At 40.1% G+C, this 57,671-nt stretch carries 47 protein-coding genes, 1 tRNA gene and 1 pseudogene; 29 read left to right on the top strand and 20 right to left on the bottom strand.

Features of this window, described 5'->3' with window-relative positions:
• Positions 1 to 28: 28 nt before the first annotated feature.
• Positions 29 to 967, bottom strand: a complete 939-nt coding sequence (locus BSHG_RS06995; protein WP_005803456.1) for a ribose-phosphate pyrophosphokinase — start codon at positions 965 to 967, stop codon at positions 29 to 31.
• Positions 968 to 1,097: 130 nt separating this feature from the next.
• Between BSHG_RS06995 and BSHG_RS06990 the strand changes: the two genes are divergently transcribed.
• From BSHG_RS06990 to BSHG_RS06950, 10 genes are all read left to right on the top strand, one after another.
• Positions 1,098 to 5,573 carry a DUF5113 domain-containing protein gene (locus BSHG_RS06990; RefSeq protein WP_008660189.1) on the top strand — a complete coding sequence of 1,492 codons (4,476 nt, stop codon included), beginning with the start codon at positions 1,098 to 1,100 and terminating at the stop codon, positions 5,571 to 5,573.
• A gap of 28 nt (positions 5,574 to 5,601) precedes the next feature.
• A complete protein-coding gene (locus BSHG_RS06985; RefSeq protein ID WP_005787590.1) occupies positions 5,602 to 6,330 on the top strand; it encodes a DUF5932 domain-containing protein in 729 nt (242 codons plus the stop codon).
• Positions 6,320 to 7,774: an AbgT family transporter gene (locus BSHG_RS06980; RefSeq protein ID WP_014298909.1), complete on the top strand. Its 1,455-nt coding sequence runs from the start codon at positions 6,320 to 6,322 to the stop codon at positions 7,772 to 7,774. The genes BSHG_RS06985 and BSHG_RS06980 overlap by 11 nt, the downstream gene beginning before the upstream one ends.
• 90 nt (positions 7,775 to 7,864) lie before the next feature.
• Positions 7,865 to 7,938: transfer RNA gene (locus tag BSHG_RS06975), tRNA-Arg, on the top strand.
• Positions 7,939 to 8,387: 449 nt separating this feature from the next.
• Positions 8,388 to 8,717, top strand: coding sequence for an SOS response-associated peptidase family protein (locus tag BSHG_RS0220550; protein WP_005803459.1), 330 nt, complete (start codon positions 8,388 to 8,390; stop codon positions 8,715 to 8,717).
• Positions 8,718 to 9,039: 322 nt separating this feature from the next.
• Positions 9,040 to 9,777, top strand: a complete 738-nt coding sequence (locus BSHG_RS06970; RefSeq protein WP_005794139.1) for a hypothetical protein — start codon at positions 9,040 to 9,042, stop codon at positions 9,775 to 9,777.
• Between the two features lie 117 nt (positions 9,778 to 9,894).
• A complete protein-coding gene (locus BSHG_RS06965; protein ID WP_008660192.1) occupies positions 9,895 to 10,878 on the top strand; it encodes an aminodeoxychorismate synthase component I in 984 nt (327 codons plus the stop codon).
• The gene (locus BSHG_RS06960) at positions 10,862 to 11,458 is read left to right on the top strand and encodes an aminotransferase class IV family protein (protein ID WP_008660194.1); all 597 of its coding nucleotides are present in this window, start codon (positions 10,862 to 10,864) and stop codon (positions 11,456 to 11,458) included. The genes BSHG_RS06965 and BSHG_RS06960 overlap by 17 nt, the downstream gene beginning before the upstream one ends.
• A 287-nt stretch (positions 11,459 to 11,745) precedes the next feature.
• Positions 11,746 to 12,414 carry a DUF2461 domain-containing protein gene (locus tag BSHG_RS06955; protein ID WP_008660196.1) on the top strand — a complete coding sequence of 223 codons (669 nt, stop codon included), beginning with the start codon at positions 11,746 to 11,748 and terminating at the stop codon, positions 12,412 to 12,414.
• 68 nt (positions 12,415 to 12,482) lie between these two features.
• The gene (locus BSHG_RS06950) at positions 12,483 to 14,495 is read left to right on the top strand and encodes an alpha amylase C-terminal domain-containing protein (RefSeq protein WP_005793982.1); all 2,013 of its coding nucleotides are present in this window, start codon (positions 12,483 to 12,485) and stop codon (positions 14,493 to 14,495) included.
• 75 nt (positions 14,496 to 14,570) lie between these two features.
• On the opposite strand, the gene BSHG_RS06945 is transcribed toward BSHG_RS06950, so the two are convergent.
• From BSHG_RS06945 to BSHG_RS06930, 4 genes are all read right to left on the bottom strand, one after another.
• The gene (locus BSHG_RS06945) at positions 14,571 to 16,268 is read right to left on the bottom strand and encodes an alpha-amylase family glycosyl hydrolase (RefSeq protein ID WP_005787608.1); all 1,698 of its coding nucleotides are present in this window, start codon (positions 16,266 to 16,268) and stop codon (positions 14,571 to 14,573) included.
• A gap of 10 nt (positions 16,269 to 16,278) precedes the next feature.
• A complete protein-coding gene (locus BSHG_RS06940; RefSeq protein WP_005787610.1) occupies positions 16,279 to 17,337 on the bottom strand; it encodes a Gfo/Idh/MocA family oxidoreductase in 1,059 nt (352 codons plus the stop codon).
• A complete protein-coding gene (locus BSHG_RS06935; protein ID WP_005787611.1) occupies positions 17,328 to 18,128 on the bottom strand; it encodes a patatin-like phospholipase family protein in 801 nt (266 codons plus the stop codon). The genes BSHG_RS06940 and BSHG_RS06935 overlap by 10 nt, the downstream gene beginning before the upstream one ends.
• A gap of 175 nt (positions 18,129 to 18,303) precedes the next feature.
• Positions 18,304 to 19,518, bottom strand: a complete 1,215-nt coding sequence (locus BSHG_RS06930; protein ID WP_008660204.1) for an MFS transporter — start codon at positions 19,516 to 19,518, stop codon at positions 18,304 to 18,306.
• Between the two features lie 221 nt (positions 19,519 to 19,739).
• Between BSHG_RS06930 and BSHG_RS06925 the strand changes: the two genes are divergently transcribed.
• The 4 genes from BSHG_RS06925 to BSHG_RS06910 all read left to right on the top strand — a co-directional run bounded on the left by BSHG_RS06925 (position 19,740) and on the right by BSHG_RS06910 (position 23,429).
• Complete coding sequence (locus tag BSHG_RS06925; protein ID WP_032496906.1) at positions 19,740 to 21,242, top strand: glutamine synthetase family protein; 1,503 nt, start codon at positions 19,740 to 19,742, stop codon at positions 21,240 to 21,242.
• A gap of 85 nt (positions 21,243 to 21,327) precedes the next feature.
• The gene (locus BSHG_RS06920) at positions 21,328 to 21,909 is read left to right on the top strand and encodes a Crp/Fnr family transcriptional regulator (protein WP_008660207.1); all 582 of its coding nucleotides are present in this window, start codon (positions 21,328 to 21,330) and stop codon (positions 21,907 to 21,909) included.
• 71 nt (positions 21,910 to 21,980) lie between these two features.
• Positions 21,981 to 22,694 carry an SDR family NAD(P)-dependent oxidoreductase gene (locus tag BSHG_RS06915; RefSeq protein ID WP_005815942.1) on the top strand — a complete coding sequence of 238 codons (714 nt, stop codon included), beginning with the start codon at positions 21,981 to 21,983 and terminating at the stop codon, positions 22,692 to 22,694.
• 144 nt (positions 22,695 to 22,838) lie between these two features.
• On the top strand, positions 22,839 to 23,429 hold the full coding sequence (locus BSHG_RS06910) for a phosphatase PAP2 family protein (RefSeq protein ID WP_005793972.1): 591 nt from the start codon (positions 22,839 to 22,841) through the stop codon (positions 23,427 to 23,429).
• An 80-nt stretch (positions 23,430 to 23,509) separates the two neighbouring features.
• On the opposite strand, the gene BSHG_RS06905 is transcribed toward BSHG_RS06910, so the two are convergent.
• From BSHG_RS06905 to thiD, 6 genes are all read right to left on the bottom strand, one after another.
• Positions 23,510 to 23,719 (bottom strand): winged helix-turn-helix domain-containing protein, encoded by a 210-nt coding sequence (locus BSHG_RS06905; protein WP_005787623.1) that lies wholly within the window; start codon positions 23,717 to 23,719, stop codon positions 23,510 to 23,512.
• Between the two features lie 897 nt (positions 23,720 to 24,616).
• Positions 24,617 to 24,787: a hypothetical protein gene (locus tag BSHG_RS23320; protein ID WP_005787629.1), complete on the bottom strand. Its 171-nt coding sequence runs from the start codon at positions 24,785 to 24,787 to the stop codon at positions 24,617 to 24,619.
• A 41-nt stretch (positions 24,788 to 24,828) separates the two neighbouring features.
• The gene (gene sucD, locus BSHG_RS06900) at positions 24,829 to 25,698 is read right to left on the bottom strand and encodes a succinate--CoA ligase subunit alpha (RefSeq protein WP_005787631.1); all 870 of its coding nucleotides are present in this window, start codon (positions 25,696 to 25,698) and stop codon (positions 24,829 to 24,831) included.
• Positions 25,695 to 26,843, bottom strand: a complete 1,149-nt coding sequence (gene sucC, locus BSHG_RS06895) for an ADP-forming succinate--CoA ligase subunit beta (protein ID WP_008660220.1) — start codon at positions 26,841 to 26,843, stop codon at positions 25,695 to 25,697. Before sucC ends, sucD begins: the two co-directional genes overlap by 4 nt.
• 205 nt (positions 26,844 to 27,048) lie before the next feature.
• Positions 27,049 to 27,936, bottom strand: coding sequence for an ACP S-malonyltransferase (gene fabD / locus BSHG_RS06890; protein WP_008660222.1), 888 nt, complete (start codon positions 27,934 to 27,936; stop codon positions 27,049 to 27,051).
• 103 nt (positions 27,937 to 28,039) lie between these two features.
• Positions 28,040 to 28,873: a bifunctional hydroxymethylpyrimidine kinase/phosphomethylpyrimidine kinase gene (thiD, locus tag BSHG_RS06885; protein ID WP_008660224.1), complete on the bottom strand. Its 834-nt coding sequence runs from the start codon at positions 28,871 to 28,873 to the stop codon at positions 28,040 to 28,042.
• A gap of 341 nt (positions 28,874 to 29,214) precedes the next feature.
• Here thiD and BSHG_RS06880 point away from each other — a divergent pair, with 341 nt between their 5' ends.
• The 4 genes and pseudogenes from BSHG_RS06880 (at position 29,215) to xylE (ending at position 34,428) form a co-directional block, all read left to right on the top strand.
• The gene (locus BSHG_RS06880) at positions 29,215 to 29,946 is read left to right on the top strand and encodes an NUDIX hydrolase (protein WP_008660228.1); all 732 of its coding nucleotides are present in this window, start codon (positions 29,215 to 29,217) and stop codon (positions 29,944 to 29,946) included.
• A 51-nt stretch (positions 29,947 to 29,997) separates the two neighbouring features.
• Positions 29,998 to 31,505, top strand: a pseudogene (locus tag BSHG_RS0220555) (xylulokinase).
• An 89-nt stretch (positions 31,506 to 31,594) separates the two neighbouring features.
• Positions 31,595 to 32,914, top strand: a complete 1,320-nt coding sequence (xylA, locus tag BSHG_RS06875) for a xylose isomerase (RefSeq protein WP_005787643.1) — start codon at positions 31,595 to 31,597, stop codon at positions 32,912 to 32,914.
• 65 nt (positions 32,915 to 32,979) lie between these two features.
• Positions 32,980 to 34,428, top strand: coding sequence for a D-xylose transporter XylE (gene xylE, locus BSHG_RS06870; RefSeq protein ID WP_008660231.1), 1,449 nt, complete (start codon positions 32,980 to 32,982; stop codon positions 34,426 to 34,428).
• 554 nt (positions 34,429 to 34,982) lie between these two features.
• Here the strand turns inward: xylE and BSHG_RS06865 are convergent.
• The gene (locus tag BSHG_RS06865; RefSeq protein WP_005787649.1) at positions 34,983 to 36,191 is read right to left on the bottom strand and encodes an ectonucleotide pyrophosphatase/phosphodiesterase; all 1,209 of its coding nucleotides are present in this window, start codon (positions 36,189 to 36,191) and stop codon (positions 34,983 to 34,985) included.
• 105 nt (positions 36,192 to 36,296) lie between these two features.
• On the opposite strand from BSHG_RS06865, the gene BSHG_RS06860 reads away from it, so the two are divergent.
• The 3 genes from BSHG_RS06860 (at position 36,297) to BSHG_RS06850 (ending at position 39,042) form a co-directional block, all read left to right on the top strand.
• A complete protein-coding gene (locus BSHG_RS06860; RefSeq protein WP_005787651.1) occupies positions 36,297 to 37,835 on the top strand; it encodes a carbon-nitrogen hydrolase family protein in 1,539 nt (512 codons plus the stop codon).
• Positions 37,836 to 37,953: 118 nt separating this feature from the next.
• Positions 37,954 to 38,586, top strand: coding sequence for a peroxiredoxin (locus BSHG_RS06855; protein WP_005787656.1), 633 nt, complete (start codon positions 37,954 to 37,956; stop codon positions 38,584 to 38,586).
• 210 nt (positions 38,587 to 38,796) lie between these two features.
• Positions 38,797 to 39,042 (top strand): RNA recognition motif domain-containing protein, encoded by a 246-nt coding sequence (locus BSHG_RS06850; RefSeq protein WP_005787659.1) that lies wholly within the window; start codon positions 38,797 to 38,799, stop codon positions 39,040 to 39,042.
• A 72-nt stretch (positions 39,043 to 39,114) separates the two neighbouring features.
• Here the strand turns inward: BSHG_RS06850 and BSHG_RS06845 are convergent, their stop codons facing one another.
• Genes BSHG_RS06845 through BSHG_RS06835 form a run of 3 tightly spaced genes read right to left on the bottom strand, consistent with a single transcriptional unit; the run spans position 39,115 to position 42,178 of the window.
• On the bottom strand, positions 39,115 to 40,506 hold the full coding sequence (locus tag BSHG_RS06845; RefSeq protein WP_005787662.1) for a cytochrome-c peroxidase: 1,392 nt from the start codon (positions 40,504 to 40,506) through the stop codon (positions 39,115 to 39,117).
• Between the two features lie 15 nt (positions 40,507 to 40,521).
• Entirely contained in the window at positions 40,522 to 41,307 is a 786-nt protein-coding gene (ccsA, locus tag BSHG_RS06840; RefSeq protein WP_005787665.1) for a cytochrome c biogenesis protein CcsA, read from the bottom strand.
• Complete coding sequence (locus tag BSHG_RS06835; RefSeq protein ID WP_008660232.1) at positions 41,291 to 42,178, bottom strand: cytochrome c biogenesis protein ResB; 888 nt, start codon at positions 42,176 to 42,178, stop codon at positions 41,291 to 41,293. The genes ccsA and BSHG_RS06835 overlap by 17 nt, the downstream gene beginning before the upstream one ends.
• A 259-nt stretch (positions 42,179 to 42,437) precedes the next feature.
• Between BSHG_RS06835 and BSHG_RS23325 the strand changes: the two genes are divergently transcribed.
• The gene (locus BSHG_RS23325) at positions 42,438 to 43,703 is read left to right on the top strand and encodes a S41 family peptidase (protein WP_008660233.1); all 1,266 of its coding nucleotides are present in this window, start codon (positions 42,438 to 42,440) and stop codon (positions 43,701 to 43,703) included.
• Positions 43,704 to 43,837: 134 nt separating this feature from the next.
• Here BSHG_RS23325 and BSHG_RS06825 read toward each other — a convergent pair whose 3' ends face one another.
• Positions 43,838 to 44,887, bottom strand: coding sequence for a DUF2776 domain-containing protein (locus BSHG_RS06825; RefSeq protein WP_005787672.1), 1,050 nt, complete (start codon positions 44,885 to 44,887; stop codon positions 43,838 to 43,840).
• 224 nt (positions 44,888 to 45,111) lie between these two features.
• On the opposite strand from BSHG_RS06825, the gene ileS reads away from it, so the two are divergent.
• The 5 genes from ileS (at position 45,112) to BSHG_RS23550 (ending at position 51,097) form a co-directional block, all read left to right on the top strand.
• A complete protein-coding gene (gene ileS, locus BSHG_RS06820; protein ID WP_005787674.1) occupies positions 45,112 to 48,537 on the top strand; it encodes an isoleucine--tRNA ligase in 3,426 nt (1,141 codons plus the stop codon).
• Between the two features lie 34 nt (positions 48,538 to 48,571).
• Positions 48,572 to 48,952 (top strand): TraR/DksA family transcriptional regulator, encoded by a 381-nt coding sequence (locus tag BSHG_RS06815; RefSeq protein ID WP_005777736.1) that lies wholly within the window; start codon positions 48,572 to 48,574, stop codon positions 48,950 to 48,952.
• Between the two features lie 117 nt (positions 48,953 to 49,069).
• Positions 49,070 to 49,702 (top strand): lipoprotein signal peptidase, encoded by a 633-nt coding sequence (locus BSHG_RS06810; protein WP_005787678.1) that lies wholly within the window; start codon positions 49,070 to 49,072, stop codon positions 49,700 to 49,702.
• A gap of 10 nt (positions 49,703 to 49,712) precedes the next feature.
• Positions 49,713 to 50,759, top strand: a complete 1,047-nt coding sequence (locus tag BSHG_RS06805; protein WP_008660240.1) for a DUF4296 domain-containing protein — start codon at positions 49,713 to 49,715, stop codon at positions 50,757 to 50,759.
• Positions 50,760 to 50,767: 8 nt separating this feature from the next.
• Positions 50,768 to 51,097: a hypothetical protein gene (locus BSHG_RS23550; protein ID WP_005787682.1), complete on the top strand. Its 330-nt coding sequence runs from the start codon at positions 50,768 to 50,770 to the stop codon at positions 51,095 to 51,097.
• Here BSHG_RS23550 and BSHG_RS06795 read toward each other — a convergent pair.
• Positions 51,051 to 51,812, bottom strand: a complete 762-nt coding sequence (locus tag BSHG_RS06795; RefSeq protein ID WP_005787685.1) for a TrmH family RNA methyltransferase — start codon at positions 51,810 to 51,812, stop codon at positions 51,051 to 51,053. The genes BSHG_RS23550 and BSHG_RS06795 overlap by 47 nt on opposite strands.
• Before the next feature lie 370 nt (positions 51,813 to 52,182).
• Here BSHG_RS06795 and BSHG_RS06790 point away from each other — a divergent pair, with 370 nt between their 5' ends.
• Positions 52,183 to 52,695 (top strand): energy transducer TonB, encoded by a 513-nt coding sequence (locus BSHG_RS06790; protein ID WP_005787688.1) that lies wholly within the window; start codon positions 52,183 to 52,185, stop codon positions 52,693 to 52,695.
• A 121-nt stretch (positions 52,696 to 52,816) separates the two neighbouring features.
• Positions 52,817 to 55,129, top strand: a complete 2,313-nt coding sequence (locus BSHG_RS06785; protein ID WP_008660243.1) for a BamA/TamA family outer membrane protein — start codon at positions 52,817 to 52,819, stop codon at positions 55,127 to 55,129.
• An 88-nt stretch (positions 55,130 to 55,217) separates the two neighbouring features.
• Here BSHG_RS06785 and BSHG_RS06780 read toward each other — a convergent pair whose 3' ends face one another.
• From BSHG_RS06780 to BSHG_RS06770, 3 genes are all read right to left on the bottom strand, one after another.
• On the bottom strand, positions 55,218 to 55,772 hold the full coding sequence (locus BSHG_RS06780) for a DUF3332 domain-containing protein (RefSeq protein WP_005787692.1): 555 nt from the start codon (positions 55,770 to 55,772) through the stop codon (positions 55,218 to 55,220).
• 121 nt (positions 55,773 to 55,893) lie between these two features.
• Entirely contained in the window at positions 55,894 to 56,331 is a 438-nt protein-coding gene (locus BSHG_RS06775) for a DoxX family protein (RefSeq protein ID WP_005787693.1), read from the bottom strand.
• Between the two features lie 548 nt (positions 56,332 to 56,879).
• Positions 56,880 to 57,407, bottom strand: coding sequence for a hypothetical protein (locus tag BSHG_RS06770; protein ID WP_005787699.1), 528 nt, complete (start codon positions 57,405 to 57,407; stop codon positions 56,880 to 56,882).
• Between the last annotated feature and the right edge of the window lie 264 nt (positions 57,408 to 57,671).

Consider the following 57,671-nt stretch of genomic DNA (forward strand, 5'->3'; position numbering starts at 1 on the left):
TTTTTTATTGTCCTTGTTCTTCTATCTTTTAGATAATGTATTGTGAGCTGATGGATTCATTGTTCATCACACGTTTGATTGTTTCTGCAAACATATCGGCAATGCTCAACTGCTTTACTTTGACACATTTCTTAGAGTAAGGAATACTGTCGGTGAATACCATCTCGGTCAGTCCTGATTCCTGAACACGGAATGAAGCCGGATCGGACATTACACAGTGACTGGCAATGGCACGTACAGAGTTGGCACCGGCTTCGAGCATGATGTTGGCAGCTTTGGTAATGGTTCCGGCTGTATCGACAATGTCGTCTATCAATACTACATTCTTACCTTTTACATCACCAATGATCTGCATAGAAGCGACTTCATTTGCTTTTTCACGTGATTTGTTACAGAGTACCAGAGGTACACCCAAATATTTGGAGAATGTACTTGCTCTCTTTGAACCACCAACGTCAGGAGTTGCAATCACGAGTTCATCCAGCTTCAATGACTGAATATAGGGGAGGAACACAGCCGAAGCATATAAGTGATCCACCGGAATATTGAAGAAGCCCTGAATCTGGTCTGCGTGCAAATCCATTGTGATCAGACGGTCGATGCCTGCTACTGAAAGCAGGTCTGCTACCAGCTTGGCGCCGATAGAAACACGTGGTTTATCTTTTCTGTCCTGACGTGCCCATCCGAAGTAAGGGATAACTGCAACAACGCTCTTTGCAGAAGCTCTCTTAGCTGCATCAATCATCAGAAGGAGTTCCATCAGATTGTCGGAATTAGGGAAAGTGGACTGAACCAGGAATACATGTGCGCCACGAATTGACTCTTCGTAAGAAACGGCAAACTCACCATCAGCAAAGTGGGTGATGTTCATGTTTCCCAGAGGACAATTGAGGCTTGCGCAGATTTTTTCTGCCAGGTATCTCGAATTAGTTCCCGAGAATACCATAAAGGGTGCTTTTTCGCTCATTGTGTGTAATAGTTGTTACCTATTGGTTATAATTTGCGCGCAAAGGTATGAATTATCTAGGCATTTTAAAAGACTTATTGTAGAAAAAATTGTAGTTTTGCTACCTAAACACTAATTGTATCTGAAAGAAATGAATCCGCGTTTGCTTATACCACTCTTCTGTATGTTGTTGTTGACGACATTTTTCTCTTGTGTCGATACAGCTCCGACTAAGGAGGTACAGCACATTGATTCGCTAAATTCACGGGCTTATATGTACCGGTATAGAGATCTGGATTCTTCCTGCAAGGCTGCATCGCAAGCGTACAAAGAAGTTAGCATGTACAGTCAGGGGAAAGCGGAAGCATCCAATAATCTTGCTTTTTGCGCTTTTATGCGGATGGATTTTGATACAGCTGAACGCCTGCATAAAGGGGTATATGACCTGACGAAAAATGAATTGGAACTTTTGATTGCCGACATCGGATTGATGAAAATTTATCAGCGGACGGCCATGAACAAGGAGTTTTATGACTACCGGAACAGTGCAATCAGGAGGATGAAGCGGATTGATGAAGAAAATAATCTGTTTGTCGACCGTCACGAGAGTGCCCGGTTGGATTATGCCTTTACAGAGTTTTTTATCGTTTCGGCAGTTTATTACTATTATCTGCAACAACGTACCGAGGCTATGGCTTCGCTGAATGAAATACAATTAAATGAAGACTTGGCGACTGATACAAATCAAATTCTTTATTTCCATTATATAAAAGGTTCGGCCGGACTGTGTGAGGGTAAAACACCGGATGAACGAAAACTTGAAGAATTCGATGAGTTATATACAACCTGGAAAATGGCATCGGAGCAAGGATATTTGTATTTTGAAGGAAATGGTTTGCAAGGACTCACCAATTTAATGGCATCTCAGGAGAGTTATGAACTATTTCTGAACAGGCGTTCACACGCTCTGACAGGGTTCGGCATACCAGTGGATTCATTGTTACCGTTGCGTTTGGGGCAGATGGCACTGGAACGTTTTCGCAAATATAACGATCTTTATCAGATAGCGGGTGCGTATGTGTCGATCGGTAAATATTTGAATGCCCACGGACGGTATACAGAAGCATTGGATACATTGGCAAAAGCTTTGGACTGTGTGAACCAACATCATATGTCATACTATCATTCTGTGGCGGATACGCTCGACAAGTTACAGGTGTTTGTTCCTAATAAAGATGTGGCATATACAGAAGTAACCTGGCTTGGAAAAGAAAAGGTAAAAACCGTACCGGAATGGATTTCCAGAATACGCGAACAGTTGAGTGTATCGTATGCTTGCCTGGGAATGAAACCGGCGTCGGATTATAACAGAAATGTTTATTTGGATATTTTGCGGTATACCCGTCAGGATAAAGAATTGGAAAGCCGCTATCTTTCATTAGAACAAGAGTCCAGACAATTGAACGTGGTATTGTTTTTCGTGATTATAGGACTTATACTGGTGACTGCCATGTTTTGGTTATTCAATAAGAGGTCAAAAGTACGGAACCGGCTACATATTGCACGTCTACGGCAGACTTTGGATGTTTGCCAGAAAATCACAGCTTCCATACCGGTGGATGTAACAGATGAAAGTGAAATCGTATACGCTATCTCGGAATCTATTCAACCGGATATGGAGCAATTGTTCGGTGCTACAGAAATCCGTATCGGGATAAGAAATGAAGAAACGGGAGACATCGAATTTAATGAAGAATGTGAGAGTGAACAGACTGATGAACCCAAGTCGATCGGAGAGGTTGGTATCGGGTCAGTATTTAATCTGTATGTACCTGATAAAACGGAACCGATCGGGATTCTGAAACTATTTACCCGTCATCGCCTGAATAAGGATGAGCAGGCATTGGTGAAAGTTATCTCTCCCTATATTGCCTGGGCATTGGACAATGGAATGACATTTATTTCATTGGGAGATGAACGGAATAAGTTGGAAAAACAAAGGTACGTCTACGAACAGCATATTGCCGGGAACAAACGGCAGAACCTGATAAAAAAATCATGTCTGGCCATTGTGGATGGAATCAATCCGTATATAGACCGAATTATCAATGAAGTTCATAAATTGACGGAAAAGGGCTTTATAAACAACGATCGGATAAAGAAAGAAAAGTATCAATACATCGACGAGTTGGTAACTACAATCAATGAATATAATGATATATTGGCTTTGTGGATTAAGATGAAACAAGGTTCGCTTAGTCTGAATATAGAGAATTTTGAATTAAACGAACTCTTTGAATTGATAAGTAAAGGACGTAAAGCCTTTGAAATGAAGAAACAAAGGCTTGAAATAGAACCTACAAAGGCATTGGTGAAGGCTGATAAAGCGTTGACTTTGTTTATGATTAATACATTAGCCGAGAATGCCCGAAAATATACTCCGGAAGGGGGTATAGTGAAGATATATGCTAAGAGGACTGATGAATATGTTGAGATTTCTGTAGAGGATAACGGACGCGGACTTTCGACTGAAGATATAACGAAGATTATCGGTGAGAAGGTTTATGATTCCCAATCGATAGGGATGAAAGACAATCCGGATAAAGAAGAATTGAAGCGGAGTAAGGGCAGTGGCTTCGGATTGATGAACTGCAAGGGAATCATTGAAAAATATAAAAAGACCAATGATCTGTTCCGAATATGTACATTTAACATAGAAAGTACACCGGGCAAAGGCAGCCGTTTTTACTTCCGACTACCTCTCGGAGTCCGTAAAATAATCGGGATTTGTTTATGTCTGGTCGGATTATTCGGCTTCTTCTCCTGTCAAGGCGAACCGATGCCTGAAAAACTGAAAGATATTCCGGTAGATTCCGTAACCTTAGCAGCTGAAGCTGAATATGAACGTCTGTTGGACGAAGCATCCAGATTTGCTGATACAGTTTATTATTGCAATGTTATAGAAAACTTTGAACTTGCGTTGCAGTATGCCGATTCAGCATTAAACCGGCTCAATGCACATTATAAAAAATATGCCCGTCATCCCCAACGATTTATGAAATTGGTGGGAAGTGGGATTCCGGCCGAACTGGAATGGTGGGTAGAACCTTATAATACGGATTTTCATGTGATACTTGATGTACGTAATGAAGCATCTGTCGCTTTTTTGGGACTTAAAAAGTTGGATGCTTATACTTATAATAATGTTGCCTATACGGCATTGTATAAATTGACAGGGGAAGATCAGTCATTAGAAGGCTATTGCCGGCAATTGGAACGCTCAACAACCAATAAAACGGTAGGAATTATCTTATGTATCCTCTTATTGGTGGCATCTCTCTGTGGTTACTATCTTTTGTATGTTCGTAAAAGGCTCTTGAACCGATTAAATCTGGAACAGGTCTTGGAAATCAATAAAAAGGTATTCGCTTCTTCATTAGTGCGCACACAGGAGTCGGCGGAAGCTTTACAACGCGAAGAAGATACATTGAAAGAGATACCACAACGAATCGTAAACGAATCATTCGACTCGATGAATGAGCTGTTGACTATAGAATGTTTGGGGATTGCTGTTTATAATGAAATGGGACATCGGCTTGAATTTGCTTCCACTCCCCGTATGGATACACCTCCGGAAATCATACAGCAGTGTTTTGATAATCAGACTTATCTTTCGGACGGAGATATGCAAGCATTACCTTTGCTGGTTGATGCAGGAGGGAAACATCAGTGTGTCGGTGTATTATATCTGGAAAAACAGGAGGACAGTATGCAAGAAGCGGATCGTTTGTTGTTTCAGTTAATCTCCAGATATGTAGGCATTGTGGTGTTCAATGCGGTTGTCAGACTTGCCACAAAATACCGTGACATCGAAGCGGCACACGAGGAGACCAGGAGAGCTTCGTGGGAAGACAGTATGTTGCATGTACAGAATATGGTGTTGGACAACTGTCTCTCGACCATCAAGCATGAAACAATCTATTATCCAAACAAAATCAAACAGATCATCGGCAGGCTGAATACCCACTCCCTATCAGGAGAAGAGGAAAAGGAGTGTGTGGAGACTATCAGTGAATTGATAGAATATTATAAAGGAATCTTCAGGATATTGAGTTCTTGTGCTTCCCGACAACTGGAAGAAGTAACGTTCCGAAGGGCTACAATACCGGTTACGGATATAATGGCATATGCCGGCAAATACTTCAAAAGAATAAGTAGAGGGGTTGACTATAAGATAACATTGACTATAGAGCCCCTTGAAGCCAAAGTCATTGGAGATATCAATCAGTTGCGTTTTCTTATAGAGAACCTCATTGATGAAGCCCTTTCTTTCCATCAGGATGGAGAATTGGTTTTAAAAGCCATTATGGATGGAGAATATGTTCGTTTTTTGTTCACAGACAGAAGACGTGAGAAGCAAGTAGAGGAACTGAATCAATTATTTTATCCGAATCTGGCACGTATGACTTCAGGAGAGAAAGGTGAACTACGAGGAACTGAATATCTGATCTGCAAACAAATTATTCGTGACCATGATGAATTTGCCGGAAGGCGTGGTTGTCGCATTAATGCAGAGCCGGCACAGGGAGGAGGATTCACGGTCTATTTTACAGTACCCAAAAGATAAAAAACTAAATATACATAGATAAAATAGTATGGAAGATAAGAAATTTAAAGTAATTATTGTAGAAGATGTAAAACTGGAACTGAAAGGAACAGAAGAAATATTTCGCCATGAAATACCCAATGCTGAGGTAATAGGTACGGCAATGACTGAAAATGAATTCTGGCCTTTGATGGAAACACAATTACCTGATATGGTGTTACTGGATTTGGGATTGGGAGGCTCTACAACAATCGGTGTCGATATATGCCGGAATATCTTTAAACGTTATCCGGGAGTGAGAGTCTTGATATTCACCGGAGAAATTTTAAATGAGAAGCTATGGGTAGATGTGCTGAATGCCGGAGCAGACGGAATTATCTTGAAAACAGGTGAATTACTTACCAAGACGGATGTACAGGCCGTAATGGATGGGAAGAAGTTGGTATTCAATTATCCGATTCTGGAGAAAATAGTGGAGCGGTTTAAAAAATCAGTGGCTAACGACGCTAAGCGTCAAGAGGCTGTCATCAGTTATGATATTGATGAATATGATGAACGTTTCCTCCGCCATCTGGCGTTGGGGTATACCAAAGAAATGATAGCTAACCTAAAGGGTATGCCTTTCGGAGTGAAATCGTTAGAGAAGCGGCAGAATGATCTGATCGGAAGGTTGTTTCCACAGGGTGAACGGGTAGGAGTAAATGCAACCAGACTGGTGGTCCGTGCATTAGAACTTCGTATAATTGATTTGGACAATCTGGAAGCAGATGAAGAGTAAATGGCGTATGCCACATCCGGCAACGATGTTCTTCCTGTTTACGCTGGCAGTCATCTTTCTATCCTGGATATTCGATATTTATGGATTAAGGGTGCAACTACCACAGACAGGAGCAGAGATTCGTGTACAAAGTCTGCTGAGTCCGGAGGGTATTCGCTGGATGTTGCGAAATGCAATTACTAATTTCACAGGATTTGCACCGTTGGGAATGGTGCTGATAGCAATGTTTGGTATCGGGGTAGCTCAACATTCCGGCTTTATTGATGCTTGTGTCCGGCAAGGGGTGAAAAATCGAAAAAATACCAGGAGGATCATCCTGTGGGTGATTATTCTTGGATTGCTATCGAATATAGTAGGAGATGCAGGTTATATAATATTGCTTCCGATAGCAGCCACTTTGTTTTATTCGGTAGGATTAAATCCGGTAGCGGGAATTATTACCGCATATGTTTCGGTTTCCTGTGGCTACAGTGCCAATGTAGTGCTGAGCACCATGGACCCATTAATTGCCCGTACGACACAGGAAGCAGCCATTGATTCCGGAGTATATCAGGGAAATACGGGACCATTGTGCAATTATTATTTTATGTCTGTCTCTACATTCGTCATCGGAGCCATAATTTATAGGATAACCTGCAAACGACTGATTCCTTCTCTGGGACAATATGAGGGGAAACAGATATTTGAAGGCTATAAACAATTGTCACGCAAAGAACGCCGGGCCATGACAATGGCAATCGTTGTGGGAATGCTTTATGCTGCAATCATTTTATGGGCCACTTTTTCTTCCTGGGGTATCTTGCGTGGAGTAAATGGAGGACTGATACGTTCACCATTCATTATGGGGATTTTGTTCTTATTGTCGCTGGGAGCTGCTATTATGGGAATGGTCTATGGGTTTAGTTCCGGACGTTACCGTTCGGATAACGATGTGATAGAAGGATTGGCACAACCCATGAAATTATTGGGTGGCTATCTCGTTATTGCCTTTTTTGCAGCTCAGATGTTTGCTTGCCTGGAATATTCACATTTAGATAAATGTGTGGCTATCATAGGTGCCAATTTACTGTCTTCTGTGCAGGCAGGCCCTTTATGGACTTTGATTTTATTTATATTGTTCACCGCAACCATTAATCTGATTATGGTTTCTGCTACTGCTAAGTGGGCATTTATGGCATTTATCTTCGTACCGGTATTTGCACGAATGGGGATTGAACCGGATATGACACAATGTGCTTTCCGGATAGGTGACAGCGCAACTAATGCTATCACTCCATTCATGTTCTATATGCCTTTAGTGTTGACCTACATGCAACAGTATGATAAGCAAGCCACTTATGGTTCACTCTTAAAATACACTTGGCGATATTCGGTATATATACTGATAGGCTGGACAATGTTACTTTTTATTTGGTACTTAACTGGCTTACCTTTAGGATTATAGAATATATATGTGAAAATGTAAGTAAAAAAAGACACAGATTTTTTTGGAGATTTCAGAAAAAGCACTACCTTTGCACTCGCAATGAAGGATGGTTCCGTAGCTCAGCTGGATAGAGCAACGCCCTTCTAAGGCGTGGGTCAAGCGTTCGAATCGCTTCGGAATCACAAAAGAGACAGTCTATTGGCTGTCTTTTTTATTTTACCATGTTTGATTATCAGTATTTTGCGTTGATCTAAATCCCTTAAAAGACATAATTTACAGCTATTTCTTTTCTATCATCATTCCTGTTAGTTTTGATTTAAGATGCTACTTTTGTTTCAACATTGTTTCAACATAACTAAATTCATATATTGTGGCGGCAACATTCAGAATAGAGGTGTGTTAAAAGTATTACTTAGGCAATCATGCTGTTTACTGTCAAATTGTTACAGAGCAATTATGGCTTAGATAGAAAGCAGTTATAGAATCAGTATAAACAACATCTGTGTGATTATAATGATTGGGATTAATTTAATGATACATTTTCTTTATCCTAAAAACATAGGATACCATTCTGTATGGACGAGATGGCACTAGTAAAGGAGAACTGCTCATTGACATAAAACTGTGCAATATGGTGAAAGAGTTTACACCTGACATGACAAACAGCATGCAAAAGATTGTTCGGAAATGTTTCCCTAGAACCCTGCAGATAGTGAATAAGATTCATGTATTCACACTGGCGTACGAAGCGATACGAGACCTACGCATGGCCTACCGATGGCAAATAATGAAAAATGAAACTGCTTTTTCAACGGCTGGTATTTATGATATTTGGGTAGATAAGGACTCAGGCAAGCAGCATGCTACGTTTTCCATCATAACAATTGTTACGGATCCACTGACAGATTATATACATAACACTAAATATCGGATGCCGGTTATTTTTGTTATCCAAAGATGAAAAACAATCGTTAAATATTGAATTATCTCGGGAAGAAATAGAATATTTCTTTAAACCTTATCCTGCAGATGAGACGGAGGCATGCGAGATATGCAATGATTTTATAAAGAAAATATCAACAGATAAAAGTATTCTGTAACAAACATAGGGAGATGCCAATGAACCATTAGAATACCGATCAATTGGCTTTTTCTTGCATTCTTTAACGTAAAAATAACTATCGTTACTGACTTTTCAAAAAAGTCAAAAGATGAAAAATATATTGTGTTTGCATCAGATTCGTGTTACATTTGAACGATAAACAATTAAAAACACAATAACCATGAAAAAAATTATTTTATTACTTGCTTTATGTTTTACTGCAAATAATTTCTTTGCGCAAACCACAGATCCGAATCAGTTGAAGAATGAAGGTAATGATGCTTTGAATGCAAAAAATTATGCCGTTGCTTTTGAAAAATATAGCGAATATCTGAAACTGACTAATAATCAGGATTCTGTCACAGCCTATAATTGTGGTGTATGTGCAGATAACATAAAGAAATATAAAGAAGCCGCCGATTACTTTGATATTGCGATTAAAAAAAATTATAATCTTGCAAATGCATATATAGGTAAGTCTGCTGCCTATCGCGATATGAAAAATAATCAAGAGTATATTGCTACATTGACGGAGGGTATCAAAGCTGTTCCGGGCAATGCTACTCTTGAAAAATTATATGCTATTTATTATTTGAAAGAAGGACAGAAATTCCAACAAGCCGGCAATATCGAGAAAGCAGAAGAAAACTATAAACATGCCACTGATGTGACTAGTAAGAAGTGGAAGACTGACGCTTTATATAGCCTTGGAGTATTGTTCTACAATAATGGAGCCGATGTTCTACGGAAAGCAACTCCTTTAGCTAGTTCGAACAAAGAAAAATATGCTTCTGAAAAAGCAAAGGCGGATGCGGCTTTCAAGAAAGCTGTTGACTATTTGGGAGAGGCAGTTACTTTATCACCCAATAGAACTGAAATCAAACAGATGCAAGATCAGGTAAAAGCGATGATTAAGTAAGAAGAATATTCAGATGATGAAGAAAATAGGGTTGCTCAAATCAGCAACCCTATTTTTTTGTATGCATCTGTTTTTATTGTAAGTTTGCCACCCGAATAAATAGTAAAACAAAGAATAATGCAATTCTATAGTAGAAATGAAGCTATTAACCGTATAAACAAACTGGCTGGAGCAGGAAAAGCATTTCTGTTTATTATAGATTATAAACAAGAATGTTCTTTTATAGAGAAAGTGGATGATATTGATTCATCGGAGCTACTCTACAATCTGAACGGTTTTACAAACTGCACGTCTGTTGTTACACCTTTCAGATACCCAATAATATGGCAGCCCCAACCTATTTCTTTAAGCCAATATAAAAAATCGTTTGATATTATACGGAAAAATATCTTGAGTGGAAATAGCTTCTTAACGAATCTCACTTGCATGACCCTAGTCAACACTAATCTAGGGTTAAAAGATATATTTTATCGTTCTCGGGCCTTATACAAACTTTGGTTGAAAGAGACTTTTGTCGTTTTTTCTCCAGAAATATTTATTCGTATAGAAAATGGAAGAATCAGTTCTTATCCAATGAAAGGAACAATAGATGCAACTTTACCTTCTGCCACAAGATTACTGATGGAGGATGAAAAAGAAGCAGCAGAGCATGCCACAATCGTTGATCTGATACGAAATGATTTAAGTATAGTGGCAGATAATGTATCTGTAACCCGCTATCGATATGTAGATACACTCTATACCAATCATGGTCCCATATTGCAGACTAGCTCTGAAATAAGTGGAGTTTTACCGAAAAGCTATGTTGATCATCTGGGAGAAATTCTTTTCAGACTTCTTCCAGCCGGTTCTATTACAGGAGCTCCTAAGCACAAGACAATGGAAATAATAGAGCAAGCAGAAGAATATGAGAGAGGATTCTATACAGGCATCACCGGATACTTTGACGGGAGAAAACTGGATAGTGCCGTTATGATTCGCTTTATTGAAGAGCAGAATGGGCAAATATTTTTTAAAAGTGGGGGAGGGATCACCTGCAAAAGTGATTTGGAAAATGAATATAACGAAATGAAGCAGAAAGTTTATGTGCCAATTTATTGAAACGATACGTATAGAGAGAGGAGTAGTGTATAATTTGGATTATCACACAGAGCGAATGAACCAGACGCGTGCTGTTTTTTGGCCAGACGAACCGCCATTAAATCTATCGGAAAGTCTGAAACCAATAATGAATGTAGAAATGATAAAGTGTAGAGTAGTCTATAGTCGATGGATAGAAGAGATCCTATACACACCTTATCAAATACGCCCAGTACATTCTTTACAGATTGTTCATTCGGATAATATCGATTACACTTACAAAAGTACAGATCGGAGTGCAATAAATGAACTTTATATGCATAAACGGGAACAAGATGAAATATTAATTACTAGAAATGGACTGTTGACAGATACATCTATAGCTAATATTGCTCTCTTTAACGGAAAAGAGTGGCACACTCCCAAACACCCTCTCCTTAAAGGTGTCCAAAGAGCGGCATTGATTGACAAACATCTAATCAGAGAAAAAGAAATAACCGTAGACCAATTGTTTAACTATTCCCAGATTTGTTTATTCAATGCAATGATTGATTTTGGTAAGATAAAGATTGATGTCAATAGAGAGCTAATACGGATATAACGATTATTAACAAGTTTATTTTCGATCTGTTTGAACAAAACCCATTTTAGGCATGTTATATAGATGTGTTTTTCATAGTATTAGATATAAGATTAATTAAAGAGATTGTACCAGCTTGTGATAAGTAAGTACGTCAGAAACAGAGGCGTCTGTTTTATTGATAAATGTGTTAAAGTGTCGGCTCTTTGCAGCCGACGCTTTTTTTATACCTGTTTTTCTTTCGTTTTATGGATAGTTACAAATAATTCTTATATATTTGTAGGATATAAACAGAAAAGAATGACACAATGAGTAATATACCTGTTATCTTTCGTTTTTTAAAGGACCTTACTGCGAACAACAATCGCGAGTGGTTTAATGAACATCGGGAAGAGTATGAAATAGCCCGTTTAGAATTTGAAAATTTCCTTTCCACAGTAATTGCCCGTATTTCACTTTTTGATGAAAGTATTCGTGGTATTCAACCTAAAGAATGCACTTATCGCATTTACCGGGATACCCGCTTTTCTTCCGATAAAACTCCCTATAAGAATCATTTTGGGGGATATATTAACGCAAAAGGGAAAAAATCCTATCACAGTGGGTACTATATACATATACAACCTGAGGGTTGCATGCTAGCCGGAGGAAGTTTATGCTTGCCTTCTAATATTTTAAAAGCACTTCGCCAGTCTATCTATGATAACATTGATGAATATCGTTCGATAGTGGAAGATCCTGAATTTCAGCAATTCTTCCCCATTGTAGGTGGAGATTTCCTAAAAACAGCTCCCAAAGGATTCCCGAAAGATTTTAAATACATTGATTATTTGAAACCTAAAGAATTCACTTGTGCTTATTCCGTCCCGGACAGTTTCTTTTTGACTCCGGATATTCTGGACAAAATAGAAGAAGTGTTCCGGCAATTTAAACGTTTTGCCGACTTTACGAATTTCACTATCGATGATTTTGAGTAATAATCGGGCAGATATTTCTTGAGTGACTATAAAAAATTAATTCTGAAACACAATAATACATCCTTTTTATGGAAAAGACTCTTAATCTTATTAAAAATGATCCTTGGCTGGAACCTTACAAAGACGCTATCGTTGGACGTTTTGAACATGCCATGGATAAGAAGGCCGAATTGACCAATGGGGGAAAATCTACGTTATCGGACTTCGCTTCCGGATATCTTTATTTCGGTTTGCATCGCACTGATAAAGGATGGATATTCCGTGAGTGGGCACCGAATGCATCACATATTTATATGGTGGGTACATTCAGTAATTGGGAAGAAAAGCCTGCTTATAAACTAAAACGCCTGAAAAATGGTAGTTGGGAAATCAAATTACCGATCGACACTATACAACATGGTGACTTATATAAATTACACGTCTACTGGGAAGGCGGACAGGGAGAACGAATCCCTGCTTGGGCCAATCGGGTAGTACAAGATGACAATACAAAAATATTCAGTGCCCAGGTATGGGCACCGGAAAAGCCATTTAAATTTAAAAAGAAAACTTTTAAGCCTAGTACAGATCCACTGTTAATCTATGAATGTCATATCGGTATGGCACAGCAGGAAGAAAAAGTCGGAACTTATAATGAGTTTCGTGAAAAAATTCTGCCGCGTATTGCCAAAGAGGGATACAATTGTATTCAGATTATGGCTATACAGGAGCACCCATATTATGGTAGTTTTGGCTATCATGTATCGAGTTTTTTTGCTGCATCGTCTCGTTTTGGAACTCCAGAAGAACTTAAGCAGTTGATTGATACCGCACACGGATTGGGTATTGCTGTCATTATGGATATCGTTCACTCACATGCAGTGAAGAATGAAGTAGAAGGGTTAGGAAACTTTGCAGGTGATCCAAATCAATATTTCTATCCAGGCGGACGAAGAGAACATCCGGCATGGGATTCACTTTGTTTTGACTATGGTAAAAATGAAGTGATGCATTTTTTACTTTCCAATTGTAAATATTGGTTGGAAGAATATCATTTTGATGGCTTCCGTTTTGACGGGGTGACATCCATGCTTTATTATAGCCACGGATTGGGAGAAGCATTTTGCAATTACGGCGACTACTTTAATGGACATCAAGATGATAATGCCATCTGCTATCTGACATTGGCAAACGAATTGATTCATGAAGTAAATCCTAAGGCTATTACCATTGCAGAAGAGGTTTCGGGTATGCCAGGACTTGCCGCCAAGGTGGAAGATGGAGGATATGGATTTGATTATCGTATGGCTATGAATATCCCCGATTATTGGATCAAGACAATTAAAGAGAAGATAGATGAAGATTGGAAACCATCCAGCATGTTTTGGGAAGTAACTAACCGTCGGCAAGACGAAAAAACAATTTCGTACGCTGAAAGTCATGATCAGGCATTGGTAGGAGATAAAACGATTATTTTCCGCCTGATTGATGCAGATATGTATTGGCATATGCAGAAAGGTGATGAAAATTATATAGTTCATCGGGGCGTTGCTCTTCACAAAATGATTCGTTTACTAACTGCAAGCACCATTAACGGTGGATATCTGAACTTTATGGGAAATGAATTCGGACATCCGGAATGGATCGATTTTCCGAGGGAAGGTAATGGATGGTCATGTAAGTATGCTCGCCGCCAATGGGATTTAGTCGATAATAAAAACTTGACTTATCATTATCTGGGTGATTTTGATGCAGATATGTTGAAAGTAATTAAGAGCGTAAAAAACATCCAGCAAACCCCTGTACAAGAAATATGGCACAACGATGGCGACCAAGTGTTAGCGTACCAACGTAAAGATCTTGTTTTTGTATTCAATTTTAATCCGAGTCAATCATTCACCGATTATGGCTTTTTAGTAACACCGGGAACTTATGAGGTGGTACTGAATACAGATAACATAATTTATGGAGGAAATGGTTTGTCAGATGATAGTGTGAAGCATTTCACATTGCCCGATCCTTTGTATAAGAAAGAAAAGAAAGAATGGTTGAAACTCTATATTCCTGCACGTACAGCAATGGTATTGAGAAGAACCAAATAAGAAAAAGTAAGTAAATAAAGTAATAGCCCTTGCATCGATTATTCTGATTGCAAGGGCTATTTTATATTCAGAAGGTTAAAATTTAATCTTCAATATTTTACCCGTATAAGCTCCTAAAGCGATTTCTGTTGCCTTATATGGCAGTAAACTGATTTCTTCTACTTTATCTGTTAGTAAATCAACCGCTTTATAAGAATCAAATTGAGGAATTTGTAAAAAGTCAAAGGCATGAGAAGGCACATTAATCGCAACATTTACTGGCTGATTATCAAAGTTTACGACAATAAATAGCAATTCATTCTTGTATTTACGCATAAATGTATATTGCTTGTGCTCATTAAATCTCCATCCATTTTCATTAGCATACATCAAATCAAAGAATACGCCGTTTGATATTGCCTGTTCTTCATTGCACAACGTCAAAACTCTCTGATAAATTGCATATAAATGTTTTTGCTCTTCAGTTAGCATCTTCCCGTCAAACTTTCCTTCATTTCGCCAGCGCCGAATTGTATCTACACTCCAATAATCGAAAATAGTAGTACGTCCATCACGTCCGCTGAAACCTTCACTATCCATTCCCATTTCTCCGAACTCCTGACCAAAGTAGATCATCATGGGGTTAGTATTCATGCAAGCAGATACAATTAAGGCAGGAACACCTTTGCGTGGATCTCCGGCAAAAAAATCAGATGCAATACGTTGTTCGTCATGGTTTTCAAGGAAGTTAAGCATCCGCTTTTCAATCCCCCCTAAAGACTGCCAACTACGAGTAATAGCAGTTGCAGAGTCATAACCACAAGCTACATTGCGCAATGTATCATACAGTCCTACTTTATCGTAGAGAAAATCAAATTTACCACGAAATAAATAATTCTTATATTCGTGCGGATTGTATACTTCAGCAATAAATATAATATTCGGATACTCCTGTTTCACTTGAGGGATAGCCCATTCCCAAAATTCTACCGGAACCATTTCGGCCATGTCACAACGGAAACCATCAATATTTTTAGAGGACCAAAAAAGGAGGATATCCAACATTTTAGTCCAAGTATCCGGAGTAGGGGAGAAATGACAAGTTCCACCATTCTGATAATCCACACCATAATTTAACTTTACAGTTTCATACCAGTCATTAATGTTAGGGTAAGCATCAAAACGGTTATTTCCGGTTGCTTTGGCAGGAAATTCATGATAGGGTTCCAAGGCATTTCCCGTCATATCAAACTGTCCATGCAATTCCGATTGCGGAATATAGTAGAAATTATTGTACGGACTAAAAGAGTAGTTAGGATCATCATTGGCTCCCAGCTGAGTGGTGCCGTCAGGTTGTGCATCTGAATGGTATTGACGCGCTACATGGTTCGGAACAAAATCAATTATTACTTTTAATCCTGCTCTGTGTGTACGGCTTACTAGATTTTCGAATTCTTTCATTCTTCCAGGGACATCAGTAGCCAGATCCGGATCTACATCATAATAATCTTTAATGGCGTATGGAGATCCCGCTTTACCTTTTACAATAGCCGGATGATCCGGGCGGATGTTATATCTTCTATAATCAGTTTGGCTGGCATGTTCGATAATACCCGTGTACCAAATATGTGTTGCTCCCAGTTTTTTTATTTCTCCCAAAGCTTTAGCAGTAAAATCAGCCATTTTTCCACAACCGTTTTGTGAAATATCTCCATTGTAGATACAGTGATTATTATTATTACCAAACAAGCGTGTAAACACTTGATAAATAATCATTTTGTTTTCGTTCTTCATTTTATATATGCTATTTAAGATTGACAATTTTATTATCTCGATGGCTTTGATAAGCCGCTTCGATTATTCGTATCACATTCAAAATATCTTGTGCATGTGTTTCCAATGGTTGTCCTAAACATAAATGTTCATAAATATTCTGATAAAAGCCACCATAATTTCCGGCTATGCCCGGATATTTTCGGCAGATTTCTTTTCCATTTATTTCTGTATGTAATAATCCCCATTCCTGCTCTGATTCTTCTCCCCAATTCGGACGTTCAGGTATTTCACCAGCTAATAGAGCAGCTTCCTGTTTATCGACTCCATATTTAACATACGAACCTAGTGTTCCATGTAAGGCAAAACGTGGTTCGGCTTCTCGCATCAGGTAACTTGCTTTCAAGGTGATTTTCACATTTGGTGCCAACGAAGGATGTAACAGATGAATTATAAAATAATCATCAACTTTTCCTCCTTCACGCAGGATACCCAAATCTGCAAAAACAGCTTCAGGCATCCCAAAAAGCTGAATAGCCTGATCGATCAGATGTGAACCCAAATTATAGGTTAATCCACCACCGGACTCTCCGGTCTCTTTCCAAGTATTAGGCTTTATAAAATTACGATAACGAGCAAATGTAGATTCATATTCTACCAAACGTCCTAATAAGGATTTGGCAAGAATATCACGTACCGTTAAGAAATCTGCATCCCATCTGCGATTCTGATATACACTTAGCATCAAACCTTTTTTCTTAGCCAAAGCTATTAATTCTTCACCCTGTTTGGTGGTAGAAGTAAACGGTTTCTCAACTACTACATTTTTCCCGGCTTCAAGAGCCATTCCGGCATATTCATAATGTGTATTGTCCGGAGTGTTAACGACTATAAGATCTATTTCAGGATCTTCTGTCAACTCCTTAAAACTACGTACTATTGATGCTTGCGGATATCGTTCTTTAGAGAGTTCCTTACTACGCTCTACTATTTTGTAAAGTTCAAAATGAGGATTCGTGCTGATAAATGGAGCGTGAAACACCTGTCCCGACATACCAAAAGCAGCCAATCCGGTTTTTATTATTTCCATATCTTTCCTTTCTCTTCAATTAGTTGGTCCAGAACCTCAGAAGCAGTGTTATAGCCTTGTTCAAAAATCTCTTCGGCCTTTTCAAGTTCAGTATTGCTATAACCCTCTAGGTTGTAGGGTTCAATTAGTAAATCGCAATTGTCTCGCTCCGGAAACGTATTGGCACGAAACATAAAATGATAAGAACGCATGGCAATGCTAACGATGTTCATTTTATATTTTTCTGCCATCAACGGGCTGACATTCACTGCTACCACTTTTTCACATTCATTTCGGATGGTAGATACAGGTAAATTCATCAGAAGTCCTCCGTCCACATAATGTGTATTTCCTATTTTTACAGGTGTAAATAACACCGGCATACAGCATGAAGCAGCTACCCGTTCAGCTATATTCCCTTTATGAAAATGCATGCTGCGACCATGATCCAGATCAGTGGCAGTAATGATAAGAGGAAGTTTTAAATCCTCCAGCTTCTGAGCTTTAAGATTTGACTTCAAAAAATCAATAAACTCTCCCAAAGCAAATAAGCCTACTTTAGGAATTACAAGTTTTGTCAAGTCCTGAAATTTATGTCCGGAAAAGTAGTCCAAAACCCTATAGGGTTCGTTGCCATCGGCATAAAATACTCCGGCCAAAGCCCCGGCACTGACTCCTGAGATAATATCCGGTTTAATATCATGTTCCAATAAAGCCTGAATAACTCCCAAATGGGCAAAGCCTTTAATAAAGCCTCCGCTCAAGGCATATCCGATGTTATAAGGTTTTCCGGTTAATACACTATTTTCCATTTTCATTTACTTGATTCATATATGTTCGCCACGAAATTAGTAAAATAAATGAAAGGGAGAATTGATATAAGGAAAAAACTGGTAGAAAATAGCATAAAATAAGGATAAAATCCGGAAAAGTGATTCCGGATTTTACAAAGTCCAAAATAAAAAACAAACTTCGTCTCTTTCCTGATTATTCTTGTTTTTCACTTCTCACTTTCTTCAGATCCGGTAAAAACCAGGTCACCAATCCTAACAACGGCATAAATGCACAAACATTATATACAGCATCAATCCCAAACTTATCGGCCATATTGCCAAGAACAGCAGATGCAATGCCTGCCACTCCAAATGCAAAACCGAAAAAAAGTCCGGAAATCAGTCCTAACTTGTTGGGAAGCAGCTCTTGTGCATATAACAGAATAGCTGGAAAAGCAGACGAAAGCATTAAGCCGACACAGAAACTAAGAATTATAGTCCATACGAGTCCGGCATGTGGCATCAATAAACTAAAAGGAGCTGTTCCCAGGATCGACCCCCAAATAACATATTTACGGCCTACCTTGTCTCCAATGGGGCCTCCCATCAATGTACCAATGGCAGTGGCTACCAGAAATACAAATAAAAAGAGTTGCGACTGCTGAATGCTTACATTAAACTTATGGATCAGATAAAATGTATAATAGCTGTTCAGACTTGCCATATAAATATATTTAGAGAATATAAGAATCATCAGTATCGTGATAGCAAATACAGTCTTTTGAGGAGGAAGCGGGCGCTCGATATATGCTTTTGCATGGATCGGACGTTTTTTAAGATGGTTCAGATAAGAACGGTACCAGCGGCAAATAGGAAACATTACACAAATAGCCGCCAAAGCAAGGATAGCAAATAGTGCAATATGATGCCTGCCATAAGGAGCCACTAATAATGCGACTAATAAAGGGCCTAACGATCCCCCCAGATTTCCACCTACCTGAAAAAGTGATTGTGCCAATCCCCGTTTCCCTCCCGAAGCCAAAAAGGTGATACGGGATGCTTCCGGATGGAGAACAGACGAACCTATTCCAATGATAAAGACAGAAGCAAGCAGCCAATTCAGATTGGATGCAAAAGCCAGATTCAGCATACCTATCAAAGTGAAACTCATTCCGATAGGAAGCGACCAAGCTATAGGACGTTTATCAAAAATAAGGCCGGTCAGTGGTTGAAATACAGAAGCAGACATCTGGTAAACTAGGGTTATCAATCCAATCTGAGCGAAACTTAACGAAAGATCTTCTTTAAAAAGAGGATATACAGCCGAAATGACAGATTGCAAAAGATCATTTAAGCAGTGAGATACACTTAATGCAATTAATATAGGAAATGCAATTCTACGAATCGGCTGAGTCTGACTTTGTACCATATAATCTATACCTTATTTAAAACCGGCTGCAAAGGTATAAAAAAACGAAAGAAGTTAGCAGTATAGAAACAACTTTAAATAAGGAATACCCGAATCACTATTAACCGAAGAGAGAACTATTATTTTTTACGGCAATAAATCTTGGTTTGCTGACTTTTTGTGTATCTTTGGTTCTCAAAATAATATGTTAACCCCAATAATGAAACAACAACCAACGTATGATGAACCAAGAATTATTAATGAGTCCCAACCGTTTGGTGACTTTTCTGCAAAAGCCTGCTGCTGAGTTTACAAAAGCAGACATCATTAACTATATCCAACAGAATGAAATCCGCATGGTCAATTTTATGTATCCTGCTGCGGACGGACGGCTAAAAACTCTGAATTTTGTGATAAACAATGCTTCCTATCTGGATGCCATCCTGACTTGTGGTGAACGGGTAGATGGGTCGAGTCTGTTTCCTTTCATAGAAGCCGGAAGTAGCGATCTGTATGTAATACCACGTTTTCGCACTGCATTCGTCGATCCGTTTGCAGAAATACCTACACTCGTGATGCTTTGCTCCTTCTTTAATAAAGATGGGGAACCTTTGGAAAGCTCTCCCGAATATACTTTGCATAAGGCTTGCAAAGCATTTACAGATGTAACAGGTATGGAATTTCAGGCTATGGGAGAATTGGAATATTATGTAATTTCCGAGGATGACGGTCTATTTCCGGCTACCGATCAGCGTGGATATCACGAGTCGGGACCTTATGCAAAATTCAATGATTTCCGTACACAATGTATGTCTTATATAGCCCAAACAGGTGGACAAATAAAGTACGGACACTCGGAAGTAGGCAATTTTATGCTTGACGGCAAAGTTTATGAGCAAAACGAAATAGAATTTTTACCCGTCAATGCCGAAAATGCGGCCGATCAATTAATGATTGCCAAATGGGTTATCCGTAATTTAGCTTACCAATATGGATATGATATTACTTTTGCTCCCAAAATTACAGTAGGTAAAGCCGGGTCAGGGCTACACATTCATATGCGAATGATGAAAGACGGACAAAACCAGATGCTGAAAGATGGTGTTCTCTCGGATACCGCTCGTAAAGCCATTGCCGGTATGATGCAACTTGCTCCTTCCATTACGGCTTTCGGCAATACCAATCCTACTTCATATTTCCGTCTTGTACCCCATCAGGAAGCACCTACCAATGTTTGTTGGGGTGACCGAAACCGTTCAGTATTGGTACGTGTTCCGTTAGGATGGTCCGCACAAACGGATATGTGTGCACTAGCCAATCCTTTGGAATCGGACAGTAACTATGATACTACTCAGAAACAGACCGTAGAGATGCGTTCACCGGATGGCTCAGCCGATCTTTATCAATTATTGGCAGGTCTTGCAGTAGCTTGTCGGCATGGGTTTGAGATAGAGAACGCTTTGGCTATTGCAGAGCAAACGTACGTTAATGTAAATATCCATCAGAAAGAAAATGCAGACAAGTTGAAAGCTTTAGCCCAACTTCCCGATAGCTGTGCAGCATCTGCAGATTGTTTACAGAAACAGCGTACTGTATTTGAACAGTACAATGTATTCAGTCCTGCTATGATCAATGGTATTATCAGTCGATTACGAAGCTATAATGATGCCACTCTACGCAAAGATATACAGGACAAACCGGAAGAGATGCTGGCACTGGTGAGCAAATTCTTCCATTGTGGATAAATTAAAGAAACTCATTTTAATGCGGATTGAATGTTATATTTCAATCCGCATTATTTATATTCGCACTTCAAAATGAAATTATGTCATGGATGAAGAAGTGAAAGGTTTTAATAGATATATGTCAAAGGTTGACTTTCAACCTGTCACAGAATTTATATTTCAAAATGGACAGTTGACAGATTATAAAAAGGGAGAGTTTTTTAGCCGTCAAAATGAATCTTGCAAAATGGTAGGCTACGTGACGGAAGGCTCCTTTCGTTATTGCTGTACCGACAGCCGTGGAGGAAGTAAGATTGTCGGTTATACGTTTGATCACTCTTTTGTGGGAAATTATCCTGCTTTTCGTCTGGGAGACAATTCTAATGTCGATATACAAGCTATTTGTAATTGTTCGGTTTATGTAATCAATAACAGGCAATTAGAGGAGTTTTACAGTCGAAATGAAGCAAATCAAAAGTTAGGTAGGCAAATAGCAGAGATATTGCTTTGGGAAGTATATGAGCGGATGATCTCTTTATATAGTATGACTCCTGAAGAACGCTATACGGAAATTTTAAAACGCTGTCCCGAATTGTTGAACTTGATCTCGCTAAAAGAATTGGCATCCTATCTGATGATCTGTCCGGAAACACTGAGTCGTCTTCGAAGAAAATTAGTACAAAAGTAAAATCTTGATTTCAGTCAAGATCCATGTGTTCCGAACCCGATACCTTTGTGCAAACTTTAAAAAATATAAAAATGAAAAAAGTTATTATTATAGGAGCTACTTCCGGAATCGGTAAAGGATTAGCAGAGCGCTTTCTCCGGGAAGGAAATACAGTTGGTATTACGGGGCGTAGAGAAGATAAACTACAAGAGATCTGTTCTCAAAATAAAAATTGTTTTTATAGTGTTTCCGATGTTACCAAAGATACCGATACAGTCCGACAACTGAGCAATCTTGTGAACAGAGTGGGAGGTATGGATATACTTATATTCTGTTCGGGAATAGGGGAGCTAAATCCTGAACTTGATTATCTTCTAGAGAAACCGACTCTTTTAACCAATGTAATAGGATTTACCAATGTAGTGGATTGGGCTTTTCACTTTTTTCAGAAGCAAGAATGGGGGCATTTGATTGTAATTTCATCTGTAGGCGGAATGCGCGGTGAAGGAATAGCCCCGGCATACAATGCCTCGAAAGCCTATCAAATCAACTATACCGAAGGATTAAGAAAAAAAACAGCCAAGCTACCTTATCCTATTTATATCACTGATGTACGTCCCGGATTTGTCGATACGGCAATGGCAAAAGGGGAGGGGTTGTTTTGGATTACTCCGTTGGATAAAGCTGTACAACAGATTTATCGCGCCATCCTTCGAAGAAGAAAAGTTGCGTATGTTTCGAAGAGATGGAAATATGTAGCATTACTTCTGAGAATGATACCCGCCTCGATTTATTGTAAAATGTGATGTGCATTATGTTGTTTCATCCCCATATATTCATATGAATGTTATAATAAGACAAATAATATTTTCATATGAATTCTGCCTAATGTCTTCTGCATCAAAAAAATTATCTTTGTAGGCATAACAATACACCTATAATAGAACAATATGAGTCCACGTAAATTAATGTTTTGGTTGTTTGCCTGTATCTTTTTAGTTTGTGCCCTGCGGGCCGGGTTATTGACAAGTGCTGATCAATATATCTATCATTTACGTAATATGCATGCTTCTACTTTTGCATATCGGTATGATGATTTTTTGCCATACCTTCCGATTGTTGCTATGTTCGTGTTAAAACTTACAGGAGTAAAGAGCCGTAGTAACTGGAAACGAATGCTCGTCTCTACTGCATTTTCTTATATATTAATGGGGACCATAGTGCTTACAATGAAATCACTGGCGGGGGTTCTTCGTCCCGACGGTTCCGATTTCCTTTCATTCCCTTCGGGGCATACAGCTACGGCTTTTACGGCTGCCACACTACTGTATAAAGAATATGGTTTCAAGACCCCCCTAGCGGGTATTGCTACCTTCTTGCCGGCAGTTGTCACCGGATTCACAAGGCAGTTGAATAATCGCCATTGGCTGAGCGACGTTTTGGCAGGTGCCATTATCGGTATCATGATGGTAGAGTTAGCCTATTTTCTTACCGATAGGCTCTTAATGAAAACCGGTGCACAGACTTGTTCCAAATCATAAAAACATAATGGGGCGTATTGCTTGACAATACGCCCCATTATGTTTTTTAGACCCAGACAGTCAATCTTCTTGAGATAAAATCAGAAAGCATCATGACTGACGTATAACAGGTAGTTGTGTCTCTGAATAAAAATATTATTTTCTCTGGCTAACCAACCTACCGCAAGTGCAACGTCTTCGGCGCTGAGGTTAATTTTCCGACTAAGTTCCTGAATAGATATTTCTCCCCTCATTTCATTCAGGGTGCGCCATACTTTGCCGGCGTTTTCTCCAATTGTCTCTAATTCCATTTTATATCATTTGGTTATGTCCCTAATATACAAAAAAATATTTAACTACGAAGTTTTTAAAACGTATTTTTATCATGGTTTTACATTTTTTAGTTCAGGTACGAATTTGGGCTTTTATCCTACAGCCTTATCCCGAAAAGACTTAAAGAAAGGTCGAAGCAAACCAATGAAATGCAATAGTAAAATGAAGAAAATACTATTTGATTCATCAACCAGATGTCATTCAATCTGAAGTCGTGCCCCCTTCGTAGAAAATAGGTCTCAGACGATAATCTATGAAATATAAAATGATATTTAAAAGAAATAGCATTTCTAAAAGTCCGGATACGTTTTGGCTGAAATCTTTCCGGTATTAAAAAAGGAGCCTGAATGATTCCAGCCTCCTTTTTCAAACGTTTTTTTCAATCAAATCCTGTTTTATAATCCTTTACTCATGGAGCATTACATAGCCCCAAATCATAGAATCGGAACTACCGATTCTATCGAACAATCTTTTTACCCATTTCATAATCTCTACTTTTTATGTTATACCTTGAAAACATGACAAATGTAAGGGAGATATATGATGATTGAATTGACATAGGATAAAAATGCCATTTTGTACTATTTGTTTTTGATGTACATCAAAAATTATAGAGTAATTCTATTACATCTCACAAGAAAATCATTGGATAATTAGGTAAATATGAAAATAAACAGTTAAAACATGAGCCGAAGCGGAACAAAGTACCTCCAATTCCGTCTTATTATAAATGTTACACAACTGATAAATTGAGGGAGCCGTATACCCTTTATGCGTAGCCATTCCCGAAGGTAGCCGGGAGAATATTCTATTTCCTTTGAAAAAGCCCGTACAGTTTTTATGTACGGGCTTTTCTGTGATTAAAGAGAAGTGATTCATTCATTGTTGTCTTCTTCGTCGTCAACCAGATTATTGAGTTCTAATTCCAAGTCGACTAACTCTTGTTCCCACGTCTTCAAAATTTCTTTAGGAGTATCTTTGGGAGCTTTTTTTATTCTTTCCTGAGCTAAAGACACTTCATGCTCTAATTGTCTACGTCTACTCATAACTTTTAATTTGTAGTTTGATAAATTAAAAAAAGAATTGTTTAGAAACTGCCTTTCAGTAAATCCGGTATTTCCGAGGGTTCACCGGCAACTCTGATTCCTGCAGCTTCCAATGCTGAAATCTTTTCGGTTGCAGAACCGGAACTTCCGGATATAATAGCTCCGGCATGTCCCATCTGTTTACCCGGCGGGGCAGATCTCCCTGCAATAAATGCCACCACAGGTTTAGTCACATGTTCACGAATGTATGTTGCGGCCAACTCTTCTGCGTTACCCCCAATCTCACCAATCATCACAATAGCATCAGTTTGCGGATCATTTTGTAACATTCCCAAAAGATCACGAAAATAAAGTCCGACAACCGGATCACCTCCCATACCAATGGCAGTGGACTGTCCCATACCTTTAGCAGTCAGATGTGATACGATTTCATAGGTCAACGTACCGCTACGGCTGATTACTCCTATATTGCCCGGAGTGAACACTTGCCCCGGAAGAATACCTACCAGACTTTCTCCGGGAGAGATCAGGCCGGGGCAATTCGGCCCAATGAGTTTAGCTCCCTTCAGTTCGACAAACCGGTAGGCCTTTATTACATCCAATGTAGGAATTCCTTCTGTGATACAAATTATCAGTCGGATACCGGCATCGGCAGCCTCCATAATAGCATCGGCAGCAAAGCGTGCCGGTACGAAAATAACAGATGTATTGGCTTGCGTTCGGCGAACAGCCTCATGCATGGTGTTGAATACCGGAAAGGTATCGTCTATCATTGTTCCTCCTTTGCCGGGTGATGTTCCGCCCACCACATTTGTTCCGTATTCAGCCATCTTTTTGGCATGAAAAAGTCCATCCCTGCCTGTGATACCCTGCACCAAAAGTCGGGTAGATTTATCAATAAGTATGCTCATATCGATTCTTTCTTTAATGATTCTATAGCCATTTTAGTAGCTTCTTCCATTGTCTGGGCCACTTGAAAACGGTTATTCTTACGCAATAATTCACGTCCCATATTTCCATTAGTGCCTGTAAGCCGCACAATAATAGGAATATCCGTTTGTATCTGCTCAAACGCCTGTAAGAGTCCGATGGCTACATCGTCACATCGGGTGATACCTCCGAAAATATTGATAAAGACTACTTTGACTTTTTTGTCATCCAGCAATAATCTCATAGCTTCTATCACCTTGACAGGATTTGAACTACCGCCAATATCAAGGAAATTAGCCGGATTTCCTCCATAAAGCTTGATCATATCCATAGTTGTCATAGCCAGACCGGCTCCATTAACCATACAGCCTATCTCGCCGTCCATGCGCACATAGCTGAATCCTCTTTCTTTGGCAATCGCTTCCAACTTCTCATCTTCTGTGGGCTCTGATAACTTCTGTAAGTCCGGATGACGATAAAGTGCATTATCATCAAAAACCATTTTGGCATCAATAGCCAATAATGTCCCAACAGGGGTAAGTACCAATGGATTAATTTCAGCAAGTGAAGCATCTTTTTCAATAAATGCTTTGTAAAGATCTTGAATAATAGTTGCCATCTGGTTAGCTTGCTCAGCTTGTTCAAAGAGAGAGAAAGCAAACTTATGTGCCAGATAATCGGGAACTCCGATTAGAGGATCAATGCTGCAACGTATTATCTTTTCCGGAGATTGGCGGGCTACTTCCTCGATGTCCATACCACCGGCCGCACTCATAATCAGCGTGACAGAGCGCGTATTACGGTCTATCGTAAAACTGATGTAATATTCGGCTGCAATGTTGACAGCCTCACTAAGAAGAATCTTGGTGACGGGATAACCTTTTATAGTCATCTCCAAAATAGTTTGAGCGTATTGGTAGACATCTCTATCATTATTGGCCAACTTTACTCCGCCGGCTTTTCCCCGCCCGCCGGTCAGCACTTGGGCTTTTATGGCTACCCGGTTTACCCCCATTCGGTGATAAGCAGCCACAGCCCCATCTGCCGTATGGCATAAAGCATGCCTCTCGACAGGTATTCCGTAAGTGGAGAAAATCTCCTTTGCCTGATATTCGTGTACTTTCATTGGATAAAATAGGTTTATTATCCAATTATAACAAAAGTGTTGGCAAAAAAGTTGTAAACTGTCCGCGTCCCTTCATTGCAGTCTAGAGCGATCTTTACAGATAGAACGATGAGAGTAACTTATGACCTTAAAACAAAAACACACAGCACCGGAATCCTACATAAAGATTCCGATGCTGTGTGTTAAGAGTGGTCCATCAATAGACTTATGCTATTCCGTGAGCCGAAACTGTAGAGTCGATCTTCTTGATCAATCCCTGCAATACGGCACCCGGTCCACATTCTGTGAAGTCGGTAGCACCATCGGCAACCATATTTTTTACGGTCTGTGTCCAACGTACAGAAGCAGTCAACTGAGCAACCAGATTCTTCTTGATTTCCTGCGGGTCTGTATGGGGCAGGGCATCTACATTCTGATAAACCGGACATTTCGGTGTGTGGAACTCAGTCGCGTTAATGGCAGCTTCCAATTCTACTTTGGCAGGATCCATCAGAGGAGAATGGAATGCACCGCCTACTTTCAACGGAAGCGCACGCTTAGCTCCGGCTGCTTTCATCAATTCACAAGCTTTTTCGATACCCGGTACAGATCCGGAAATTACAATCTGTCCCGGACAGTTGTAATTGGCAGGTACACAAACTTCTCCTTCAGTGGTAACAGAAGCACAGATTTCTTCTACTTTCTCATCCGGTAAAGCTATAATAGCAGCCATTGTAGAAGGAGTTGCCTCACAAGCTTTCTGCATAGCCATGGCACGTGCATAAACCAATTTTAAGCCGTCTTCAAAAGACAGAGCGCCGGCAGCGACCAATGCAGAAAACTCTCCCAGTGAGTGTCCGGCAGTCATTTCAGGTTTGAAGTCGTCACCCATGCAAAGTGCAGAAATAACAGAGTGGAGGAATACAGCAGGCTGAGTAACCTTGGTCTGACGAAGATCTTCGTCCGTACCGTTGAACATAATATCTGTAATGCGATATCCCAGGATATCATTTGCTTTTTCAAACAATTCTTTTGCTAAAGCTGAAGTTTCATACAGGTCCTTACCCATACCTACGAATTGGGCACCTTGACCGGGGAATACAAATGCTTTCATATTTTTGTTTTTTAATTTAATTTGCGGGTGCAAAGGTATATATTTTTGCAATATCATAGCACAGATTTGGTGAAATTGTGCAATGGACAATATGTTTTTCAGCCTATTCTACCTTATTATCGTCCCATATCCGGGCTTTCTCAGGGCCCCAGAAGTGACATAACGGTCCGTTGCCATGTCCGATAATTATTTCCTTGCCGGCATCAATAGCTTTGCTTACATAACTCTTTGCCTTGCCAACTGCCTGGTCCATAGGAAGTCCTAATGCCAGATAAGTGGCGATCGAAGAAGAAAGGGTGCATCCCGTCCCATGCAAATTCCGGCTCTCTATCTTTTTCTCCTTATATATATAGGCGTTCCCATCGGTAAACAACACATCCTGCATTTCGTTTCCCTCCAGATGTCCTCCTTTCACCAATACCGCTGTATGATACTCTTCTGAAAGTTGCCGGGCAGCTTCTTTCATCTCTTCTGCTGTTGTGATTTTCTTTCCGGTCAGTACCTCCGTTTCATCCAGATTGGGAGTGATCAGGCTTGTAAGTGGAAAAAGTTCTTCTTTGATCAACTGTATTGCATCTTTTGCCATCAACTTCCGTCCACTGGTTGAAACCATGACGGGATCATAAACTATCGGACAATGAGGATACTTTAGCAGGCACCCGGCAATAATCTTCACAAGCGCCGGTTCACTCACCATACCTATTTTCAGGGCATCCGGACGCAAATCTTCCATAACCGCTTCAATCTGTCCCTGCACTATCTCAGCGGGAACTGTATGCACAGCTTTTACTCCTCTTGTATTCTGCACGGTAACAGCAGTAATTACCGATGCCGCATATGCTCCCAAAGCAGAAATCGTTTTTATATCTGCCTGAATGCCTGCCCCGCCCGAACAGTCGGAGCCGGCAATGGAAAGAACGACCGGATAAGTTTTCATTTTAGTTTTTTTAATAATTTGGTAGCAAAGATAGGATAAAAACAAAGAAGATACAAAATGACATACCCTATAAAATACAATAAGTCCCTCGTATCGCTCGAGGGTATGCGACGACCGAAAGAACTGATTATAAAGACTCCCCGGCTTTCTGTACTTTCTACAATTACTATCGTTCACCGAGGGTAGAAATACATATTGTTATCGATACAATAAGATGAATACTCCTTAGTGTAAAATTTACGATATGTATATATATGAAAAACAATGCTTTATAGCATATTATTTATTTGTTTACCGCATGATAATATCTCTATATTTGCAGCAATCAAAGACTCAATATTATGCATGACATACCCAAACAAATCCCATTGGCAAACAATCACATCTCAGTGGACTGTGTAGTGATCGGTTTTGACGGAGAACAACTCAAGGTTCTGCTGATTAATCGGATAGGAGAGGAAAACGGAAAAGTTTATCGTGACATGAAACTTCCCGGAAGTCTGATCTACATGGATGAAGACCTGGACGAAGCAGCCCAGCGGGTCTTATTCGAACTGACCGGTATCCGAAACGTCAACCTGATGCAATTTAAGGCATTCGGTTCCAAAAACCGGACGAGCAATCCCAAAGATGTACATTGGTTGGAACGGGCTATGCAATCGAAAGTGGAACGCATAGTCACCATAGCTTATCTGTCGATGGTAAAGATAGATCGGGCACTGGACAAGAATCTGGATGAATTTCAAGCCTGTTGGGTAGCGTTGAAAGACATAAAGACATTGGCTTTCGACCATAACTTGATAATCAAAGAGGCGCTGACTTATATCCGGCAATTCGTAGAGTTTAATCCTTCGATGCTATTCGACTTGTTGCCGCGTAAGTTCACCGCATCTCAGTTACGAATCCTGTTCGAACTGGTATATGACAAAGCAGTGGATGTGCGTAACTTCCATAAAAAGATAGCTCTGATGGACTACGTTGTACCGCTGGAAGAGAAACAAACCGGAGTAGCCCATCGGGCAGCCCGTTATTATAAGTTCGACAGGAAGATATATAATAAGACAAGACGATAACCCCCAATCGGGATTTAATATTAAACTACAAATAAATTAATAAACAGTATCATGTTTTTATTAGGTTATGATATAAGCAGCTCTTCGGTTAAAGCGAGCCTGGTAGATGCAGAAACAGGTAAATGTGTCGCTTCTGCGTTCTTTCCGAAAACAGAGGCGGGCATCATTGCCGTACGTCCCGGATGGGCAGAGCAAGAACCGGAAAGTTGGTGGGAGAACTTGAAACTCTCCACCCGATCCATTCTCTCGGAATCACGGGTAGATGCCAAAGACATCAAAGCCATCGGCATCTCTTATCAAATGCACGGTCTGGTGTGTGTGTGGACAAACGGCAACGCACACTGCGTCCGGCCATTATCTGGTGCGATTCACGTGCGGTCTCCTACGGGCAGAGGGCATTCGAGGCAATCGGTGAGAAGTTCTGTCTGGCACATTTGCTTAATTCTCCCGGAAACTTTACTGCTTCAAAACTGGCATGGGTGAAAGAAAACGAACCGGATATCTATGAACAGATCGATAAAATCATGTTGCCGGGAGATTACATCGCCATGAAACTGAGCGGTGAAGTATGTACGACAATAGAGGGACTCTCCGAAGGAATGTTTTGGGACTTCCGAAACAACCGCCCGGCCGACTTCCTAATGCAATATTACGGAATCGATCCTTCGCTGATAGCCGACATCCGGCCTACTTTCGCCGAACAGGGGCGACTGACAGGTACGGCTGCCCGGGAACTCGGGCTACAAGAAGGCACTCCGATCACTTACCGTGCAGGAGACCAGCCCAACAACGCTCTTTCCCTGAATGTGTTCAACCCGGGTGAGATAGCTTCCACAGCCGGAACATCGGGAGTCGTATACGGAGTAAACGGCGAAATCAATTATGATCCGCAGTCACGTGTCAACACCTTTGCCCATGTCAACCATACTGCTACCGATCCCCGCCTCGGCGTATTGCTCTGTATTAATGGAACAGGGATTCTTAACTCGTGGATCAGGCGCAATGTTGCCCCCGAAGGTATTTCGTACGCCGAGATGAACCGTTTTGCTTCATCCGTTCCCATCGGCAGTGCAGGTATCAGCATCCTTCCTTTCGGCAACGGAGCAGAACGAATGCTCAATAATCGGGCAACCGGCTGCGGTATACACGGCGTAGACTTCAACAGGCATGACAAATCACATCTGATCCGGGCGGCACAGGAAGGAATCGTCTTTTCATTTAAATATGGCATCGACATTATGGAAGAGATGGGCATCCCCGTTAAAAAGATCCATGCCGGACACGCCAATATGTTTCTGAGTTCCGTTTTTCGCGAGACACTGGCCGGTACGACGGGAGCCACCATCGAACTCTATGACACAGACGGTTCCGTTGGTGCAGCCAAAGGAGCAGGAATGGGAGCGGGCATATATAAAGACCATGAAGAAGCATTCGCCACTCTCGATAAGCTGACAGTCGTAGAACCGGATGCCGGCAAACAACAGGAATACACTGATGCTTACGCACGGTGGAAACAATGTCTGACTCAGTCCATGCAGACAGAAACAGAGAATAAGTAATCATTAAGAATAGAATATTAATCATTCCGGCTTTCTTTCTTCTTCCCAAAAGAAGAAGAAAGGGCAAAGCCCCTAAAATTTTAAATAAGATGGCAACAAAAGAGTACTTCCCGGGTATAGGGAAAATTAAATTTGAAGGTAAAGACAGTAAGAACCCGATGGCATTTCGCTATTACGATGCCGAGAAAATGATTAACGGGCGTAGTATGAAAGATTGGTTAAAGTTTGCAATGGCATGGTGGCATACACTTTGTGCCGAAGGCGGTGACCAGTTTGGAGGCGGAACCAAACAGTTCCCATGGAACGGTGACCCTGATCCCGTGCAGGCTGCCAAGAATAAAATGGATGCCGGTTTCGAGTTTATGCAGAAAATGGGCATCGGGTATTATTGCTTCCATGATGTCGATCTGGTTACGGAAGCCGACAGCATCGAAGCCTATGAGGCCAACCTGAAAGAGCTGGTTGCTTATGCCAAGCAGAAACAGGCCGAAACAGGCATCAAACTGTTGTGGGGAACGGCCAATGTATTCAGCCACGCGCGTTACATGAACGGTGCAGCCACCAATCCCGATTTTGATGTTGTGGCCCGTGCCGCTGTCCAGATAAAGAATGCGATTGATGCCACCATTGAACTGGGAGGTACGAATTATGTCTTTTGGGGTGGACGCGAAGGGTATATGTCGTTGCTGAATACTGATCAGAAACGCGAAAAAGAACATCTGGCACAGATGCTGACCATTGCCCGTGATTATGGACGTGCACGTGGTTTCAAGGGCACTTTCCTGATTGAACCGAAACCCATGGAACCGACAAAGCATCAGTATGATGTCGATACAGAGACAGTTATCGGCTTCCTGAAGGCTCACGGACTGGATCAAGACTTCAAAGTGAATATCGAAGTGAATCATGCCACCCTTGCAGGACATACGTTCGAACATGAACTGGCGGTGGCTGTAGACAACGGAATGTTGGGGTCTATCGACGCAAACCGCGGCGATTATCAGAACGGATGGGATACGGATCAATTTCCGATTGACAACTTCGAACTGACACAAGCCATGATGCAGATTATCCGTAACGACGGATTGGGTAACGGCGGTACAAACTTCGATGCCAAAACTCGCCGGAACTCTACTGACCCAGAAGATATCTTTATCGCACATATTGCCGGAATGGATGCTATGGCACGTGCCTTGGAAAGCGCAGCCAATCTGCTCAATGAGTCTCCTTACCAGAAAATGTTGTCCGACCGTTATGCCTCGTTCGATGCTGGCAAGGGCAAGGAGTTCGAAGAAGGGAAACTCAGCCTAGAGGAACTGGTTGCTTATGCCAAAGCCAACGGAGAGCCGAAGCAGACCAGCGGCCAACAGGAACTGTATGAAGCACTCGTTAATATCTACTCATTATAAGTCCGTATTTCACGGTCTGCAGGCTCTTGTTGCCTGCAGACCGTAATTCAAAAAAAGCTAATGCCATGAATCATACCAACGAGGGTAGCAAGCTCTACCTGTATTCCATTACATCGGTAGCCATCCTGGGCGGATTGCTGTTCGGCTATGATACCGCTGTAATTTCAGGAGCTGAGAAAGGGCTCGAAGCCTTCTTCCTCACAGCCACAGATTTTCAATACGACAAAGTGATGCACGGCATCACCTCCTCGAGTGCACTGATCGGTTGCGTCTTGGGTGGTGCATTGTCCGGCATCTTCGCTTCACGGCTGGGACGCCGCAACTCACTACGGCTGGCCGCCGTACTTTTCTTCCTTTCGGCACTGGGGTCTTATTATCCTGAATTCCTGTTCTTTGAATATGGGAAGGCTAATATGAACCTGCTTATCACCTTTAATCTCTACCGCATTCTGGGAGGCATCGGAGTGGGACTGGCGTCCGCTGTTTGTCCCATGTATATTGCCGAGATAGCTCCCTCCAACATTCGCGGTACACTGGTGTCATGCAATCAGTTTGCCATAATCTTCGGCATGCTTGTGGTTTACTTTGTAAACTACCTGATCTTGGGCGACCACCAGAATCCTGTTATCCTGAAAGATGCTGCCGGCACACTTTCTGTAAGTAGCGAGTCGGATATGTGGACCGTTACCGAAGGGTGGCGCTATATGTTCGGTTCCGAAGCCTTTCCGGCAGCTTTCTTCGGCATGTTACTCTTCTTCGTACCCAAAACTCCCCGTTATCTGGTGATGATTGATCAGGATCAGAAGGCTTATTCCATTCTCAAAAAAGTGAATGGAGCCACAAAAGCACAAGAGATTCTTGCCGAAATAAAAGCCACTTCGCAGGAAAAGACAGAGAAGCTGTTCACCTACGGTGCGGCGGTGATTGTTATCGGTATTCTGCTTTCTGTCTTCCAGCAAGCCATCGGCATCAACGCCGTGCTCTATTATGCGCCGCGAATATTCGAAAATGCCGGTGCCGAAGGCGGAGGAATGATGCAAACCGTCATCATGGGCATTGTCAATATCGTCTTTACACTGATAGCTATTTTCACCGTCGACCGTTTCGGACGAAAACCGTTGCTTATCATCGGTTCCATCGGTATGGCTGTCGGAGCCTTTGCAGTCGCCTTGTGTGACAGTATGGGTATCAAGGGGATACTTCCCGTACTGTCTGTCATTGTATATGCAGCTTTCTTCATGATGTCATGGGGACCCATCTGTTGGGTACTGATATCCGAAATCTTTCCCAACACCATCCGTGGCAAAGCGGTGGCCATTGCTGTGGCATTTCAATGGATATTCAACTACATTGTTTCATCTACGTTCCCCGCGCTCTATGATTTCAGTCCGATGTTTGCCTACAGTCTTTACGGAATCATTTGTGTGATTGCCGCCCTCTTCGTATGGCGTTGGGTGCCGGAAACCAAAGGAAAAACATTGGAGGATATGAGCAAACTTTGGAAGAAGCGTTAACCGGAGTAGATCTTACGTCATTCCACATTGAAAGCAAATCGAAGTAAATGCCGACCGAATGCAGCATATACATCCTTTTGGCTAACATGCACTTCTTGAGAATCCGGTAAACCGGAAGCGTAGCAAACCATAGTCGGTAGTTTCACCCCTTTCAGAAGCAAGCTGAAAGGGGTGGAGCTACCGACTTTTAGATGAATTAAAGTAAGCAAACGGGCAAAAAGCTTACTTCATCCACTCATTAAGGCGTAACCATCCGGTCCGGATGGTTACTACATATGCTTCGTATGGTCTAATGATATCGAATGGGAGCAAAAACGAGGACGATATTTCTCTATTTGGTTATATCTGTACGATATAAACAAAATAGAAGAATGATAACTGTTTACCCTATTTATTTATCATAGAGATATTAAAAAGAGAATCCACCTATATATATTTCAGTAAATACATATAGATGGATTTCCTTTTTAAAAACGCTGATTCAAATTGCAGACGATTTTTTTAGTCATCTTGCCCGATGGACGGAAAGATGCGATTTTACACGCAATAAATTATCAAAAAGACACATCTTTCAGAATGTCTTTTATTCTTTCGAACTGTCCATCTGTCTTCTCCGGAGTAATTTTCAATAAATGGGCCAACAGCGGGTAGATATCCACATTGACAAATCCCTTCGATTCATACCCTGCCTTAAAGTCGGGCCCACAGGCACGAAACATTACCTGCATATCCGGACTTTGCGGAAAATATCCATGAGCACCTTTCAAGGCACGTGGTACATCGGTAAATTGCCATCCTAACTCGGGAGCCACTACAATATCACCGATACGGTCACTGCTTCCATAGTTTAATTCGGCAGGAATCTCCTCCTTTTTCCACACATGAATATGGGGTACATCTTTCAAGGCATTGTATACCGAGTCGCGATATTCCGGTTTTGTGAAGATAGAAGTCGGAGTCCGTCCATCCACAGCCTCACACCATTCCGGACGCAGATACTTATTCATGTCTACCACGCGGTCGTCACTGATCTCGGTCATTCCATGATCGGCGGTGACAATCAGGTTGACATCCTTACCGAAAGGAAGCGATGCAATTCCCTGCCGCAACATTCCGACTAAACTATCCATACGGTGTATAATGGCAGCAGCTTCTACACTGCGGGGGCCGTGATGATGGGTCACGCCATCCGGCTCTTCAAAGTAAAGCATAACGAGACGGGGACGTTCCGCTTCCGGCTTTTCCAGAAGAGCGATGGTCGAATCCACCCGCTGTTCAAAAGTAAGACGAGGTTTCTCGGCATATTCCCGGTAGTAAGTAGGATAACCGCCTTTGATGGCAATATCCGAACCAACCCAATAAACGTTTCCTGTCTTCACTCCCTGCTTTTGTGCCGTAATCCAGATCGGTTCACCCAGATAGTAGTCAGGATTGTTTCGCGTGGCGGGATCTCCCATAGAGTATTGGCGACGACGTTTTACATCCCAGAAAGTGTTGTTGATAATACCGTTGTGGTCAGGCACCAATCCCGTAGCCAATGTATAGTGGTTGGGGAAAGTAGACGCCGGATAGGAGGGAAGCATGGTCGCCTTTACTCCCTCGCGGGCCATCTGGTTCAGGTTAGGGGTATCATACATTGCCGGATAATCCCAGCGGAAGGCATCCAATGAAACAATTACGGTGTAATGCGGAGCCTTGTCCTGCGCTGCCAAAGTAAAAATAAAGAAGACATAGCAGCAGAAAGAAATAATAAATTTACGCATACTCTTGATAGTTGTTATGAAATGCAAAGGTATAAAATTATATGAAAGCTGTCCGGTTATAAAGATAAAGCTTACCTTTGCAATGTTTTTTTAATACAAGTTACTATGGATTATCCTCATAAAATCAATAAGGTACAGATCCGTAACCTCCAGATTGAAGATTACGCTCAATTATCCCAATCGTTTACACGTGTATATTCGGACGGAAGCGATGTGTTCTGGACACACGAGCAGATTGAGAAACTAATTAAAATTTTCCCCGAAGGACAAATTGTTACTGTGGTCGACGAAAAGATAGTCGGCTGTGCACTCTCTATCATTGTAGAATATGATAAAGTGAAAAACGATCATACCTATGCCCAGGTCACGGGGAAGGAGACTTTCAATACCCATTCTCCCCAAGGGAATATCTTATATGGCATCGAGGTCTTTATCCATCCCGAATATCGCGGGTTACGACTAGCTCGGCGCATGTACGAATATCGCAAAGAACTTTGCGAAACGCTGAATCTGAAAGCGATTATGTTTGGCGGTCGCATCCCGAATTACCATAAGTATGCCGACAAGATGCGTCCCAAAGAGTACATCGACCGTGTTCGTCAGCGCGAAATTTATGATCCGGTGCTCACTTTTCAACTCTCCAATGATTTTCACGTACGCAAGGTGATGACCAATTATTTGCCGAACGATGAAGAATCAAAACACTACGCCTGTCTCTTGCAATGGGACAACATTTACTATCAGCCGCCTACGCAAGAATATCTGGCCCCCAAAACAACGGTCCGTGTAGGATTGGTGCAGTGGCAGATGCGTAGTTATAAGACCTTGGACGATCTCTTCGAACAGGTAGAATTTTTTGTAGATGCGGTATCCGACTATAAGAGTGATTTTGTGCTTTTCCCCGAATACTTTAATGCACCGTTGATGTCAAAGTACAATGACAAAGGCGAATCACAGGCCATCCGCGGGCTGGCCCAATATACCGAAGAAATCCGCGATCGCTTCATTAATCTGGCAATCAGCTACAACATCAATATCATCACAGGAAGTATGCCGTTGATCAAAGAAGACGGATTGCTGTACAATGCCGGATTTCTTTGCCGACGCGACGGAACTTACGAAATGTACGAAAAGCTCCATGTCACCCCGGACGAGATAAAGAGTTGGGGACTGAGCGGCGGCAAACAGCTTAAAACATTCGATACGGACTGTGCAAAGATAGGCATACTGATCTGTTATGATGTGGAATTTCCGGAACTCTCCCGTCTGATGGCCGACCAGGGAATGCAGATTCTGTTTGTACCGTTTCTCACCGATACACAAAATGCTTATTCGCGTGTTCGGGTCTGCGCACAGGCACGTGCCATTGAGAACGAATGCTTTGTGGTAATAGCCGGCAGTGTAGGCAATCTTCCCCGTGTGCACAATATGGATATTCAATATGCTCAGTCGGGAGTATTCACACCTTGCGATTTCGCTTTTCCGACAGACGGAAAGCGTGCCGAAGCAACTCCGAATACAGAAATGATCCTGGTTTCGGATGTAGATCTCGACTTATTGAACGAACTGCACACTTACGGCAGCGTTCGCAACCTGAAGGACAGGAGAAATGATGTATATGAAGTGCGCTTCAAGAAGCCTTAATAGATTTTGTCTATTAACCAATAGATATTATATATCATTAAACTTTGGCAGTAAACAAAGATTCTGATAGCTTTGTTTCCGAAATGAATCATTTAATAACTTCTAAAATAAGAGAATTATGAGATCATTAATTGGAAAACAAGCGCCGAAATTCGATGCCACGGCTGTAATCAATGGGCATGAAATCGTTCAGAACTTTTCGTTGGATCAGTATAAAGGGAAAAAATACGTAGTATTCTTCTTCTACCCGATGGACTTCACTTTTGTATGCCCCACCGAACTGCACGCATTTCAGGAAAAGCTCGAAGAGTTTGAAAAACGTGATGTCGCTGTGGTAGGTTGTTCGGTCGACTCTGAATATTCTCACTTCTCTTGGTTGCAGATGCCCAAGAACGAAGGAGGTATCCAGGGCGTGAAGTATCCTATTGTATCCGACTTTTCTAAGTCAATCTCTGAGAGTTATGGAGTGCTGGCCGGAAGCTATGCCCCCGATGAAAATGGCAATTGGGTATGCGAAGGGACACCGGTAGCTTTCCGTGGTCTGTTCCTGATCGACAAGGAGGGCGTAGTAAGACATTGCGTCATCAACGACTTGCCGCTGGGACGTAACGTGGATGAAGTATTGCGCATGGTAGACGCTTTACAACATTTTGAAGAGTATGGTGAGGTTTGTCCGGCCAATTGGTCGAAAGGCAAAGACGCCATGAAAGCTACCGAAGACGGAGTAGCCAACTATCTGAGTAAGCATTAACAGAGATACATCTGTAAAAGAAAAGGGCGTTTATTGAAAAATAAATGCCCTTTTATAGTTGATAATCCAAATATTATGACGTACTTTACCAACGAAAACAATTGATTGTTTTATTTTACTCTATTTTCTACTGAATCAGTTGAATCCAGATCTAATCTCAAACTTCTGTTGTTTCTAAATTTATTTATCAATTTTTATTTTTTTTATTTTATGAACATGTACATTGGAAACCTTAGCTATCGTGTTAAGGAAGCAGATTTGAGACAAGTAATGGAAGAGTACGGAACAGTTGATTCAGTAAAACTGATCATCGATCGCGAGACTCGCAAATCAAAAGGATTCGCATTCGTTGAAATGCCGAACGACGATGAAGCAAAAAATGTGATCTCTGAGTTGAACGGAGCTGAATACGAAGGCCGTCAGATGGTTGTTAAAGAAGCTCTGCCTCGTAACTAATCCATTTATAACATAAAACTAAAAAGGATACCCTGTAAAGAGTATCCTTTTCTTATATCTACCTGAGAGAGGTTATAATGCTTTGGTCTGATTATCGTTGGTCAGGGGCTTACCTTTGTACTCCCCGGTCAGTGTCTCCAGAAAAGCAACGATTTTATTCAGTTCATCTTCCGAAAGATTCAGATCCATCTGATATTTGGCCATGTAATCTACAGCCTCTTTCATTGTTTTCATACTGCCGTCATGGAAGTAAGGAGCCGTCAGGGCAATGTTTCTCAAACCGGGCACTTTAAAGCGATGTTTGTCACGTTCGTTCCGGGTTTGTTTGAAACGTCCGTTATCTTCTTCTGTCAATTCAATGCCCCGATCTGCGAAGTAGTCTCTCTTCACGCCCATCAGTTCGTAAGACTGGCCGCCCAGTGTCTCACCGACATGACATGTAGCACAATCGTATTTCTTAAACAATTCGTATCCGGCCAGCTCTATATCGTTAATGGCAGTCTTTTCACCTTTCAGATAAAGGTCGAAACGGGAATTCGGAGTAAGCAGTGTCTTTTCAAACTCCTCGATCGCATTCGTGATATTCTGTTCGGAATAACCATCGGGATATACAGCCAAAAAGGCTTTGGTAAAGTTTGCATCCTGCTCCAGTTTCGCAATGATTTCATCAAATGACTGACAGGCCATCTCGACCGGATTCAAAGGAGGTCCGGCAGCCTGCTCGGCAAGTGTTCCGGCACGTCCATCCCAGAACTGGACGAAATTGTAAGCGGCGTTATACACTGTCGGAGCATTTACGCCTCCGAACTGTCCGCCTACACCTTCCGAATATTGCTTATTGTCCACACCACCGGTATTCAATCCGTGACACGAAGCACATGAAACGGTGTTATCGGCCGAAAGGCGAGTGTCATGATAGAGCATATCTCCCAAGATGACTTTACGCATATCCACAGGAATAGAATCTGCGATGGGACGTATCGGTTCATTGGCAAACTCGGCGGCAGCCAGTCCGTTAGCATAATGTGCCAAGCGATGTTGTTTAACCCATGCCATAGCCATTTCCTTCTTGGCATCTGTTACGCTCGATCCCCAATGTACCATGTAATAAGCATGTTTGGGCATCGTTCCGTCCATGATTACTTTTTCGACTTTAGCAAGTGCTACTTTTCCGACAGGCTTACCGGCTTTCAGAGCTTCAGCCATTTCGGTCATGTCGAAAGCACGATAACCTTGCGTTACGTCTTTCTGTACCATTCCGCTTGCAACGGGCCAGTTGGCATAGAAAGGAAGGTCCGGACTACCCGAATGACATTGTAAACATCCCCCCGAAGTAATGATTTCCTGCATCTGAGCATCAGCAGCAAGATCTTTCGATGGTGCTTGGTTTACAACGCGGTAAGTGATAGCCAGTGCCCCGACTGTCACAAGCAATGCGATGATAAATTTTGTACTTTTCTTCATTGTGCATTCTTTAAGTTAATTATTACGATTGTATAAATGTACACTTTGTTGAGCCGAAGGCAAATAATTCACTCCATACCAGCACATCTGCAATGCCAGAAAGGAGAAAATCAGTATGACGTACAGCATCTTTTTGCGAAACTTCCTTCGCAAACGCAGATGTATATATAATAGGTATCCCATCCAGGTTACTACCGCCCAGGTTTCTTTGGGGTCCCAACTCCAATAATTACCCCATGCCTCCTTAGCCCACAAAGACCCGAGAAGCATTCCGATTGACAAAAACGCCACTCCGGAATAGACCAGATTGTCTGCTGTCACCAGGTACTCTTCTTTGTGATGGACAAGACCGCAGAGGGCTATGATGAAAGCACATCCCAATACGGAATAGGAGAACATATAGACGGTGACATGGGGAATAAACCAAATACTTTGCAAAGCCGGCATAAGCGACTGGTCATGTATCTCCGGTTTCAGCAGATTGATTATTACAAAGACAGTGGACAATAAGGTGGAGAAAGAAAGTATCCATCGATATTTCCAACGAATATAAGTCAATAACCCGGCAATACCCATAAAGAAAGAGTACCATAAACGGGTCTCGCCCATAGTGCGGAGTGGGGGACGTTGCAGAGATATCCACAGCCCGGCAATGAATATTCCCAAGCAGGTGATGCCTGCTATAGTGAGCACAACAGCCATTCTACTTCGTACTGACGAACGAAGTGCAAATATAGCTCCTGTCAACCAAAGACAGATTGAAGCGACTGCGAACAAATAGAAGTTATCCCAGGTTATCATGTTTCAGCTTTTTAGGACCATTAATAAATAACAAAACAGCTCCTGTCAATATCATCAAAATGCCAACTACCATAACATATTTCCAAGGTTGACGAACTATTTGAAGGATACAATACTGGGTATTTCCCATGTTGTGTGTATCATATCCGGTCAGGTAAATGTCTTCTCCCAAACGGTAACTGTGGGGATGATTTACTTCAAGTGTAGTTCTCCGGTTTCCAATACGCACATCTGCAGCAAAACGCGAAGGCATCCCGTTCGGATAATATTCTGTATTGAAAGAATAGAGTTCCAGTTCATAATCCAGATAATAGGCTTTCCCATCCATACTATAAGCTTCGCGTCCCGGTTGTCCGGCATAAAGCGGGATGCGTAAAGTCTGAACATCACTGCTACCGAAAAATCCGGCAAATAAAGCGAGCCATAATCCCAAATGGTTCAGGATAAAACGCTTCTTTGCCGGCACACAATGATAAAAAGCATGAATAATCACCATTGCCAAATTACTCAATAAAAGGAAAAGAATGGCAATGAATATCCAGGAAATCATGAAATTATAGCATCCCAACGAAGCTAAAACCCCTGGAGTGGAATCTGCTTCTGCTTCCGATAACTGAGGAAACAAGCCGATAACCAGACTGCCACCTATTAATAATAGGATCGATAGAACACTTGTTCGGGAAGATAACAGAAAACGGGTTAATGGCAACTTATTCCCTTCTTTATAGAGACGCCATAACGAATAAATCCATATAACTGCTACAATCACATTCAGAGGGAATGCAAAAAAAGATAAGGGGAAATTGCCTGCCAGAGTTTGCAACAATGCTGCTATTACAAAATATGCAGTCACTAATAGTTTTTTGTGCATAGTTGTGCCTTTATATGGTGCAAAGTAAGTAAAAATATGCCAATAAACGTATAAAAGGGCTATTAATTTGTATTAAATACAATTTTGAAGTAGATTTAAATTAGAAAGGCACACTACTATTCATAATATCGGCTGGGGATGACTGGAATATAAAATATAAACTAGTACTTAGAATAAAGTAGTTTTCCAAAAAGATTATCTATATTAGCATTCACTAAATAGCTTTAATCACCAATGTCTAATTTTAAAACGGCAAAACATGAAAACTCCATCTTTAATTCTGATGACAATTATTTTATGTAATCTCAGTATCCCAATAAATGCTCAGATACTAACCTCCCGCCAGCAAAAGGAAGATTTTGACACCTTATATAGCTTACTACATCAGGTACATCCGGACTTATTTCTGTATCAAACACAAAAAGAATTTGAAAAGAAACATGATTCAATATATAGTTCGTTGAATAAAGAACGAAACCTTTCTGATTTTTACTTTATAGTCTCTCCATTTGTTGCATCTGTTAAAGATGGTCATACTAATTTCACAATTCCTGCTACTCAAGACAGAATTGACTATTTGAATAATGGAGGGCTGACTCTGCCTCTACGCTTAAAAATAGTAGAGAATAAGATATTGGTTGATTTTCCTCTAATATCCTGTTCAATACAGGAAAATGATGAAATAATATGTATGAATAATATAAATAGTCAAACCATATTAAGCCAATTGTATCTCTTACTGGGAGCTGAAAAAGGAAACGCTATTAAGGAAAATCAATTGACCAGTTATCTTTCTACTTTGCTATGGTATAAATATAATTGGGGTGAAAAATATGATTTTACAATTAAAAGAGGAAAAAAGATCTGGAAAGAATCATTGAATGGTATCAGTCAAGCAGATGCCTTCCCTGTTTTAAAAGCACGACTTGGCAAAAGTCTGCCACAATTTGTTTATACTCTAAGTTCGGATAAACAGACTGCTACTCTGCAAATAATGAACTTATATCAATTACCACAACTAAAACAATTTTGTGACTCAGTCTTTTCGGTGATTAACAGAGAACATGTACCCAATTTGGTTATAGATGTCAGGAATAACAAAGGAGGGTCAAGTGCCGGAGTTGACATGCTTCTGTCATACTTATCGCATGATGCTTATACATTATATATCAAAACTGATTTAAAAATCAGTTCGTACTCAAAACGGTACAATGAGCAAAAACATCCGGAAACCTATGAAGAGATCAAAAATTTACCTGACGGTTCTTTATTTGCTATTCGGGATTCTTTCGTAGAGGGAAACCGGGACAAAGCAGACATTTATAAAGGATCAGTTACAGTATTGGTAAATGAATCCACTTATTCCGGAGCCTCGACATTTGCATCTGCCATTAAAAAATCTCATGCAGGAAAAGTTCTTGGCGAAACCGGCTGCCCAACTGTATATTTTGGCAATTACATGTCATTCACATTACCCAATTCCCGATTAGAATATTATATCTCACTCAATAAATTTTATGAATAAGAGGGTATCAAAACTCTTTTCACCACGGAGTAACAAGGAGTATCACAGAACCTTTTTTTTATTAATAATCAACAATTTGAAATCGATTCTGTGTTACTCCGTGTCCTCTGCGGTGAGTTTTGATATCCTTATATTTATTTTGAAGATGTTCCACTCTCAAGAATACTGACAATTGAAAAGAGAGTGAAGCAAATGGCACCCAAACCGGCTAATACGCGTGCAGGGATAAAATAATCATCATGCGTCGTACCCAATTCAAAAACGAAAGAAGCCAGAAACAAACAGGCCAACGCCGTCAATACCGGAATCAAAGGGATGCGGTTGGCCAAAGCAAATTCTCTTCCCCAAATTTTCGCCAGCAGAATTACTTTACTTGAAATGCTGTAACAAACCAGCCCAAGCCCAATCATGATGTATCCGATTACTCCGTTAGTGGTGCTTGAATCGGAAAAAATAACAAACAGTCCCCAAAGAAGCGAAACGGTTCCCATCAACAATACGAGTTTTGGCCATCTTTTACGTTCTCTATCCGTATACACATTTCTGATTTGACGGGCAATAGTAGCAACCAAAGCAATCAGGCTTGTGCAAATGCAAGCTAAACCTACCATCACATGCCCTGCTACGAAATAAGCAGGATGTACATCACTCTTGGCTAATAAAACGAAAGCCCAGATCCAGGCAATCAACGATATAGTGATAGCTATTGTTTTTAATATACGCTCTTGGCCCTTGGTAAACGCTCCTTCAGGAATACCGTTACCAATCATTTTTGAATTGGCAGGAATCAATGAAAAACGGGTAGAAGATGTTGCTGCGGTTGCTACACAAGTAGTTATCAGTCCCACTCCGGCAACTACATGTCCAGCTACGAAAGAGGAGGTAGAGGTAGATCGGGTAAACATGCAAATTCCGCCAATAATTGTGACAACAGCAGCCAGATAACCGATAATAGGCAATGCATATAAAGAACCTCGCCCGTAAGTATGTATGATTTGCCGGATAATAGTAGCGGCTGTTGCAAATAATGCAATGCAAATCATACCTAATGAAAAAACTACCGGACCTGCTACTAGTCGGTTAGAGTCATCGCCATATGCACTGATAAACGCCCCGTAGCCAAAACAAAACAGAGCCATTGCCAAGGGAATTGCTCTGAACAATACACTTATACCGTAATTCATAACATATAGGTTTTAAAATTTCACTGATAAACAAGACATGTAGTTTTTTGTTTCACCCCCCTTACTACTTTTTACACTCTTTTCACAAGATAGCCTTTTCTATCATACTGAAATTAAAAAGCCTTTTCTTGTATGAAAACGAATGTTTTTGTACATTTGCACCCTTAAAATAGGGAGGGTATCCCAATCTTAAATTGTAATATAGTAAAATTGTAAATATAGCCATGAGCAAGAAATTTGCCGAATATTCGCAGTTCGACCTTTCGAAGGTGAATAAGGACGTGTTGAAAAAATGGGACGAAAACCAAGTTTTCGCCAAGAGTATGACAGAACGTGAAGGCTGTCCTTCGTTTGTATTTTTTGAAGGACCTCCATCAGCTAACGGTATGCCGGGTATTCACCACGTAATGGCTCGTTCTATCAAAGATATTTTCTGTCGTTACAAAACGATGAAGGGCTATCAGGTGAAACGTAAAGCCGGTTGGGACACACACGGACTTCCTGTTGAGTTGGGGGTTGAAAAGTCTTTGGGAATCACAAAAGAGGATATAGGAAAAACAATTTCAGTAGCCGAATACAATGCTCACTGTCGTCAGGATGTGATGAAGTTTACAAAGGAATGGGAAGACCTGACTCACAAAATGGGCTATTGGGTGGATATGAAGCATCCATACATTACATATGATAATCGTTACATCGAAACCTTGTGGTGGTTGCTAAAACAATTGTATAAAAAAGGATTACTGTATAAAGGATACACCATCCAACCCTATTCTCCGGCAGCAGGAACCGGATTAAGTTCACACGAACTGAATCAACCGGGATGTTATCGGGACGTGAAAGATACAACAGTAGTGGCACAATTCAAAATGAAGAACCCCAAACCGGAAATGGCACAATGGGGCACTCCTTATTTCCTGGCATGGACCACTACTCCATGGACATTACCTTCAAATACCGCACTCTGTGTCGGCCCTAAAATTGATTATGTAGCAGTTCAATCATATAACGCATATACAGGACAACCCATCACGGTGGTATTGGCAAAGGCGTTATTGAATGCACATTTTAATCCGAAAGCAGCCGAACTGAAGCTGGAAGATTATAAGGCAGGTGATAAGTTGGTTCCTTTCAAAGTGATAGCTGAATATAAAGGTCCTGATTTAGTAGGCATGGAATACGAGCAATTAATTCCGTGGGTAAATCCGGGCGAAGGTGCTTTCAGAGTAATTTTGGGCGATTATGTAACGACGGAAGACGGTACAGGTATCGTACATATTGCACCTACATTTGGTGCCGATGACGCCCAAGTAGCAAAAGCTGCCGGCATACCTCCGCTACAGTTGGTTAATAAAAAGGGAGAACTTCGTCCGATGGTAGATTTGACCGGTAAATTCTATACTTTAGATGAATTGGATGAAGACTTTATAAAACAGCGCGTTAACGTAGATTTATATAAAGAGTATGCTGGCCGCTTTGTGAAGAATGCATATGATCCAAATCTGTCCGATCAGGATGAGTCATTGGATGTAAGTATCTGTATGATGATGAAGGTTAATAATCAAGCTTTCAAAATAGAGAAGCATGTGCATAATTATCCCCATTGCTGGCGTACAGATAAACCGGTACTATATTATCCGCTGGACAGCTGGTTTATTCGTTCTACAGCTTGCAAAGAACGAATGATAGAATTGAATAAGACTATTAACTGGAAACCGGAGTCTACCGGAACCGGTCGTTTTGGAAAATGGCTGGAAAACCTGAATGACTGGAACTTAAGCCGTTCTCGTTATTGGGGTACTCCATTACCGATTTGGCGAACAGAAGATAACAGTGACGAAAAATGTATCGAGTCGGTTGAAGAGCTATATAATGAAATAGAAAAATCAGTCGCTGCAGGATATATGCAGTCGAATCCTTATAAAGATAAAGGTTTCGTACCGGGTGAATATAATGAAGAGAATTATAATAAGATAGATCTTCATCGCCCTTATGTAGACGATATTATCCTTGTCTCAAAGGACGGGAAGCCGATGAAACGTGAAGCAGACTTGATCGACGTATGGTTTGATTCGGGCGCAATGCCGTATGCCCAGATTCATTATCCATTTGAAAATAAAGAATTGTTGGATAGTCATCAGGTATACCCGGCCGATTTTATAGCGGAAGGAGTAGACCAGACTCGCGGATGGTTCTTTACTTTACATGCCATTGCAACAATGGTATTCGATAGCGTCTCTTATAAGGCTGTTATTTCCAATGGATTAGTATTAGATAAAAATGGCAACAAGATGTCTAAACGTTTAGGTAATGCTGTTGACCCATTCTCTACTATTGAACAATATGGCTCTGATCCGTTACGCTGGTATATGATCACTAACTCTTCTCCATGGGACAACCTGAAGTTTGATGTTGATGGCATTGAAGAGGTACGCCGTAAATTCTTCGGAACGTTATACAATACTTATTCTTTCTTTGCCCTGTATGCCAATGTAGACGGTTTTGAATACAAGGAAGCCGATCTTCCGATGAATGAGCGTCCGGAAATTGACCGATGGATTCTATCCGTCTTGAATACATTAGTAAAAGAGGTAGATACTTGCTACAATGAATATGAACCGACTAAAGCCGGACGTTTAATTTCAGATTTTGTAAATGATAATCTGTCTAACTGGTATGTTCGCCTGAACCGTAAACGTTTCTGGGGTGGTGGATTCACTCAAGATAAGCTCTCTGCATATCAGACTCTGTATACATGTTTGGAGACTGTAGCCAAACTGATGGCACCTATCGCTCCATTCTATGCAGACCGCTTGTACAGTGATTTGATCGGAGTAACAGGCCGTGATAACGTTGTATCTGTCCATCTTGCCAAATTCCCGGAATACAATGAGAAAATGGTTGATAAAGAACTGGAAGCACAAATGCAAATGGCACAAGATGTCACTTCCATGGTGCTGGCATTACGCCGTAAAGTAAACATTAAGGTTCGCCAGCCATTGCAGTGTATTATGATTCCCGTGGTAGATGAAGTTCAAAAAGCGCATATCGAAGCCGTGAAAGCATTAATCATGAGCGAAGTGAACGTAAAAGAGATCAAGTTTGTGGATGGTGCGGCAGGTGTTCTGGTGAAAAAAGTGAAGTGTGACTTCAAAAAACTAGGACCAAAATTTGGAAAACAAATGAAAGCTGTAGCAGCTGCTGTAGCAGAAATGTCACAAGAAGCTATTGCAGAACTTGAAAAGAATGGTAAGTACACCTTTGATTTGGGCGGAGCAGAAGCTGTGATAGAATCGGCGGATGTGGAAATCTTCAGTGAAGATATTCCGGGATGGTTGGTTGCCAATGAAGGGAAACTGACTGTTGCACTTGAGGTTACCGTGACAGACGAACTCCGTCGTGAAGGAATTGCTCGTGAATTGGTAAATCGCATTCAAAATATCCGTAAATCAAGCGGTTTCGAGATTACAGACAAAATAAAATTAACATTATCTAAAAATCCGCAGACTGATGATGCGGTAAATGAATATAATAGTTATATTTGTAACCAAGTTTTGGGTACATCCCTTACTTTAGCAGATGAAGTAAAAGACGGAACAGAATTGAATTTCGACGACTTCTCTTTGTTTGTGAATGTAGTGAAAGAATAATTCTAATACTAATAATCTATAAACAGTAAAAGTTATGGCAGAAAAGACAAGATATTCGGATGCGGAACTGGAAGAATTCCGCGCCATCATTAATGAAAAACTGGAATTAGCACAACGTGACTATGAACAGTTAAAACTAAGTCTAATGGGACTGGACGGAAACGATACAGATGACACGTCTCCTACATATAAGGTTTTGGAAGAAGGAGCGAATACGTTGTCAAAAGAAGAAACCACACGTTTGGCACAACGCCAGTTGAAGTTTATTCAAGGCTTGCAAGCTGCTTTGGTACGTATCGAGAATAAGACGTATGGCATCTGCCGCGAAACTGGAAAGTTAATTCCTGCAGAGCGTCTGCGTGCTGTGCCTCATGCTACACTGAGCATCGAAGCAAAGAACAGTGGAAAGAAATAAATAGTAGGCTACGAGCTACCTGTTACAAGAAACAAGGGTTTCACACAACTATATTGTGTTCCTCTTTTTGATTGTCATTGGTAGCTCGTAACTTGTATAACTGATAGCTTAACAAAGATGAAAAAACTACTCACGAAAGGACAAATCGCTATACTCGTCATTTTTTCTGTCTTGATTATTGATCAGGTCATAAAGATTTGGATCAAAACTCACATGTATTGGCATGAAAGTATTCGCATTACGGATTGGTTTTATATCTATTTCACTGAAAATAATGGTATGGCGTTTGGAATGGAGCTTTTTGGGAAACTCTTTTTAACTACATTCCGAATCGTTGCAGTAGGATTAATAGGATGGTATCTATACAAAATTGTAAAAAGAGGATTAAAGACCGGATATATTATCTGTGTATCATTAATTCTAACCGGTGCATTGGGTAATATCATCGACAGTGTATTCTATGGAGTCATCTTCAACGAAAGTACACATTCACAAATAGCCAGTTTCATGCCTGATGGCGGCGGTTATTCTACTTGGTTTTATGGTAAAGTTGTCGATATGTTCTATTTCCCGATCATTGATACCAACTGGCCGACATGGATGCCTTTTGTCGGAGGAGAACATTTTATTTTCTTCAGTCCGATCTTTAATTTTGCAGATGCCGCCATTAGTTGCGGAATTATTGCCTTATTACTATTCTACAGCAAATACCTGAATGATTCATATCATCATTCTGTGACTAAAAAGTAAAAAACAGGTAATGAAAAAGTTTTTCCGATTTCAATTATGTTGTATTTGTCTTTTGGTACTGATTGTATCTGCTTGTAAGGTGAAAAGGCCGGACAGCGTCATATCAGAATCGGAGATGGAAAATTTATTATACGATTATCACATTGCCAAAGCGATGGGAGAGAACATGCCCGGTGGTGAGAACTATAAAAAGGCATTGTACGTCGAAGCAGTATTCAAAAAGTATGGTACGACAGAAGAAGTTTTCGACTCATCAATGGTATGGTATACCCGAAATACAAAAATATTATCGGAAATCTATGAGAAAGTGAACAAAAGACTGAAAGCGCAGCAAAATGCCATCAACCATCTGATTGCATTACGTGACAATAAACCTAAGATGTCTGCTCCGGGTGACAGCATCGATGTTTGGGCATGGCAGCGAATTGCTCAATTAACAGAGGCTCCATTAAACAATAAATTTACGTTCACTCTACCTTCTGATACGAACTTCAAAAAACGCGATGTGTTGCTTTGGAAAATGCAATATAACTTCCTGAGTGAAATTCCTGATTCAACAATGGCTCCAATAATGGCTATGCAGATTGTTTATGAAAACGACACAGTGACCCATAGTTGTGTGAAGCACATTTTTAAATCTGGCATTCAAAATATTCGTCTCCAATCGGATACAATGAATATCAAGGAGATAAAAGGATTTATCTTTTGTCCGCTATCTGAGGAATCAATAACACTTCTGGTCAGTGATATTTCATTGACCCGTTATCATGCAAATGATTCAATAACACAGATAGGTAGAGATTCTCTAAAAACTGATTCAATAAAAGAAAAAAGTAAAGACGATTCTATTCAGAAGAAAACTCCCAAAGACACTATTCAAGCATCATCACCCCATCAACGTACGAATCCGAACGATCTGAATCGTCCTAATAATGATGTCCGGCCTATTAAACCGGAACAACGTGAAAAAGAGATGCAGATAGAAAAAGAGAAACAGCAATTGGAAAGACAACAAAGGACCAATCCAAGGAGGCCATTACGTCGTCAGAATAATTAAGAGAGAATATGAAGCGTTTTGCTGCACATTATTTATTTGTTCCGGGAAGTGGATTTTTAAAGCAATATGCGATAGAAATAGAAGGAGGATATATTTGTCATATCTTTCCTTTCAGCGAAGAAATAGAGTCTGTAGAATGGTTTCCGGGTGTCATACTACTGACTCCACAAGAAGAATCAGATATAAATACTTTGTTTAACTTTACTAATATAGAAAAACAAAGTATTTATATTCCGAAAGTTACCATAGATATGAAATGGCGGGCTTATTTATTATATCCTTTCAATTTTGTTACAATGCAGCCTGTCGCCGAAACTCTGCACAGACAATTGCAGTAGCAATAGCAACATTTAGTGATTCTGAAGTCTCTCGTTCTGCAGGATAGTTAGGGATATATAACTTACGGTTTACCAGCTTCTCTATCTCAGGGCTGATACCATTTCCTTCGTTACCCATTATTATAATTCCATTCTTCGACAAGGGTTGTTCATACATATTTTCCCCATCTAAAAGAGTACCATATACAGGTACATTCCCTAACGAATGCATCAAGTCCGGTAAAGCTGTATAATACACTTTTACTCTGGCAATTCCTCCCATTGTGGCTTGTATTGTCTTGGGATTGAACACATCAACTGTGTTGGGCGAACAAAAAATGTGCTCAATTCCGAACCAATCGGCAAGACGAATGATCGTACCAAGATTTCCAGGATCTTGTATATCGTCCAAAGCCAAACACAAAGAATTGCGGATAGCTTCCATATCGATTTCATATTCAGGTTGTTCAAACAATGCTAATACCTGTTGTGGTGTCTTCAACAGACTGGTACGGGAAAGCTCCTCTGAAGTTACTTCAATGACTTCTGCTGCTTGAACTGCAGGATGTTCCTCAAGCCAATCAGATGTTGCTATCAATAGTTTACAAGGGAAATATCCTAATACATCACCAACAAGCTTCGGACCTTCTGCTAAAAAAACTTTTTCCTCTTTCCTGATTTTCTTTAATTCCAGCGAACGAATATATTTTATTCTATTTTTACTTAATATGCTCATCTAAATCTCATTTTATGGCAAAGCTATAAAGATATTCTTAATTAGCTATCATATTTACCTTCCTTTTATGGATTAATTTCATTCCCATTAACAATATTTACATTGATAAAATCGTATAATCTACTTAATTTTAGTAGATTTGTTATACGATATTATATTGATATACAAAGTAGAGAATCCTTTTACGAATAATATATGAAATATAATAAAAGAAAAGAATTATAATTTACTGTTTTTAGAAAAAGTTCCTCCTCTATTAAATATAGAAAAACTTTAAACAATAGGTATATATCAGAATCCTTGGAATATATTGAACGGCTGCAGCAAATTTAAATATTCACTCAAGTATTACCTTTAAAAACTAATTGAAATGTTGAACGAAAAAAGAACTCAAAGAATTATGAAAAGTAAATTCCTGATATTTTTGTCGGCAGTAGCCATGCTGTTATTATTTAGCAATTGTGGAAGCAAAACAACAAGTAATGATCAGGCCACTACCGAAGTGAAAGACACTGTCACTTCAAAAGAAGAAGCTGTACCGGATAGTGTATCTATCTTGGGAGACCAGGTATATGATATAGTGAACACAGCTCCCGAATTTCCGGGAGGAATGAAAGCGTGTCTCGAGTTTCTCTACAAGAATATTACTTATCCGGCACAAGCTATTGAAAGTAAGCAGGAAGGTCAGGTTGTGATACAGTTTGTTGTTACCAAAAATGGTAAAATTATTGATCCGAAAGTTGTGAAAAGTGTATCTCCATCACTTGACGCAGAGGCCATACGGATCATAAATTTAATGCCTGACTGGACTCCGGGAAAACAAAAAAATGGTCAGGAAGTGAATTCACGGTTTACACTTCCAGTCCGTTTTACACTTAAATGATATAATCATCTATAAAAATGCCGGAAGATGCTTTTCAGCTCTTCCGGCATTTTTATTTCCCAAAACGAAAAATATGGTTTATATTTGTATCTTGTTTGGCATAATCTATTAAAAACCGTATATGAAGAAAGGGATTCTTTACACGATTCTTCTTTATCTTGCTTTGTCACTGGCTTCGTGCTCTGCCACTAAGTTTGTACCGGATGGCTCTTATCTATTGGATGAGGTAAAAATACATACTGACAATAAAGAAATAAAACCTTCGGACATGCGACTTTATGTTCGCCAGAATCCTAATTCTAAATGGTTCAGTACCATCAAAACCCAGCTATATGTATATAATTGGTCCGGACGGGATTCTACAAAATGGTTCAATCGATTCCTGCGTAAAATAGGAGATGCTCCGGTAATATACAATGAATCCGACGCTATACGCTCTCAAGAAGAAATTGCTAAAGCAGTGCAAAATTTAGGATATATGGGAGCTAGCGTAAAAAGAACTACAAAAACGAAAAAGAAAAAGCTAAAATTATTTTATGAAATCACTTCAGGCAAACCTTATATTGTACGTACACTGAAATATGATATTTCTGATAAGAAAATAGCAGAATATCTTCGGAATGATTCTACCCAATCAATGTTAAGAGAAGGAATGCTTTTCGATGTAAATGTACTCGATGCGGAACGACAGCGCATTACAGACTATCTATTATGTAACGGTTATTATAAATTTAATAAGGATTACATTACTTATACAGCTGACACTGCCCGCAATACCCATCAAGTGGATCTCACTTTACACTTATTACCTTATAAAACTTATGTCGGAGATACTCCTAAAGAGCATTTTCAGTATAAGATTAACAAAATCAATTTCATTACCGATTATGATGTTCTGCAATCGTCAGCTTTGAGTAGCATTGAGATCAACGATTCCTTGCATTATAACGGATTTCCGATCTACTATAAAGACAAGCTATATTTACGTCCCAAAGTGTTAGTGGATAACCTGAGATTTGCATCCGGAGATTTATATGACGAACGTAATGTACAGAAGACTTATACTTACTTTGGACGACTATCGGCGCTCAAATATACTAATATTCGTTTTTTCGAAACTCAAAATGGCGATAGCACCCAATTAAATTGTTATGTCATGCTAACTAAAAGCAAGCATAAATCTATCTCTTTTGAACTGGAAGGCACTAATTCTGCAGGAGATTTGGGAGCTGCCGCATCTGTTTCTTTTCAACATAGAAATTTATTCCGCGGCTCGGAAACCTTCATGGTAAAGTTTCGTGGAGCATACGAGGCTATTTCGGGATTACAACCGGGTTATAAAAACCATAACTATACTGAATACGGAGTCGAAACAAGCATTAATTTCCCCAATTTCTTGTTTCCTTTTCTCACGTCTGACTTTAAACGACGAATAAAAGCAACTACAGAATTCGGCTTGCAATATAATTATCAATTACGTCCGGAGTTCTCACGTACCATTGCCTCGGCTTCGTGGAGCTATAAATGGATACAAAAACAGAAAATACAGCATCGCATCGATTTGTTGGATATCAGTTATCTCTATCTGCCTTGGATTTCGTCTCAATTCCAGGAAGATTATATTAATAAGGATAAAGATAATTATATTCTCAAATATAATTATGAAAATCGTTTGATTGTACGTATGGGATACAATTATAGCTATAATAGTGCGGGTGGAGCTCTTGTCAATAATACAATTACAACTAATTCTTATTCTATACGGGCTGGCTTCGAATCAGCAGGTAATATTCTTTACGGAATTTCGAAAATGATTAATATGAGAAAAAATAAAGATGGCGAATATGCTATTTTAGGTATACCATATGCACAATATTTAAAAGGAGATTTTGATTTTGCCAAAAATATTATTATTGACCATCGTAATTCTCTTGCATTTCATGCCGGAATAGGAATCGCTGTTCCTTATGGAAATGCCAAAGTAGTTCCTTTTGAAAAAAGATATTTTTCAGGAGGAGCAAACAGTGTTAGAGGATGGTCCGTACGCAATTTAGGACCGGGATCCTTTGCCGGAGATGGGAATTTCATGAATCAATCCGGAGATATTAAACTGGATGCAAGTATCGAATACCGTACTCGTCTATTCTGGAAGTTTCGTGGAGCAGCATTTATCGATGCAGGAAATATATGGACTATTCGCGAATATGAAAATCAGCCGGGTGGTGTTTTTGAATTTGATAAGTTTTATAAGCAGATTGCCGTTGCTTATGGATTAGGGCTCAGACTTGACTTAGACTTTTTTGTACTTCGCTTTGATGGGGGGATGAAAGCTATAAATCCTAAATATAAAAAAGCAAAAGAGCGCTATCCTATTATTCATCCTAGATTCAGCCGCGATTTCGCATTCCATTTTGCAGTAGGCTATCCATTCTAGTTATACATTACAGGGAGATAGATACAAAAAAGATGAAACTTACTCTCAGAGTTTAAGTTTCATCTTTATATTTTATTTATTTCAATAATCAACGTGCAGCAAAGAGCAGTCCACCCATTGTAGCCTGACGTGCAGCCATCATACCTTGTGCATCAAGAGTTACATTCATTTTATCTCCATTCGGTAAGTTCATTTCAGCAGTACCGTCATTGTTCATTTTCAATAGCTCTGTGCTAACTCCATCGGCAACAACATTCCAAGTATTTGCTTCTTTATTATAAATCAACTCCATAGCTGAATCTTCACCTTCTTTAGTGATAGAATAGCCATTTTCAAGAGTCTTTACTAAATAATCCCCATTCTCACCTTTCACTTTCTTAACATCACCTACATTAGCCATCGGGTTGGTTCCACTCCAGAACTCAATAGAATTGATAACCAAAGCGTCCGCCAGATAAGCAACACCATATACCGGAACGATATTTAAAGCAAGAAAAACAAGTTCATTCACAAATTTCGTACCAATAGACTGGTTCCAGGAAGAAATACGATTAAACAGTCCGAATGATCCTACACATGAACTAAATAGGATAGTACCACTGAGAAAAATGGCAGCAACCAAAGTCAATCTGTTCTTTTTCATACTAAATTTATTATTTGTTATTACGTTAATATTATAGATCATTTATATAAAAATGATCCAGTTATATGCTGCAAATATAATCTTTTTAGTCAAAGAGAACAAATTTAGGTTACTTTTCCATTTACAATTTTCGTTTGTTTTTGAGTTGTCGTCCTATCACATAATCAACTGAATATTTCCCGGGACCACTAATATACATCAAAACAAAAATAATCAGATATACTAACGCCAGCTCTTTCATTGCAAAAATATCATTGGCATGAATAACAAAGAATGCAATTACCATAGTAAAAATCATCGGAATCATAGCCAATCTATATAAGAAGCCTATAATAAAGGCCATTGAACATGCCAACTCTGCAAAAACAGCCAATCCTAAAGAGAGGGGAGAACCCAGCCCTAATGGATCAGGAAAGGATGTGGAAAGTTCCTGAAAATTGCTCCACTTTTGTATACCATGATTCATCAACAACAGGCCAAACGAAATTCTTAGAATCAACAAGAATAGAGATGCTCCGGCACTGTCTGGTTTTAGAGGAAATAAAAATTTGTAAATCATAAGTTTATATTTTTAGATTTTATAATATAAACAACTGGCAATTTTGTATTGTTTACTTGATACAAATCAAATAACGATAAAATCTGAAAAAAACAAGAATAATATCCGACCCATAAATTATCACTTTTGTTATATCAATAAACATTAGCGAATATAATCATGAAAGAAATATGGAAGTTCTTGAAAAGTTGTCTTGAAGAAATAGGCAGAAATATTCTCAAAGAGTATGGCTATTCCGATGATTAATAACTGTTTTATTAAATATTGACTTCAAAGAAAATGCATTGCTTCAAAAAGGCAATGCATTTTTTATCGGTATTGCAAAAAAAATATAATGTGAGCATCTTTTTGATATCTGATCTGTTATATCAACAATATAAAAAAAAATAACTATGGACTATCTATTTTTCTATCTATTCTTTTTGTTCATTATATGGACATTTATCGTAAAAAGTATACATGATGCACCCGAAATGGAAGATATCGAGTAGAATCTATAAAAAAATAAAGGAGGATCTATACAATAGTATGTCCTCCTTTCATTATTTCTATTTATTATTCTCCTTCGAGGAAGGAGCAATGTAGTCTTCCTTAATGAATTCATCATATACTTTCTTTGGATGATCAAAAGGAGCTACCCCCGTACGATTTTCATTAAAATTCTCACGTCTGAATTTTTTCAGTTTAAGATTATCTTCTGCATATTCCCGAAGTTTCTTCTTTTCATGCCCATACAATGAGCTGTCCAGAACTTCCGAATCCAACAGACTCTCTTTAGGGGTGATAGATGGTAACAGTTTTTGCTCTAATAATCCACGATAAGCACCATTATACTCACACCATACACAGTCTCCTAAAACAAACAGCCGATAAGTGTATCTGGACCATGCTGTCTTAATAGTCACTTCGCGAGAATAAATCTCCACAGTTGCCTCCGAATCGAATGCCTGATCACGGATTACAACCAATTTCCTACCCGAAATATCTTCCTTAATAAGGGTCATCCATTTTTCGGAATTCAGAATTTCCCCGATAATATCAGGTAATTTTTCTTTAATTTCAAATTGTATTCTCATATCATTCGCCTGTGGGCCAGGACTTATTAATTGCCCCCAATAATAATCAATTTCCTAAAGATAGTAAGTTTTGGAGTTAAAAACAAAATTAAAACCATTTTTTTCCAGTCTTTTTGCTATAATTATCCATCTATTTACTGTCAAATACATAAAACTCAATATCCTCATCAATTTTACATATAACTTTTCAATCTGAAAGGTATTATCATTAAAAAGAAACTGATGTCAGCGTAAGAATGCTAACATTTCATAAGAACAATGACA

This window comes from Bacteroides sp. 3_2_5 (assembly GCF_000159855.2).
Taxonomy (GTDB): domain Bacteria; phylum Bacteroidota; class Bacteroidia; order Bacteroidales; family Bacteroidaceae; genus Bacteroides; species Bacteroides fragilis.

Coding starts and splice junctions, on each gene's coding strand:
- BSHG_RS06855 (WP_005787656.1), top strand. CDS start 37,954: ATGAGATCATTAATTGGAAAACAAGCGCCGAAATTCGATGCCACGGCT.
- BSHG_RS06815 (WP_005777736.1), top strand. CDS start 48,572: ATGGCAGAAAAGACAAGATATTCGGATGCGGAACTGGAAGAATTCCGC.
- sucC (WP_008660220.1), bottom strand. CDS start 26,843: ATGAAAGTACACGAATATCAGGCAAAGGAGATTTTCTCCACTTACGGA.
- BSHG_RS06810 (WP_005787678.1), top strand. CDS start 49,070: ATGAAAAAACTACTCACGAAAGGACAAATCGCTATACTCGTCATTTTT.
- BSHG_RS06835 (WP_008660232.1), bottom strand. CDS start 42,178: ATGCACAAAAAACTATTAGTGACTGCATATTTTGTAATAGCAGCATTG.
- BSHG_RS06950 (WP_005793982.1), top strand. CDS start 12,483: ATGGAAAAGACTCTTAATCTTATTAAAAATGATCCTTGGCTGGAACCT.
- BSHG_RS06915 (WP_005815942.1), top strand. CDS start 21,981: ATGAAAAAAGTTATTATTATAGGAGCTACTTCCGGAATCGGTAAAGGA.
- xylA (WP_005787643.1), top strand. CDS start 31,595: ATGGCAACAAAAGAGTACTTCCCGGGTATAGGGAAAATTAAATTTGAA.
- BSHG_RS06770 (WP_005787699.1), bottom strand. CDS start 57,407: ATGAGAATACAATTTGAAATTAAAGAAAAATTACCTGATATTATCGGG.
- BSHG_RS06990 (WP_008660189.1), top strand. CDS start 1,098: ATGAATCCGCGTTTGCTTATACCACTCTTCTGTATGTTGTTGTTGACG.
- BSHG_RS06785 (WP_008660243.1), top strand. CDS start 52,817: ATGAAGAAAGGGATTCTTTACACGATTCTTCTTTATCTTGCTTTGTCA.
- BSHG_RS06905 (WP_005787623.1), bottom strand. CDS start 23,719: ATGGAATTAGAGACAATTGGAGAAAACGCCGGCAAAGTATGGCGCACC.
- BSHG_RS06795 (WP_005787685.1), bottom strand. CDS start 51,812: ATGAGCATATTAAGTAAAAATAGAATAAAATATATTCGTTCGCTGGAA.
- BSHG_RS23325 (WP_008660233.1), top strand. CDS start 42,438: ATGAAAACTCCATCTTTAATTCTGATGACAATTATTTTATGTAATCTC.
- BSHG_RS06945 (WP_005787608.1), bottom strand. CDS start 16,268: ATGAAGAACGAAAACAAAATGATTATTTATCAAGTGTTTACACGCTTG.
- BSHG_RS06790 (WP_005787688.1), top strand. CDS start 52,183: ATGTTGAACGAAAAAAGAACTCAAAGAATTATGAAAAGTAAATTCCTG.
- ccsA (WP_005787665.1), bottom strand. CDS start 41,307: ATGATAACCTGGGATAACTTCTATTTGTTCGCAGTCGCTTCAATCTGT.
- BSHG_RS06965 (WP_008660192.1), top strand. CDS start 9,895: ATGCAATTCTATAGTAGAAATGAAGCTATTAACCGTATAAACAAACTG.
- BSHG_RS06910 (WP_005793972.1), top strand. CDS start 22,839: ATGAGTCCACGTAAATTAATGTTTTGGTTGTTTGCCTGTATCTTTTTA.
- BSHG_RS06925 (WP_032496906.1), top strand. CDS start 19,740: ATGAACCAAGAATTATTAATGAGTCCCAACCGTTTGGTGACTTTTCTG.
- ileS (WP_005787674.1), top strand. CDS start 45,112: ATGAGCAAGAAATTTGCCGAATATTCGCAGTTCGACCTTTCGAAGGTG.
- BSHG_RS06940 (WP_005787610.1), bottom strand. CDS start 17,337: ATGGAAATAATAAAAACCGGATTGGCTGCTTTTGGTATGTCGGGACAG.
- BSHG_RS06775 (WP_005787693.1), bottom strand. CDS start 56,331: ATGATTTACAAATTTTTATTTCCTCTAAAACCAGACAGTGCCGGAGCA.
- BSHG_RS06955 (WP_008660196.1), top strand. CDS start 11,746: ATGAGTAATATACCTGTTATCTTTCGTTTTTTAAAGGACCTTACTGCG.
- BSHG_RS06780 (WP_005787692.1), bottom strand. CDS start 55,772: ATGAAAAAGAACAGATTGACTTTGGTTGCTGCCATTTTTCTCAGTGGT.
- BSHG_RS06860 (WP_005787651.1), top strand. CDS start 36,297: ATGGATTATCCTCATAAAATCAATAAGGTACAGATCCGTAACCTCCAG.
- BSHG_RS23550 (WP_005787682.1), top strand. CDS start 50,768: ATGAAGCGTTTTGCTGCACATTATTTATTTGTTCCGGGAAGTGGATTT.
- BSHG_RS06930 (WP_008660204.1), bottom strand. CDS start 19,518: ATGGTACAAAGTCAGACTCAGCCGATTCGTAGAATTGCATTTCCTATA.
- BSHG_RS06845 (WP_005787662.1), bottom strand. CDS start 40,506: ATGAAGAAAAGTACAAAATTTATCATCGCATTGCTTGTGACAGTCGGG.
- BSHG_RS06825 (WP_005787672.1), bottom strand. CDS start 44,887: ATGAATTACGGTATAAGTGTATTGTTCAGAGCAATTCCCTTGGCAATG.
- BSHG_RS0220550 (WP_005803459.1), top strand. CDS start 8,388: ATGGTGAAAGAGTTTACACCTGACATGACAAACAGCATGCAAAAGATT.
- BSHG_RS06995 (WP_005803456.1), bottom strand. CDS start 967: ATGAGCGAAAAAGCACCCTTTATGGTATTCTCGGGAACTAATTCGAGA.
- BSHG_RS06935 (WP_005787611.1), bottom strand. CDS start 18,128: ATGGAAAATAGTGTATTAACCGGAAAACCTTATAACATCGGATATGCC.
- sucD (WP_005787631.1), bottom strand. CDS start 25,698: ATGAGCATACTTATTGATAAATCTACCCGACTTTTGGTGCAGGGTATC.
- BSHG_RS06865 (WP_005787649.1), bottom strand. CDS start 36,191: ATGCGTAAATTTATTATTTCTTTCTGCTGCTATGTCTTCTTTATTTTT.
- fabD (WP_008660222.1), bottom strand. CDS start 27,936: ATGAAAGCATTTGTATTCCCCGGTCAAGGTGCCCAATTCGTAGGTATG.
- BSHG_RS06850 (WP_005787659.1), top strand. CDS start 38,797: ATGAACATGTACATTGGAAACCTTAGCTATCGTGTTAAGGAAGCAGAT.
- BSHG_RS23320 (WP_005787629.1), bottom strand. CDS start 24,787: ATGAGTAGACGTAGACAATTAGAGCATGAAGTGTCTTTAGCTCAGGAA.
- BSHG_RS06960 (WP_008660194.1), top strand. CDS start 10,862: ATGTGCCAATTTATTGAAACGATACGTATAGAGAGAGGAGTAGTGTAT.
- BSHG_RS06920 (WP_008660207.1), top strand. CDS start 21,328: ATGGATGAAGAAGTGAAAGGTTTTAATAGATATATGTCAAAGGTTGAC.
- xylE (WP_008660231.1), top strand. CDS start 32,980: ATGAATCATACCAACGAGGGTAGCAAGCTCTACCTGTATTCCATTACA.
- BSHG_RS06980 (WP_014298909.1), top strand. CDS start 6,320: ATGAAGAGTAAATGGCGTATGCCACATCCGGCAACGATGTTCTTCCTG.
- BSHG_RS06985 (WP_005787590.1), top strand. CDS start 5,602: ATGGAAGATAAGAAATTTAAAGTAATTATTGTAGAAGATGTAAAACTG.
- BSHG_RS06880 (WP_008660228.1), top strand. CDS start 29,215: ATGCATGACATACCCAAACAAATCCCATTGGCAAACAATCACATCTCA.
- BSHG_RS06805 (WP_008660240.1), top strand. CDS start 49,713: ATGAAAAAGTTTTTCCGATTTCAATTATGTTGTATTTGTCTTTTGGTA.
- BSHG_RS06970 (WP_005794139.1), top strand. CDS start 9,040: ATGAAAAAAATTATTTTATTACTTGCTTTATGTTTTACTGCAAATAAT.
- thiD (WP_008660224.1), bottom strand. CDS start 28,873: ATGAAAACTTATCCGGTCGTTCTTTCCATTGCCGGCTCCGACTGTTCG.